This window comes from Bartonella grahamii ATCC 700132, from assembly GCF_000518085.1.
GTDB lineage: Bacteria > Pseudomonadota > Alphaproteobacteria > Rhizobiales > Rhizobiaceae > Bartonella > Bartonella grahamii.
Genome location: NZ_JACX01000009.1, coordinates 57,672 through 100,346 on the forward strand (window position 1 = coordinate 57,672; position 42,675 = coordinate 100,346).

The following is a 42,675-nucleotide window of genomic DNA, read 5'->3' on the forward strand; positions in this document are numbered from 1 at the left end:
TCTCACTCACTAAACTGCTCAAACCGATTCCTAACTTACCTGCATTCCCTGATAAGTCAGTGGTAAATGGATGCCGTTGATTAATCAATGTATGGTTGTCATCTTTATTCTCACGCAACCATGCTGCTGTAATATACGCAAGTGATGAGGAATCCATACGAGAACCAAATTCATATCCTAAAGATATGCCAACCTCACTGCGTAATGAAGTGAATGGACGCATGTTACCTGTCATGTCATTCGATAACTTGATTTCTTTACCCTCAACTTGCAACCATGTAAATTGTCCATAAGGCTGCAACCAACTGCTCTTTGACGTCTTAAGTCGATAACCTGCTTCAAAGGAAGTGCCCACCGCCCATTGCCTATAACTTCCTTCAATCCCTAAACCATTTGTTGAAACTGCCTTTAGAGTATTCTGATAATGATTATATTTTAAAATACCATCTAAATACCATCCACTATGATCCAAATAAGTGACATAAGCGCCAATGCCATAAGCATTGATACCGCTCATACCACCCCGTGCATGCGCAATGCGTGCGCGGTCATAACTGCCAAAACCACCTATATAAAATTCTCCATTTTCCCACTCGCTTAAACTATTGATCCCTAAAACAATACCTGTCTGATCCAACTTAAAATCTATATGCTCTGTAGCAATACTCTCTTTAGACTTGATCGCATAGGTCCATAAAGCTGCATTCTTTTTACTTTTATCTAGAATTCCTCTTCCCGCACGCACGGTTTGCATTTCATTGTGAAAAACCATCGCTGGAGCCACAGACATAGACAATACCGCATCTGTAGAGGGAGTGGTTAAAAAATGAGAAACTGAAAGCGTCTCTCTCAATTGTGGAAAAGGCTGTTCTTTATGAACTGGACGCAAAATCATTTGATCGGCTAAAGATTGTGAAGATTCTGAAACAACAGCCTGTTGCTTTCCATCAGAAAAATGAAGAGAACTTGCTGGATATGCCCCTTCAATAATTTGACTTCCAAGAGTTGAAACAGTTAGAGATACAGAAGCTGGAGATTTCTGCCTTAAGTTTTGGCGGTTTTCTCTTCGATGTAGCAACTTAATAGCACGCTCTTTTGTAACTGTAATAGTTGAAAGAGAAGAAGCTGATTGATTTTGATTTAAATGCCACGCAGATCTACTCCTACTACGTGGCAAACTGTTGAGAAATGAAACATTATCAATAAATACCGCAGATAAATACCAAACTTTTTCACCCCCATCCTCATCAATTCTCTGTTTTAAACCATACATATAGGTTCCGCCATCAATAGTTTTAACATTTGCACCAGAAAAGCTTCTCAGAGTAAAATGTGCTCCTCCACTTTGATCAACAATTAAATCAAGTTCTGTCGAAGAAGGATCAACAATTTCAATACCGGAATCTACAATACTTATTGTGTGAGAACCACGGCCATTCTTGATAAAGAGATAATCACCCTCTCCTTCTGCAAGGCTGACATTAAAATCGAAATGTAGACTCCCAAAAAGATTATCAATATAAAGCTTAGAGTAATGTAAATTGGATTCTATAGAAGTAAAAATAATATTTCCCACACCGCTTAGCTTCTTAATATAGGTTTCTGTGTTTCCATATCCAGTAGAAATAGAGTATAATTTAGCGTTTTCTCCTTCTAAATTAATATCATCTACTGTTGTCTGAGAATTTTTATATTCAGTATAAAAGCTATTATTTCCAGCATAAAGATGGACTTGTCCAAAATCATGAATCTTTATTTTTCCTTCCAACATCGCACCAGCAAAAACCCATGAATTGGCTCCTTCTTTAATTGTTAGATTTTTTACAATGCTACCAGCATGAACTTCTTGAGCAGCATGGCGGTGTAAAGTCACAATATCCGCCTCTCCCCCTGCCAATACCCGCTGTACCCCACCCGCGAAAACCTCAGTATTTACGGCTAAGCCACCACTTTTTTGTACAAAATTATCATCATCTGCAAACCATTTAGCAAGAGTTTGTATTCCTCCACTCATCACTTTTGTTCCCACAGCCATCCCATCATCATATACATTCTGCTGTCCCGGCGTGTCACCTTGACCATAAAGTGTCGTGTTATAAGTGCTGCTCCCCACAATTTCACCATTTACATACCCCTCTCCGAAAACAAACTGCTCACCACCATAAATTTCAGCTCTCAATGCGGATCCTCCTCCCTCCACTCTTTGTTTTCCACCCTCATAAATAATCGTAAATTCTGAGATACCCTGTTCCCCTACAATCTCTGAACCACCATTTTCAATTGTTGTATTCTTACTAAAACCACCAGTCTTAACATAGAGTGTTGCAGTTTCTGGAACTGTATTATTAATGGATAATTTAAAATCATCCGTTTCTCCATCACCAGCAATATAAACTATGCTATTGTCACCGAGTATGGAGTTTTGTAAAAATTTTTCACCTAGACCAGTAATGAAATCCTCTGCATAAAAGTTGAAATCACCTGTATAAGAATTGGCTCTAGAATCTTCCGAAGGAGAAACAGTATTGTCTTGCTCAAAAGAGTTATCTATAGGCAACTCCGTATGAGATGGAGAAAAGATAGGAGTAGAAATTTTTTCCAATGTAGATGATGTCGATAAAGACCAAATCTTTCCACCGTTATGATCTTTTTTCTTTAGAGCGTACATGTAGACTCCATTATCAACAGTAGCTATCTCCTCACCCAAAAAATCTATCAGAGTAAAATGCGCATTTCCGCTTTGATCATGAATTAAATCAAGCTCCAAAATTAAGTTCTGATTTTGTAGAAGAGAATTGGTCATTTCAACACCAGAATCGATAACGCTGATGGTGTGATGACCTGCTCCTTTTTTTATAAGAAGATAATCACCGCGCTGTTCTGCAAAATTAGTATTAAACCTAAAATGTAAATTACCTGAAAGATTACCGACCTCAAGTTTAGAGTAATGTGGATTAAACACGGTAGAAGTAAAAATAACGCTTCCATTCCCGCTTAGATCCTCAATCAAAGAGCTTTCACCATCCATCTTGGAAGCAATAGAGTATAATGTGGTATCTTTGCCATTTAAAACAATTTTTTCTACTTCAGTATGAGATTGCTCAGCACCAGCATAAAGATAAATCCGTCCAGAATCATGAATCATGGTGTTTCCTTCTAATGTTGCACCAGAATGTAACCACGATTGTGCTTGATCCTTCATCGTTAAATCTTTTACATAGCCTCCTAAATCTATTGCTTGAAAAGCATTCCCTTGTAAGAGAACACCAATCGCGATTCCTCCTGCTAAAACGTGTTGTTCTCCACCAGAAAAGATCTTCGTATCAAATGCAAAACTGCTATAATGGTCTAGGTCTTTTTCCACAAAAAGATTTTGTACCCCTCCTTCCATGATCTTTGTTCTAAAAACCTCTCCATCATCATACACATTCTGGTATCCTAGCACTCCATTTTTACCAGAAACGACAGTGTTATAGGCGCTACTCCTTACCATCTCACCTTTGATATCAGACTTTCCTGAAACAAACTGCTCACCACCGTAAATTTGAGCCCCTTCAGCTTTCCCCCCATCTTCAACCTTTTGTTTTCCCCCTCTCTTAACTGTACTATCCTGTGAAAGACCCTGTGTTCTAATAAGTTCAGTACCGCCTCTTTGAATTGTCGTATACAGGCTAAAACCACCGTTATAAACGGAAAGCTTTCCAGCATCTTTAACTATATTACTAATTGAAGTTTCTCCATTGCTATCAACTTTCTCATTGTTACTATCAAAGCTAGGATCAGCAATCGTAACAATCATTCCCTTTTCAATTGTGCGTTCTGTGAGATCATTCGGTAATGAAGCCATCGCAGATGGTTGCAAGTTAAAATCAGAAAATAAAGAGGTATTTTCCTCATCAAGAGCATAATTCGCATCTAAATACCAAATTTTACCATTGCTTTTATTTTTTCTATGTTTCAAACTGTACATGTAGGTTCCGGCATCAATAGCTCTGATTTTTTCACCAAAAGTGTTTGTCAGAGTAAAATGAGCGTTTCCACTATGATCAGAAATTAATTTAAGCTTTTTGTGGGAAGGGGTTGTAACCTCACCTCCAGAATCAGTAATACTTATTGTATGATAACCTGAACCTCTTTTTTTAATAACAAGATAATCACTAAGATGCTTGGCAAAGTTGACATTAAACTCAAAATGTAAAGAACCTGATAGATCATCAATATTAAGCTTAGAGTAATGCTTATCAGCCCCAAAAGACGTAAAAATAACTCTGCCACCTCCAGTTAAATTCTGGATATTAACCTGAGAGAAAGTAGCGTTATTTTCAGTTGCAATAGAGTATAACTTGGCATCTTCTCCATTTAAAATAAGATTTTCTACTTCCGTAACAGCTTCACCATTCCCAGCATAAAGATAGAGGTTGCCAAAATCATTAACATTTGTATCCTTATCTAATATTGCACCAGCAAAAACCCATGATTGTGCTTGGTGATTAATTGTTAGATTATCCGCGTATCCAGAATCATATATCTTCTGAGTAGCTCTATCATATAAAGTAACTTCGCTCGCATTCCCTCCTGCTAAGATATTCTGCGCACCATTTTTAAAAAGTTCGGTACTAAGTGCAAAAGCCCCCTCATTGATTGTAAAATCCTCATTTTCTGTATCAGCTGTATCAGTATCTTCTGAGAATCCGTTATTAAAATTCTCTTTACCATCAAGATTCTGGACACCTCCTTTCATAACCTTTGTGTCAACAACCATCCCCCCACTATAGACACTTTGTAGTCCTAGGATTCCATCTTCAGCATAAATTTCGGTGTTATAAGCACTACTTTCCTTATCTTTACGCGAAAAACCAGTTCCAAGGACCCCCTTACCAAAAATAATCTGCTCACCACCATAGATTTTAGCCCCCTCAGCATTTGCACCACTCTCAACAATTTGTTTACCACCTTTTTTAACAGTGGCATATTCTGAACTGCTTAAATTTTGGACGAATTCAATACCACCACTCTCAATTGTCGTATCCCTGCTAACACTTGCTGCATCAATGTAGAGTTTTCCACCTTCTTGAATCGTATTATTGATGGAATAGCCTGCATCTTCATATTTAAAGCTATTTATTTCAGAATCTTCAGAATCTTGATTAGTAATATAGATAGTAGCACCATCACTTATTATTGAATTTGTGAGTACTTCAAAAAATAGGTTTTCTAACCTCTTCCTTTCCTCTTCTGAAGACTTACTTCCTTCTACTATCTGTTTATTCTCTATCCTTTTTGATCCCCCTTTTTTTTCTTTTAATCCCCTCACTTCCGATAACAATTTTTTTGTCTCTTCTAGATGTTCACTGATACTTACTGGTGTTAATAACGTTTCTTTTGGTGTCGCTACTCCATCTGCACTCGCAATCTTGACAAAAAAACCACTGGTCATTAATGCACAAAAACTTAATTTCAATTTGCGTTGCATTATTCACACTCCATAATTTCAAATTTAAATTCCCCCATTTAGAAAAAAGTGCATAGACAAAAACAACACAATGCAATTGCTCAAACTCTTGTTTTTTAAGATAACAAAGCATTCGATGGATTAAACTCTGACAAATCAAATGTACACCCTGTGTTTTAAAATGCATGCACAACTAAAAGATTTAATTTCTTTTAGATACGCTTAAAAAGTGTTATAATTACATCTATGAAAAATATTTTTGAGATACCAAAGGCTGGTCTATAAATAAGATGGCATTAAACATTAAAGGAAACAGTAATGTTAATGAGAGCGGCCTTTATATCCACATATTTCTTCCTCTACAGCATTTAAAACAGTGTCTTTATTCTACTTAACTTGGATAATCTAAAGAACACTTAATTCATGCTCATCAAGCCATAATCATTGTTCTAATATATAAGAAACGTCATAATATCGACTCGACAGTGATTTGAAATTTTTATAATTATAGTCAGTTAACTCATCATTTGATTTGTCATATACTGAAAGGGACATTCTATTCATGTCTATAAACTTAGAAATACAAGGTACAAGAAACAGAAATTCCCCTCGTCGCATTTTGTTTGCAAGCCTTATTGGCCCAACAATTGAATTCTTTGATTTCTATGTCTTTGCCACTGCCGCAGCTCTCATATTTCCTCATGTGTTTTTTCCAACACAAAATGATCAGATTGCCATTTTACAATCTTTCCTGATCTTTGGAGCGGCCTTTTTTGCCAGGCCCTTTGGATCAATTGTTTTTGGACATTTTGGAGATAAAATTGGAAGAAAAGCAACACTTATTGCTTCTCTTCTCACAATGGGTCTTTCAACAGTCATTATTGGTTTTCTTCCTACTTATGAAACCGCTGGATGGTTTGCCCCTTTCCTCTTGACCTTGTGCCGTATTGGACAGGGAATGGGATTAGGAGGAGAATGGGGAGGAGCTGTTTTGCTCGCAACAGAAAATGCCCCTCCAGAAAAGCGCGGCTGGTATGCGATGTTCCCCCAATTGGGCGTTCCAATCGGTTTATTTTTATCTATTGCTGTTTATTTAGGTCTGTTGCATTTCCTTGATCATGAGGAACTTTTAGCTTGGGGATGGCGCATTCCTTTTATTGCTTCAGTTGTTTTTATGATTATAGGATTATGGGTCCGTCTTTCAATCAATGAAACTGTTCAATTCAAAAAAACTCTTGAAAGTAAAGAACGTGTCAAAGTTCCTATCATCGATGTCTTTTTAAAATGTCCACGAATCCTATTTCTTGGAATATTTTCTGGTATGGCAACATTTGTTTTGTTTTACTTGGTCACTGCATATTTGTTAAGCTACTCAACAAACCATCTGCAATTGCCATTTTATCAAGCTCTTCAAGTCGAAATTGTTGGTGCTATTTTCTGTGGAATTTTTACTGTCATCACTGGAAAACTCGCTGATCGTATTAGACGTAGAACTTTGATGATTTGGGTTACAATTATCACCGGTATTTATTCTTTTGCAATTCCTTATTTCTTAAATTCTGGAGTTATAGGAGTCCTTGCAATGTCTGTTATCGGTTTGTCTATCATGGGGATGATATACAGTCCTCTTGGTGCTGTTTTGGCTTCACCATACCCAACAGCAATTCGATATACTGGTTCTTCTATTACTTTCAACTTATCGGGTATCGTAGGAGCCTCTCTTGCGCCTTATATTGCAGAATATCTGGTACAACATTTTGATACATCTTATATCGGCTATTATTTGCTTCTTGCTTCTTTTATTTCACTGATTTGCTTCGTCGGATTTACAGATGATGAAATATCCAACTAAAATATAATAAAGAAGAATAAAATAAGTACTGGCAGCAAAAATGCTGCCAGTTTCATTTTTAAAGACATGGGTTGCGGTATTTTCCACCACAATATTCCTGCAAACAAGGCACTCAAAAAGAAAAATAAAAAATCTGCAATATTGCTTATATAAGCAACAGTAAACATTCCTGATAAGATATGTGTTGTTCCCAACCACGAAACGCAAAAAAAAGCCAATATCACAGCCCATAAAACAAGCAAAATTCGATCAATTATCATGATGCCGTTTCATTTTTTTAATTGTAGGCCATATCTTTAATATGCCTAAAAGAAAAATCACAATAAAAACCCAACGCCCTCCCCCTGATCCTTTCGCAATAAAAAGCGCTGGATTTACTATTCCTATCAATCCTATAAAAATCAGAACAACAGAGATGAGACGCATTAAACCTGTTTTTCCCAACAACGATCTTCAGTCTGTTGCCAATACGTTAAATTATGATTTTCCATTTTATATTTTTTCCACTGTGCACGAACAAGACTCAACTGCTCATCATCTCTACCATCAAATATCACAACAAGCCGTTGATAAGTATCAATATTCGAACATACGGCTCCCTCTATGAGAAAACGAATCTTTGAATCATTCGGATTTTCTTGTCCTGTCGTCAGAAATACAGGCTGAAAGTTTGAATATTGATCACACTCAGTTCCATGTCCAATAAATGATTCATCCGCATAAACCCATAAATGCATATCCATAGAATCGCGTTGTTCTTCACTTACACATTGTATTGTTACCTTACCAAAACGAGCCAATGCACGCTCTACAAGCGTTGGCAAAATATCTTTCAGCGTTGACTGCGTCAAATGATAGAATAGAATATCCAACCTCTTAAGCCCTCATCACCCTTTATAAAAAGCTAACATCTTTTTTAGAGAAACTTCCATACCCACAGTATAAAAGGAAACGGTTCAAGATATAAACCCTCTTTTTTGATTGAGATGCATTATCTTTTTGCACGTGTCTTTAAAAGACAAAAAATTTTAATTTCAACGTTAATAAAAATTTTTTTAAGTTATTTTCTAGATTCTTTGTAGACTATATTTGAAAATAAAATATAATGTACGGAAAATTTAAAGAGGACCTCATAGGCAATTTTATATTATTTATTTGGTTAAAATATCCAATTCATAGAAGGATATTTTTTCGGACTTTATTACATTTTAACCGAAAGCAGTAAAAATATTTGCTATCGAATTAAAGACTGAGGATTTTCCCCAATTTATGCGTATTATTGAGTTCTACATCCTGAAACGTGTCCTTGTTTTGTTTAGTTCTGTTATGATTGCAGCAGTGGGCGTTAGTTGGACAGTACAAATTCTCGCACGGATAAACTTTCTCACAACAAGTAAACAAACACTCCTCACAGTCTTACAATTTTCACTCTCATTGGTTCCTTCTGTTGTTTTTCTTGTCATTCCATTTGCATTAGTGATCGCAATTACAACCATCCTTTCAGCAATGCATCAAGACTCAGAACTTGCTGTCATCAATGCCTCTGGTTTTCCTAAAAGTACTGTTTGGAAACCTATTCTTCTTCTTGCTATTGTTGCATCCTGTATCTCCTTTTCTATAGCTAATTTTGTTGTTCCTCAAGCGCGTCTTCATATGCGACAAATGCTAGCAAGCGCTCATTTTGATCTTATTAATCTATTCATTAATGAAGGAAGCTTCCAAAAACTCGCCAATAACCTTTACATAGAAATTGGCGAGCGAAATCCAAATGGAACACTTGAACGCCTTTTCATTGCCGACCAGCGTGATCCTAAAACTGATCTTTTTTATTATGCAACAGACGCATCCATTGTGAGCAATAAAAACGGTAGTTTTCTGGTTCTCAATAACGGTGAAATAGAAAGAGTCAACCATCAGAATAACAGTGTTTCAATCGTTCAATTTAGCTCATATACTTTTAGCCTAGGGGAGTTTATCCCCAGTGATAAAGCACCTACTCTTTATCCAAAAGATCGATCTCTTTCTTATTTACAAAACCCTGATCCAAAAGACCCCTACTATCAACGAAAACCACTCCAATATAAAGCTGAGTTTCATCGCAGATTAACACAATGGCTCTACCCTATTGTTTTTTCACTTATCGCATTAGCAGCAGCAGGGGATGTATGCTCCCATCGACAAGCTCGTCATTCCGCAAATTTCTCAGCAATTGCCCTTTCTTTTCTGGTGTATTGGATAGGATATTTTTTCGCAGAAAAAGCAAAGAACGATCTTGCATACATTCCACTCCTTTATATTATGCCCATAGGGACAAGTGCATTTGTCTTTTTTATGCTTTTAACGAATCATAAAATTGGGCTCCCCACAAAAGTTAATGAGATTATTCAAATCGCTTTCCAAAAAGTAATGAACAAATTTGAACATCGAAAATCTCAAGATTCCTCGGATGAAATATCATGATTGGGTGGACACTTGGACGATACTTTTTTATACGTTATCTTAAAATAACTTGTTATTTCTGGGGAAGCATTTTTGTTCTTGCTCTTTTAATCGATTTCACAGAGAACTCCGGTAGGCTATCCTCCATTCCGCATCATACAGCAAAAGATGCATTTTTCCTCTCTGTTTTACGCATCCCTTTTATCATGCAACAACTTATCCCTTTCATTGCACTCTTTTCTGCAATGGCAACACTTATCTCGCTCAACAAAAAACTTGAACTTGTGGTGACTCGTTCAATCGGTGTTTCTGCATGGCAATTTCTTATGCCAGCTTGTTTGGGAGCTTTTCTTTTGGGATTATTTTCAATTCTCCTCATTAATCCACTTGCTGCATGGGGATTTTCTCAAGCAGAAAAAAAGATGACTGAATGGCGCAATAACAATGTACTAACACCTCTTCATAATACAGATATCCACTGGTTAACTCAACGTACAAATTTAGGCAGAACAACCATTGGTGCTAAATTTATCACCGACCAAGGACTTTCTCTTCTCGATGCAACCTTTGTACAATACAATGACAACGCAACCGTCAAAAATTGGATTAACACCCCAAAAGCAACCTTGACTAATGGATCTTGGCTATTAACAAATGGAACAATCTATAAAATAGGGCATCCTCCTGAAAAATTTACCGTGTTGCAAATAAAAACCAATCTAAAACCTGAATTTTTAACGGAACGTTTAGCGAATCCCGCGACTATTCCATTTTACCAATTGCCAAAAAAAATTATGATTGCACGTTCATTTGGCTATTCTGCTAATAATTTTGATATGTATTTCCAATCTTTGATTGCATTACCGGCATTGCTTGTGGCAATGACCCTCATTGCAGCAACTGTATCTTTAAATTTTACGCGTTTCGGACAATCTAGAACGTTGATTCTTGGTGGAGTAATAGCTGGGTTTATGCTTTATGTTATTTCCGTACTTGTTCAAGCTTTTGGTAATGCTGGATATATTCCACCAATTATTGCAGCTTGGACACCTGTTGTTATTGCGTTATTCTTAGGAATCTCTTTCTTACTTCATAAAGAGGATGGCTAAGTGAAAGCATTAACACTTAAAAAAAATATTTTAAAAAAATTAAGTGCTCTCGCTTTTAAAAGTGTTATAGGGGTTATTTTAGGAGGCGCTTTGTCTTATTGTGCGCACGCTCAAAGCCTTATGTCTCCTTCCCAAAGTCGCATTCGAAATCCGGAACGTCCTCTTTTGCTCTCTGCGGATGAACTCATCTACAATCGTGATGAAAACACTGTTTCTGCACAAGGTAATGTCCAAATCGAATATGATGGCAATAAAGTTGTCGCTCAAAAAATTATTTACAATCAAAAAACAGGACGGCTTATAGCACAAGGGAACGTTGAAATTACTGAAAAGGATGGTAATAAAATTTATTCCAACCAAATTGATATGACCAAAGATCTTGGCGAGGGTTTTGTAAACGCCTTACGTATTGATACAGCCAACAATGTTCACTTTTCAGCCCAAAATGCTACACGCAAAAACAATCACATAACAGTCTTTGAAAATGCAACCTATACAGCCTGTGAACCTTGCTCTTATAAACCAGATAGAGACGTCCTATGGAAAATTAAAGCAAGAAAGATCATATGGAATAATAGCATCAAAAAAATTCGGTTTGAAAATAGCAGTTTTGAAGTTTTTGGTGTCCCGATTATAAAATTTCCAAATTTTGAGATCTATGATCCAACTGTCAGGCGTGCTAGCGGTCTCCTTACTCCTCATTTTTTTTATACTGATTATCTCGGTATGGGGATAAAGAATTCTTATTTTTGGAATCTCGCCCCTCACTATGATTTTACCCTTTCTTCTACTATTTATACCCAACAAGGGCTTTTAACCGAAGGGGAATGGCGTCAACGTTTAAAAATGGGCAGTTATAATATTCGCTTTGCTCATATATACCAAATGAAACGGCATAGATTTGATAATGATACGATTGATGCACAGTATAAAAACCGTTATATGCTGGCAACAAAAGGGGACTTTCGTATTAATTCACACTGGACTTATGGATGGGATATTCTTGCACAATCAGATCGGCATTTTAGTCGTGCCTATAAACTTGAAAACTATAGCAATCCTACACAACTTTCTCAGATCTATCTGAATGGTCTTGCAGGAAAAAATTATTTTGATATGCGTTTTTATCATTTTAAAGTTCAAGATTCAATATTGAATGATCCTCATTATGAACGTCACTCTCGGCAAGCTTGGGTCCTACCGCGCATCGATTATTTTTTCACACCAGATGAACCCATTTATAATGGAGAGCTTACCTTCCATAGTAATATGCAATCAATTTATCGCCGTCATACTGACTTCAGTTCTACCGACCAGAAAGGAAACCCTCTCAACATAGTAAGACTTTCTGGTATGGCTGGAAACAGTTTGCGTTTAACAAACGAGCTTCAGTGGAAAAAGCGCTTCAACACGCACAACGGACTCATCTTAACCCCCCTTCTCTCTCTACGAGCTGATATCATTACAACCAATGCAAGCGAAAATTATACAGCTTCTACAGAAAACAATTCCTCATCCGCAATTCATGGTTCAACAATTCGTGGCATGGCAACAGCAGGGTTAGAACTACGCTATCCCTTCCTTATTACAGCAGATCATTCTACACATATTATAGAACCAACCGCACAAATTTTTATACGCAATAATGAACAATATATTGGAAAAATTCCTAATGAAGATGCTCAAAGCTTTGTCTTTGATGCAACCACTCTCTTTCAACGAGACAAATTTTCTGGTTATGATCGTGTAGAAGGTGGCACAAGAGCCAATATAGGTCTAAGATATTCTGGAAGCTTTAATGACAATTGGTCTCTTTATGGTCTTGTTGGACAATCCTTTCATCTAGCAGGAAAGAATTCTTTTGCAGAAAAGGACTTTGTCAATGTCGGTATTCATTCTAGCTTAGAGGCAAAACGTTCAGACTATGTTGCAATGTTTGGTGCAACCCATAAAAGTGGTTTTTCCTTAGAAACGCGTGGACGCTTTGACAAAAAGACAGGAAAAATCCGCCGTAGTGAAATCGAAGCATCACAAAAATGGCAAAATTTTTGGGCGGCTCTACAATATGCCTATATCGCAAAGCAACCAGATTATGAATATCCTCAAGAGCGCCAAGAAATTTCTTTTCAAACAGGACTTAAACTGGCAGATTATTGGTCTATTAATAGCAACGCCGGTTATGATTTAGTATCTGGTACATTTGTAAAGCGAGGAATTAGCTTGAATTATACAGATGAATGTTTCGGGTTAACATTCGGTTATCAACAGGTAACGAATCCAGGCAGGAAAACACCCTTGCAAAACTTTAATTTCTCTCTTTCATTGCGTACGATTGCAGATATCGGAAAAAAGATAGATTAATTTATAAAGAGAATGTATCAGTCATTTAACTTATCATTGTTTTTATGAAAGAAAGTGTATATTTTAAGTTGTTGATGAGAATTAATAAACAATGCGAAAGCCTATTCACATGAATAAATTGAAAAAGCGTGTTCTTGCTTTATTTTATATTACGTCTTTGAGCGTAAGCAGCCTGTTAATAAATGGATTTTTGATTCCGACAGTCTTTGCGCAGACTTCTATTGTTGTTACAGTTAATGGCAACCCTATCACAAATTATGATATACAAAGGCGCCTTGCTTTTCTCAGATTACAACAAAAGCAAGGCAATTTGGTGGCACAGGCTAAAAAAGAGCTTATCGATGAAAAGCTAAAAAATATTGAAATAAAACGTCGTAATATTGAAGTAAGCAATGATGAAGTTGATAGAGCTTTTGAGAATTTTGCGACACAAAATAATATGACGATTGATCAGCTCAACCAGATTCTGATCCAAACTGAGATCACTGTGCAACACTTTAAAGATTACATCCGTGGACAAATAGGATGGGGGCGTCTTGTTAGTGCACGCTATCAAGCTGAAACAGGTATGATTAGCGAACAAGAAGCTGTACGCAGGATATTAAAAAATGGTGGTGTGAAACCTTCAACCAATGAATATACATTACAGCGAATTGTTTTTGTCATTCCTGCACATCGTCGTTCAGAAATTTTTGAAAGACGTCAAAGAGAAGCAAGCAATTTTCGTGCACATTTCCGTGGATGTGCCAATGCTCACAATCAAGCAAGAGGTATTTTAGACGTTACTATCCGCCACTTAGGAAAGTTTCTGGAGCCCCAACTTCCCAATGCATGGGAACAAGCTATTCTTGCAACGCCTGCTGGAAAAATGACAAAATTACAAGAAACATCTGATGGAATCGAAGCAATTGCTGTCTGCAAAATAAAAAGAGTTTCTGATGATTATGTCGCTCGACTAATATTTTCTCTTCAAGATAGTAAAAAAAGAAGCCCGCAAAAACTTGAAGAATTAAGCGACAAATATTTAGGAGAACTGCGGCGAGTGGCGCGCATTCAAAATTCATAATGGCTGCTCTTATTGTTAGCGGTGGTGATCCTGCCGGAATTGGTCCTGAAATAGTACTAAAAGCGTGGAGTTTGCGTGTTACGCGCCAAATTCCATCTTTTGTGCTTCTTGCTGATCCAGATGTTATTCGTTCGCGCGCTCGTTTTTTACAGATTGATGTTGAGGTGCAATCTGTTTTAATCAATAATTCAGCAAAAAATTTTCAAAACGCTCTTCCTATCATACCGTTAAAAAACAAACAAAGTGATCAATTAGGTATACCTTCATCGAATAATGCCGCTGGAATCATTGAAGCAATTCAACGCTGTGTTCAATTGATTCAAAATGGCCATGCATGTGCACTTATTACTTGTCCTATCGCAAAAAAGAATCTTTATGATGCCGGTTTTCAATTTCCAGGTCATACAGAATTTTTAGCCGATTTAGCCCATAAAGCTTTTCATAAATGTTATCATCCAGTTATGATGTTAGCAGGACCTCGATTAAAAACAGTACCAATAACTGTTCATATTCCATTTAAAAATGTTCCTTCACAGCTTACCCGTGATTTAATTGTTCAAACGGTACTTATTACTGAATGTGACTTAAAAACACGGTTTAAAATAAAGTCACCCCGACTAGCTGTTGCTGGTCTTAATCCTCATGCTGGAGAAGGAGGTGCAATGGGAAAAGAAGATATTGAAGTTATCACTCCTGCTATTGAATATCTTAAAAAGAAAGGACTCAATATTGCAGGACCGCTGCCTGCCGACACAATGTTCCATGAATGCGCAAGAAAGGCATATGACGTTGCCATTTGTATGTATCATGATCAAGCCCTTATCCCTGTTAAAACATTAGACTTTGATAGCACTGTTAATGTCACGTTAGGTCTCCCTTTTATTCGCACGTCTCCAGATCACGGAACTGCTTTTGACATTGCTGATAAAGGGATAGCCTCTCCCGAAAGCTTTATTGCTGCTCTTAAACTTGCAAATCAACTTGCCGAAAATAGTTTAATACCATGCCAATAGATAATCTCCCTCCTCTACGTGAAGTCATTGATATATATGGATTACAAGCGCATAAATCTTTGGGGCAAAATTTTCTTTTTGATCTTAATTTAACATCTAAAATTGCTCATCACGCAGGTAATATAGAAGGAAAACCTGTTCTTGAAATTGGTCCTGGTCCTGGAGGTCTCACACGTGCCTTGCTAGCAAAGGGCGCCATTGTAACAGCAATAGAACGCGATGAACGCTGCATACCAGCTCTCTTAGAAATAGAAAAACACTATCCTAAAAAATTAAAAATTATTTGTAATGATGCACTGAAGCAAGACTTCTCAAAACTCTTTGAAACAAGCCCAGAAAAACCTCGCATTATTGCAAATCTTCCCTATAATATTGGGACACAACTCTTATTAAATTGGCTTTTGACTGAACCATGGCCTCCTTTTTATGAATCAATGACATTGATGTTTCAACGTGAAGTTGCCAAACGGATTACAGCTAAACCTCAATCTACTCATTATGGACGTCTTAGTGTCTTAACTGGCTGGCGTACCACTGCTAAAATTGCTTTTGATGTGCCCTCTCAAGCCTTCATACCAATACCTAAAGTAACTTCTTCCGTTATTCATATTATTCCGCGAACACAACCTCTTGCCTGCTCTGCACAAAAACTAAGCCTCGTCACAAAAATCGCCTTTGGACAAAGACGAAAAATGCTTCGTCAAAATCTCAAAACACTTGGAGGTGAAGTGCTGTTAGAAAAAGCTGGAATTGATGGAACACGCCGTGCTGAAACGCTATCGGTTTCAGAATTTGTAACTTTAGCGCATCTAGTGCTCTAAAAAACTGCACTTTTTGTTATGCAACCTTTTTTAATCAAGACATTTATCGATCTTTTCAGCAATAAGCCCATCAACAAAAGAGTCAAGATAAGAACAGCGCTCGCGTTTTACGGTTTCAGCTAAATAAATTGATTTAATAAAAGATAAAGATTGATCTAAATCTTCGTTAATCACAACATAATCATAAGAACGCCAATGCTTTAACTCCGTTCGTGCATTTTCCAATCGTAAATTGATGATATCTTGACTATCTTCTGCTCGACGATGTAAACGCGAAACAAGCTCTTTCATTGATGGTGGAAGGATAAAAACAGATACAGTGTCTCCTAGCATCTTTTTTTGCAGCTGCTCAGTACCTTGATAATCAATATCAAATAACATATCACGGCCAGTACTCAATGCGTTCTCAACAGTTTCACGTAAAGTGCCATAATAATTCCCGTGAACTTCTGCCCATTCAATAAATTCATCTCTATCACGCTTATATTCAAACTCTTCCTTTGAAATAAAGTGATAATGCAGCCCATCTACTTCACTAGGACGCCTTTTCCTTGTGGTCATACTTACGGAAAGCTCTAATTGTCCATCTTTTAGAAGTAATCGAGAAATTGTTGATTTACCAGCACCTGAAGGTGAAGAGAGAATAAATAAAAAACCGCGGCGTTGATTTATTTTTATAGTACTCAATTTACTTTCGAAGACTGTCATTACATCACTCTACTTTGTTCATAAATGTTTCTCCAAAATTTGAATTATACATTATCTCAACCTTTCCCCTAATCAATGTGTTTTCTTAGCAGTTATCAATGTTATTCTGCTCTTTTTTGAGATAAGTTATTAGCAGTGTATTCACTGCTTTCTTAAATATTTTTATCCATACGCTAATCCCACTTGTGACAGACAAGAAAATGATTTTTTATCATTCTCATAAAAAGTTTAAAGAGAAAAATTTTACTATATTTTGCATTCTCACTTACGATGCAAAAAGATGTATTATCATTATAAATTCAATGTCTTGCCTTTAATTCTCGCCACTTGCGAACATTCACATTATGTTCCTCTAAAGTTCGAGAAAAAACATGCCCTCCTGAACCATCAGCAACAAAATAAAGTGCATCACTGCTTGGTGGATGTGCCACCGCTTTCAAAGAATCTCGACCTGGATTTGCAATAGCTGTTGGAGGCAAACCATTAATTTTATAAGTATTATATGGTGTTTCCTTCTCAAGATCTGAACGATAAATTGCACGACCTGATGGCTTTCCTTTTCCTCCAAAGAGACCATAAATAACTGTTGGATCCGATTGAAGACGCATATGCTTTGTAAGGCGGTTATAAAATACCGCAGCAACCATTGGTCTTTCTGCTGCAATTCCCGTTTCTTTCTCAACAATTGAGGCTAATATAACAAATTCATCAATTGATTTAATAGGTAAATTAGGTGAACGCGTAGCCCATATAGCATGAATTAATTTTGTCTGTCCTTCACGCAATCTGTTTACAATCTCTTTACGCGTTGTCCCCCGAATAAAACGAACAGTATCCGTCATTAAACAGCCCTCTGGAGGCAAATTTTTTGGAAGATCTCCAATCAAAATTTCATTCGCAGCTAATCGATCGAAAACTTGCTGAACCGTTAAACCTTCAGGTACTGTAAATGTATACTCAATAGATTTTCCTTTCACAAGAATATCCATAATATCCTGCATCGAGGAATGAGCCGGAATTAAATATTCACCAGCCTTCAGATGCGTTGTTTTTTGGTGATAACCAACCCCATAAACAAAAATATCTGATGATCGAATGAAACCACGTTTTTCTAGCAATGAAGCAATTTCACGAATTCCCGTGCCAGGATGGATAAGAACAATTTGTTCTTCCTCAATTTTCCCCTTTTCTTCAAAAATACTTTTTCCAATATAAAGAGGAATACTTATGGCGAAAAGAATAACCACAATCAGCATAAGAAAAAAATGACCGAGAATAACCAACGGATTACGGACGATAGATGATTTCTTTCGTTTTTTATGTACTAACATGTCATAACTATCTGCTAAATGATTCGAAGAGGAATCACTTACGTCCTTTAATGATTTTCCTTTTTTCACATCGGACATAACCCCTCAATAGCGATTAAGGACAATATTATAATTTCTCATTCACCCTATAACAAAGTAGAAAACTCAAAAGCAGAAATTAAATAAAAATACTTATTATCCCCTAAAACGTCGCATCACCAACGATGCATTTGTCCCACCAAATCCGAAAGAATTAGAAAGAATCGTATCAATCTTTCGTTCACGCGGTTTGTGTGGTACAAGATCGATTTTCGTTTCAATCGATGGATTGTCAAGATTAAGTGTCGCTGGGGCTATATTATCCCGTATAGCTAGAACAGAAAAAATAGCCTCAGCAGCACCGGCGGCACCAAGTAAATGCCCGATAGATGATTTCGTTGATGACATGGATACTTGTGGTGCATAATTCCCTAAAACACGCTCAACAGCTGCTAGTTCTATGGAATCAGCCATCGTTGATGTACCGTGAGCATTAATATAATCAAGTTCACTCACATTCACTTGTGCACGCTTAAGAGCAGCCATCATACTACGCTGAGCTCCTTCACCACTTTCTGAAGGCGCTGTAATGTGGTAAGCGTCACCAGATAAACCATAGCCAATAACCTCAGCATAAATACGCGCTCCTCGTTTTTTGGCGTGTTCCAGCTCTTCTAAAACAACAATTGCTGCTCCTTCCCCCATCACAAAACCATCACGATCAGCATCATAAGGACGTGACGCCCGTTCAGGATCATCATTGCGACAAGTAGAAAGAGCTCTACAAGCTGCAAAACCTGCAAGAGATATCCGATTTATCGGAGACTCGGCCCCCCCTGCCACCATGACATCTGCATCACCAAACATAATCAAACGTGCCGCATCACCAATCGCATGCGCCCCTGTCGAACAAGCCGTTACAACAGAATGATTAGGCCCCCGTAAACCATATTGAATAGACACATAACCAGAAGCAAGATTAATCAAACGACCTGGAATAAAAAAAGGAGAAACACGACGAGGTCCCTTATCACGAAGCGTATAACCAGCTTCAACAATGCCCTCAACTCCCCCAATTCCCGAACCAATTAACACACCTGTACAAATCTGATCTTCATCACTCTTAGGAAACCATTCGGCATCTGCAAGCGCTTGGTTAGCAGCAGCCATTGCATAAACAATAAATGCATCAACTTTACGTTGCTCTTTAGGTTCCATATACAAATCAGCATTATAGGTCCCCTCTGTTCCATCCCCTACGGGGATACGCGCAGCAACCTGGCATGGCAAATCTGACACATCAAACTCAGTGATACGTCGGACACCACTTCTTCCTTCAAGAAGTCGTTTCCAACTATATTCAATATTACCAGCTAATGGAGATACCAATCCTAAACCAGTAACAACAACACGTCTCATAACTTCTAACCTTGAACTAAACTTCACCTCTCAAAGCCCTCTTTTCAAAAGAGCTCCGAAGAATATAGGCAAAAGCAATTTATGCCTTTGCCCTTTAGTAATCATGCAGAAGCTTTATCAATGAACTTGACTGCATCACCAACTGTGAAAATCGTTTCAGCAGCTTCATCTGGAATTTCTACCCCAAACTCTTCTTCAAAAGCCATAACGAGTTCAACCGTATCAAGGCTATCAGCCCCTAGATCATCGATAAAGCTTGCATTTTCTACAACTTTATCAGCATTAACCCCAAGATGTTCCACAATAATTTTCTTAACGCGCTCTACTGTATCACTCATGTTGAAATCCTCGAATTTATATTTTCCTATAATTTGGTTAACTATATCGGCTCATCTAATCAAGCAATAGATGCATTAATTTAAAAGATTTTAGCAATGATTTAAAACATCCTGTGGATATCCCCTACAAAATGAACCAATCTGACATTCCGACATCAATTGATCAACGGTTATGTTAAAGAAATAGATGCATCTTTCTATTTCAATCGTTACTATCTAAAATAATACAACTCATAAATCAATGTGGAATAAAATAAATACTCAAATCATTGCCATTCCACCATTGATATGGAGTGTTTGGCCTGTCGTATAGGCTGCTTCATCGCTTGCTAAATAAATAGCAGCAGCGGCTATTTCTTGCCCACTTCCCATACGCTTCATTGGGATCGCAGCCATAATGGCTTCTTTTTGCTTTTCATTAAGCTTGTCTGTCATTGCAGATTTAATAAATCCTGGAGCAATACAATTGACAGTGATGTTTCGCGAAGCAATTTCTTGTGCCAATGCTTTAGAAAAACCTATCAAGCCTGCTTTTGCAGCACAATAATTCGTTTGTCCAGGATTTCCCACAACACCAACAACAGATGTAATGTTAATAATCCTTCCATAACGGCGGCGCATCATAGAATGTATTAATTCACGCGTCAAAAGAGAAGCTGCTGTTAGATTAACTTCTAAAACATCATCCCAGTCTTTATCTTGCATACGCACAAAAAGACCATCCCTAGTGATTCCCGCATTGTTAACCAAAATATCGACACCATCCATTTCTCTTTCTGCAACTTCAGCCAATTGTTTAATCGATTGGCGTTCAGAAAGATTAGCGGGAAATACAAAAACATTCTGCCCTAATTCTGCCGCCACTTCTCTAAGCTTTTCTTCACGTGTTCCATGAAGTCCAACAATGGCTCCTTGTGCATGAAAGCAGCGTGCAATTGCCTCACCAATTCCTCCCGAAGCCCCCGTTACAAGAGCTTTACGTCCTGTTAATCTAAACATTTTTTTACTCCTTATAGATTAAACGCCAAGCACGCCTAGCGCTGATTCTATTTCATCAACTGTTCCAATTGTTACCCCCTTTATATCTTTGTTAATACGACGCGTTAGACCTGTTAATACTTTTCCAGAACCAACTTCAAAAAGCGTATCAACCCCATTAGCAGCGATCCATTCTATTGTTTCACGCCATCGCACTCTCCCAGTCACTTGTTCAACAAGAAGAGTAGTAATACGCTCTGGATTGCTCTCAGGTGCAACAGAAACATTAGCAATCAAAGGAACAATAGGGGGCATTTTGTTAACAGTCAAAAGTGCTTTCTTCATGGCATCAGCAGCAGGTTGCATTAAAGATGAATGAAAAGGTGCAGAAACTGGAAGAAGAAGTGCACGTTTTGCACCTTTTGTTGATGCAATCTCTACCGCTGTCTCAACTGCTTTTGCTTTACCTGAAATAACAATTTGCCCACCACCATTATCATTAGCAATCTGACATAGTCCTTCTCCAGAAACAGTTTCGCAAATTTCTTCCACAATGTGCTCTTCCAAACCAATCAGTGCTGCCATAGAACCTTCACCAACTGCGACAGCAGCCTGCATAGCATTGCCACGAATACGCAAAAGTCTTGCCGTATCTGTGAGAGTAAATGTACCAGCAGCACAAAGGGCCGAATATTCGCCTAAAGAATGACCAGCAACAAACTTTACCTTTTCTTCTATACGAAGCCCTAATTGTTGCATCACACGAATGACAGCCATGGATACAGCCATTAATGCCGGTTGTGCATTTGCTGTTAACGTTAAAACATCTGCTGGTCCTTCAAAAATGATCTTTGATAATTTCTCACCCAAAGCATCATCAACTTCCTCGAAAACCATCCGTGCGGCAATAAATTGCTCTGTAAGCGCCTTCCCCATACCAACAAGTTGACTTCCCTGCCCTGGAAAAATAAAAGCTGCACCCATTTATCAACTCCTAAAATTGTACCATTAAATTACTTTCTTTTGACCTTATTCATCCGCACAAATCAAGATAAAGCCCTTCATTTAAAACGAATACCACTCTTAAAATTATATTTTAAGGGCGGAATTTGATATAAAAACTTAGGAAAATAGGGTGCTATAAACTGAATAACACCCAAACTTATGAGACTTCCTAAAATTGCACCTGCTAAAATATCAAAGGGATAATGTACACCCACAAAGATGCGCGCCCAACAGATCAAGCACAAAAACACCGTGGCAAATTTAAAAGCAACCTTGTATCGGTAAAAATAAAAGTTAGCTGCATAAGATGCAATGGTCAAGGCATGATTACTAGGAAAAGAAGCTGTTGCACGATGTTGAATAAGCGGTGCCGCTAACCCTACCACGAATGGGCGAGGATGAAAATAAAAAAGAGAAATGAGATAACCTACGAAAAGAGCCGCACAAATACTCATGCAAATGCTTAGTACGACACATCGTTCCCTCTCCCCACCACAAAACCACAACGCACAAAGATGGAGAGGAATAATGTAAATTAAAAACTTTGCACAAAAAATACTAAACAAAACTACAATCGACCAAGCTTGATGATTGCCGACAAACATTTCAAAGAGTGTGACATCAATCTGGTTTAAAAAGTCCATTTTTCTCTCCTTTATGTTACAGTACTATCTTTTTGTAGAAGAGGGAAATATATCAAGATTTAGCAAATCAATTTTTTTATGTGCATAAACTTGCTATTTTAAAAAATAACCTGTAGATATGAAATATTCGTTGCCGGCACTTTAGCTGGAGGTTGAACGGAGGGCTGTAAAATTCAGTAGGAAATACAATGTTTCCGGCCTCCCGTGTCTCCGCTCTCGGATGTCTCGAATCGTAAACGCGTCCTTTCTTCTTTGGATTTCCAAAAAAGACAAGTCGCAGAGGCTTTGCGCTAAAACCGGTAAGTTTTAATTGAAGAAAGGCAAAACAACAATGGCTCTTTATGAACATATGTTCCTTGCCCGACAAGACATTACACCGCAGCAAGTTGATGAACTTTTGAGTCTCTACAAAGGTGTCATTGAAGCACATGGTGGGAAAGTTGGGCGTATAGAAAATTGGGGACTTCGTCCTCTTGCTTACCGCATTCGTAAAAACCGTAAGGCTTATTATACCTTGGTCAATATTGATGCACCAGCTTCAGCAATTGCTGAAGTGGAGCGTCAGATGCGCATCAATGAGGATATTTTGCGTTATATGACCATTCGCGTAGAAAAACACGAAAAAGAAAAATCTGCTATGCTCTCACACCTTGATCGCAATAGTCACATTGGACAGGATGAAGAGCGTCCTCGTTTTCCACGTCGTCAACGTGAAAATGCTATAGAAGGGGTAGAATGATGACTGACACCAATCAAAACTCTGCACGTCGCCCTTTTCATCGTCGTCGTAAAACATGTCCTTTTTCAGGGACCAATGCTCCCAAAATTGATTATAAAGACATCAAGTTGTTACAACGTTATATTTCCGAGCGTGGGAAAATTGTTCCTTCACGGATTACTGCTGTTAGTCAGAAAAAACAGCGTGAATTAGCTAATGCTATCAAACGTGCTCGCTTTTTAGGCTTACTTCCGTACGTTATAAAGTAAACGCTCAATACGCTATGCAACTGGAGAGTTTCTCCAGTTGCTTTTCTTATATGATTAAAAAAATAGCTTGTTGCATCCTATGCTAAGCTATTACATGTTAAAGTTGGGGTATTGACACGCCCCTAACTGCAGAAAGCAGGACAGCAATAAATGAAAAAAAATCGTACCTATGAGATATTAATCGGTATTTTAGCAGGATTATTTGCTGTTGTAATAGGAATGGCAATCATCAGTGTTGCAAATATCGCGCCCTTTTTTTCTCTTCTTCTTGGCTGCTTTCTTTCATTGCCAATTTTTATTGTTGCGTTCGGTCAAGGAACATTAGCCAGTCTCATCGCCCTCATAAGTGCCACTGTTGTTCTTATCATAACCACTAATACCTATATTGCTCTTGGCTTGATGTTCTTATTTTTCCTTCCTGCTGTCTATGCTTCTTGGCTTCTTGGACTTGCACGACCAGCTCAAAAAGAAAACGAACTGATCTGGTATCCATTATCATCGGTTATTTTTCATTTAACTAATTTTATCGCTCTTATAGCAACTTTCATTGGGCTCTATGTTCAAACCCGTCCTTCCACACCCGTCATTGCAAAAAAAATCACCGAAAACATAGCACAAACTCTGCAACAATCACAGTCAATAAAAGAAGCCGATATACGCGCTTTTAGTGAGCTTTTAATGACGCATCCAGCAACTTTTACTGCTGTTTCTTTGACTATTTATAGTTTGGTTTTTCTCATTGGTAACCTTTACTTTTCCATGATAGCAGCACAACACATGAAATGGCTGAAAAGACCCCGTGATGATTGGAGCCAAACTCTCCGCCTTCCAATTTCTGGAATTGTTATTTTCATTATTGTTTGCATAGCATCGATGGTTGAGTTGAGCGCTTCTCTTAACTTGAGTACCCGTGTCTTTAGTACTGCATACACTGTCATCATATTAATTAGTGGTCTAGCATATCTTCACAATATTACAAAAGGGGTAAACGGTCGGATCATTATACTTTCTCTTGTTTATATTGCTATTTTAACAGTCGTTTTTACTCCACCTATTGTTTTCATGATGCTTTTGATGGGAATTTGGGCTGCTATTCAATATAATTTTCAATCACGCAAAAAACTCCACTAAATTTATTTGTTCGAAAGGAAAAACTATGGATATTATTTTACTTGAGCGCATTCCTCGTCTTGGTCAGATGGGTGATATTGTCTCAGTTAAAGATGGTTATGCGCGTAATTTTCTCTTGCCTCAAGGTAAAGCTTTACGAGCAAATGAAGCCAATAAAAAACATTTTGAGATACAACGTGCACAACTTGAAGCACGTAATCTTGAACGCAAAAGCGAAGCGCAAAAAGTTGCTGAAAAACTTGATGGACAATCATTCATTGTTGTTCGTTCTGCTGGTGAAACAGGACAACTTTATGGTTCTGTGTCAACACGTGATATTGCTGAAATTATAACAGATGAAGGCTTTTCTATTGGGAGAAATCAAGTCGAACTTAACCATCCAATAAAAATGATTGGTCTTCACACTATCACTCTTAGCTTACATCCTGAGGTTCAAATTTCTGTGATTATTAACGTTGCGCGTTCTACCAGTGAAGCACAACGCCAAGCAGAAGGTGAAACTCTCACTTCTGCTAAAGAAATATATAATATTCAAGAAGAATTATTAGAAGAAAGTCAGGAAGAATTATTGGCAGAAGAAATTAATGACAACGATATAAACAGTTCTCATCAAGAAGATTAATTGCTATTTTTGCTTTCTGTTTTATATTTTTTATTCTATATTAAATATTGCTCATAAAATACTCACACTTTAAAAGTGAGTATTTTATGGCTATCATACATAAAGAACCTAATTTTTATGAAAGAATTAGCAATATATTATTTAAAGGCATTACATGCCGAGAATGATAATATCACTAAGAGGAAATATCTTTTATTTCCAGCATATAAAGCAAAAATAATTTAAAGTTCTACCTTTTAGGGTAAGGCTTGTATGAGCGGTAAGTTAATTGTATCCTCACATGATCTGAAATAATTTCAGTTATAAAAGAGTAATTCTACTTATACAGATATTGGAATTTTAAGGTCATGTAACTTCAAAATACTTAAATTTAGAGTACCAAAACTTCCACTTTAAAATCGCATATTATAAAACAAAATAGATAGACGTTACATAAATAATACACGAATGATAAATGAGCAACGAAAAGAGAGTTTTGAAAAATTATATAATTTTAACTTAAAATGAAGGGTTGTAGCTCTATTCTTTTAATTATACGATTTTCAATTTATCGCCTAAAGTAGCTAGACTTGGAATTTTAGTGGAAAAATATTATGGAAGAAACTAACGTTGTTAATGTCAGCTCTTCAAAAAAAGAGGATTCTCCTTCTTTTCGGCAACTTCCGTATAATATTGAAGCTGAACAGGCATTGCTTGGTGCCATCTTTATCAACAATGATTCTCTTGACCGCGTTTCAGATTTTCTAAAACCAGAACATTTTTTTGAACCATTGCATCAAAAAATTTATCATGTTTTATCTCACCTTATTAAAACAGGAAAACGTGTAGATCCAGTTACAATCAAGCCCTATATCCAAATGGAAGAAAAAATTGGAGATATTACTGTATACCAATATGTTGTTCGCTTAGCCACAGAGGCAGTCACTATTATTAACGCTGAAGATTATGGACGCGTCATTTACGATCTTTTTATCCGCCGGTCTTTGATTAACCTTGGAACTCAAGTTGTCAATACAGCCTTTGATGCTCCTGTAGAGCTCACGCCTACCCAACAAATTGAAACTGTTGAAAATCAATTATTTGAGCTAGCAGAAAAAGGGAAATATGGAGGTGGATTTGAAAATTTTAATGAGGCTATTAAAAAAGCTATCGATATGGCAAGTGCTGCGAAAAAGCGCTCTTCACAATTATCAGGGATAGCCACCCATATAAAAACACTTGATGAAAAAATGGGAGGATTACAAGCATCTGACTTAATTATCCTTGCGGGCCGCCCTGGTATGGGTAAAACCTCATTGGCTACCAATATTGCCTTTAATATTGCTAATGCTTATAATCGCAATGCCAATATCCAAGAAAATGAAGGCGGCATTGTGGGATTCTTCTCACTTGAGATGTCATCCGAACAGCTTGCAACACGTATTATTTCTGAACAAACAGAAGTCTCTTCTTCTGATATTCGGCGTGGTAATATTTCAGATGAACAATTTTCAAAAATTATTCGTGCGGTGAACCAACTACAAAAGGCACCACTTTATATTGATCAAACTGGGGGAATATCAATTACGCAATTAGCTGCTCGTGCGCGGCGTCTCAAGCGGCAACATGGTTTAGATATCTTGTTTATTGACTATATCCAACTCATGACAAGCAGTTCAAAGCGTTCATCAGAAAATCGTGTTCAAGAGATCACAGAAATTACCACAGGATTAAAAGCATTAGCGAAAGAATTGAATATTCCTATTATTGCTCTCTCTCAACTTTCACGTCAAGTAGAAAATAGAACAGATAAACGTCCACAACTCTCAGATTTACGTGAATCTGGTTCAATTGAGCAAGATGCCGACATTGTTCTGTTTGTCTATCGCGAAGAATATTATCTCAAAAATGAAGAACCAAAGTTAGGTAGCCCTGAATATGTGAAATGGCAAGACGCAATGGACAACGCTTTTGGGAAAGCCGACGTTATTGTCGCAAAACAACGCCACGGACCAACAGGAACTATTCATCTCGCCTTTCAGTCTGATTTCACACGCTTTAGCGATCTGGCAGATAGTAAGTACCTTCCAGAACAAATTGGTTAAATCAACATGGCACGTAATCGTATTCAATTTATTTGTCAAAATTGTGGAACTGTCCATTCTCGTTGGGCGGGAAAATGTAGTGCTTGTGGAGAATGGAATTCCCTTATCGAAGAAACTATAAATGGCGGCATAGGAAGTGGTCCTAAGCAGAGTGCTCGTAAAGGACGCATCGTCACACTCACATCTCTTTCTGGAAATATCGAAGATGCTCCACGTATTCATTCTGGTATTGCTGAACTTGATCGTGTTACCGGTGGGGGCTTTGTCCGTGGATCAGCACTCCTTGTTGGAGGTGATCCAGGTATTGGTAAATCAACATTGCTGACACAAACAGCCGCTGCTTTATCACGTAAAGGATATAATGTCATCTATGTTTCAGGTGAAGAGGCTATTGCGCAAATTTGTCTGCGCGCACAAAGGCTTGAAGCTAACAATACAGAAGTGAAACTTGCTGCTGAAACCAATGTTGAAGATATTCTGGCAACCTTAAGCGAACATAAAAACCTTGATATGGTGATTATCGATTCGATTCAAACCCTATGGTCAGATACAGCAGATTCATCACCCGGCACTGTCACACAAGTACGTATCGGTGCTCAAGCAATGATCCGCTTTGCCAAGAAAACAGGAGCCGCCGTTGTTCTTGTTGGTCATGTTACAAAAGATGGGCAAATTGCTGGTCCTCGAGTCGTTGAACATATGGTTGATGGCGTTCTCTATTTTGAGGGTGAAGGAGGACATCATTATCGCATTCTTAGAACTGTAAAAAATCGCTTCGGACCAACAGATGAAATTGGTGTCTTTGAAATGTCTGATAAAGGATTACGCGAAGTGATAAATCCATCCGAATTGTTTTTAGGAGAACGTAATGAAAAAGCACCAGGTGCTGCTGTTTTTGCGGGAATGGAAGGGACACGCCCGATACTCGTAGAAATTCAAGCGCTTGTTGCTCCTTCTTCCCTTGGGACACCAAGACGTGCGGTTGTCGGATGGGATGGAAATCGCCTTTCTATGATTCTTGCCGTTTTAGAAGCCCATTGCGGCATTCGTTTTGGACAGCATGATGTCTATCTGAACGTAGCAGGTGGATATCGCATATCAGAACCCGCTGCTGATTTAGCTGTAGCCGCTGCTTTGGTATCTTCTCTTGCCAATATCGCATTGCCAACGGATTATGTATATTTTGGTGAAGTCAGTCTTTCAGGAGCTACCCGCGCTGTTTCACATTCAGCACAGCGCATCAATGAAGCAAAAAAACTAGGCTTTCAAGGAGCATTTCACCCCACAACAACAACCGAAATGATGAAATCGCTCAATTTTCAACAAAAAACTTTCTCCGACCTTCCCGAACTCGTTGCTACTCTTACCGTAAGTAAAAAATGATCTGCACCACAGATATGATAATATAGAAAAAACTCTATAAAATACAAAAGATCCTTGCTATAAGAACAAAAAATATATTTGCACACAGACTTAGAAGAACACAACTTTATGTATAAGGAACAAACAAATGATCATAACAATCCTTGATGGAATTGTCGTAGTAATCATCCTGTTGTCCGCTTTTCTTGCTATGCTTCGAGGGTTTTCACGTGAAGTGTTATCGTTGATTTCTTGGGCAGTTGCAGCTATTACGACACTGTTTTTATTCAAGCCTGTCTTACCTTTCTTTGAACACTATCTCTCTAATAAAATGATTGCATTGATCACAACATTGGTCACGATTTTTATTATTGTTCTCATTATTACTTCAATTATTACAATGAAGATCTCTGATTTTATTATTGATAGTCGAATTGGTGTCCTTGACCGTGCTATTGGTTTTATTTTTGGAGCACTTCGCGGTTTACTTATCATGGTCATCGGTATGTTGCTGATTAATGCACTGATTAAACCCGAGCTTCAAGCGAATTGGTTAAAAAATGCAAAAACAAGGCCTATTTTAGATTCACTAGGACAAAAAGTTTGGGAAATACTCCCAAAAGATATTGGATCGGTTCTCGAAAAGGCGGAAAATTTGTTTAAAGACAGCAATAAACATACGTATGAGCAACACTCTCATGAAAAGATAATTTTAAAAAATAGAGAATAGTTTTTCATGAGGAAAGAGAACTAAATGATGTAGAATGTGATATTAATGATTCCTTCGTATCACAACTGAAAGAATATGATGATAAAGAGTGATGTTTTCTGTCAAGAATTTTCATTAGATGATGATACCCTTCACGAAGAATGTGGCGTTTTTGGTATTCTTGGGCATGAAGATGCAGCAACATTAACAGCTCTTGGACTCCACGCACTTCAGCATCGTGGGCAAGAAGCGGCTGGTATTGTTTCCTACCATAATAAAATGTTTCATCAAGAAAAGCATTTAGGTCTTGTTGGTGATCACTATACAAATCCTACAACACTTGCACGCTTACCAGGAAATCGCGCTATTGGACATACCCGTTATTCAACAACTGGAGAAGTAGCATTACGCAATGTTCAACCCCTTTTTGCTGAATTAAAAGCTGGAGGCATTGCTATTGCTCATAATGGTAATCTTACCAATGGTCTTACATTACGCCGTGAACTCATCGCTTCTGGAGCTATCTGTCAATCAACATCAGATTCAGAAGTTTTTCTTCATCTTATTGCCCGCTCACGTTATGAATCGTCCTCTGATCGTTTTGTTGATGCAATTCGGCAAGTAGAAGGTGGGTATGCTATGTTAGCGCTCACACGTACAAAGCTTATTGCTGCACGCGATCCAACAGGGATTAGACCCCTTGTGATGGGGGAACTTGATGGTAAGCCTATTTTTTGTTCTGAAACTTGTGCTCTTGATATTATTGGAGCAAAGTATGTCCGTGATGTTAAAAATGGGGAGATCATCATATGTGAAATACAAAAAAATGGGGAAATTACTAAAAAAATTATAAAACCCAAAAATGAAAAACCAGAAAAACTTTGCTTGTTTGAATATGTTTATTTTGCCCGTCCGGACTCAATCGTTGGAGGGCGTAGTGTCTATGCAACACGCAAAAATATGGGAATCCGTTTAGCACAGGAAGCCCCTTGTGAGGGTGATGTTGTGGTTCCTGTTCCTGATGGAGGAACTCCTGCCGCAATTGGCTATGCACAAGAAATTGGAATTCCCTTCGAGCTTGGTATTATCCGTAATCACTATGTTGGCCGTACTTTTATCGAACCAACACAACAAATTCGTGCTTTTGGTGTCAAGTTAAAACATTCTGCAAACCGTCCTGTGATTGAAAGAAAACGTGTTATTCTTGTTGATGACTCTATTGTACGTGGAACAACATCTCTTAAAATTGTGCGAATGCTCCGTGATGCAGGAGCAAAAGAAGTTCATATGCGCATTTCTAGCCCTATGATTTTCTATCCCGACTTTTATGGTATTGATACACCTAAAGTTGAAGGCCTTTTAGCAAATCAATATCCAGATTTAAAATCTATGTGTGATTTTATTGGAGCGGATTCATTAGAATTTCTTTCAACGGATGGATTATATCTTGCTGTAGCAGGGGAAAAACGGAATAACGCCGATCCACAATTTACTGACCATTATTTTACTGGATATTATCCTACGCAACTGGTTGATCAAGAAAATCTCTCCAAAACTCATCAATCATCTGTTCTTAAAACAAGAGATTAATGATGACAAAATGTGACTTTAGTCTCCATGGGCGTGTTGCACTTGTTACTGGCGCATCAAGAGGAATTGGCTATTATTTGGCACTCGAGCTTGCTGCACGCGGCGCTCATATTATTGCTCTTGCACGAACAGTCAGTGGACTTACTGAATTAGATAATCAAATCCGAGAAAAAGGGGCTCATGCAACCCTTGTTCCCCTTGACTTGCATCATATGGAAAACATCGATACTCTTGCTATCTCAATTGCCAAACGCTGGAAAAAACTTGATATTATCGTTGCAAACGCAGGAATCCTTGGAACACTCTCACCAATAGCGCATATAGAAAACACGGTATTTGAAGATGTTTTTCAAATAAATCTTTTCAGCCAATGGCGCTTAATGAAAGCTGTTGAGCCTTTATTACGAGAATCTGATGCTGGACGAGCCATTCTGTTATCCTCAAGCGTTGCGCATGCTGCGCGCCCTTTCTGGGGAGCTTATGCAGCCTCTAAAGCGGCTTTAGAGATGATTGCCCGCTGTTGGGCAGAAGAACTTAAACAAACCCCTATAAAGGTTAATTGTGTCAACCCTGGTGCCACACGCACTGCCATGCGCGCTGAAGCTATGCCCGGTGAAGATCCACAAACTCTCCCTTCACCACAAGAGGTTGCAAAAAAGATAGTACATTTGTTATCACCTGATTTAAAAGAAACTGGAAAACTCTTTAATGTCCATAAAAATCGGTTTGTAGATTATCATGTACCTGACTGATCATCATCGGAGAAGTAAATCGTTTAACTCTCTCTTTTTCCTGTGCTTCTCAACAGAAGAATGAAACACTTTATGATTCTTGGATAGCTTTAGCATCAGCCTTTTTCTCTTCTAAAGTAGCACGTTTATTATAAGCGATAAAACTACAGGGGAGAAAAATCATATAGCTAACAGCTGTAATCAATAAAGTTTTCCATGTGTAAGTCGCAAGAAAACCGACATAAATAACAATGACCAACATGCATGGTATAACGATATCGCGCCTTAAATTTTGATCAATTGTTTTTGCATTCCATACTGGTAAACGACTAATCAAAAGAAAAGCAATAATTACAGTATAAAGACTAAAAAATAATGCCCACCCCCAATTGGGGACCAAACCAAGAGCGCCTAAATAGGTAGGCAATAAAAGGAGTAATGCTCCTGCTGGTGCTGGAACACCAACAAAATAACTTTTCTGCCACTTAGGTATATTGGTGTTATCCAACATCACATTAAAACGTGCTAATCGCAAACAACAAGCAACACAATAGACAAGGGCTGCAACCCAACCAATGTGATTTGCTTGATTCAAGATAAAGGAATAAACAATAAGTGCAGGGGTAACACCAAAATTTATAACATCAGCAAGAGAATCCATCTGTGCCCCAAAAGATGAACTACCATCTATTAAACGGGCAATGCGACCATCAGCACCATCTAAAACTGCGGCCAAAAGCACCATTAAAATAGCAGCTTCATAGCGATGTTCAAAAGCCAAACGAATGCTGCTCATCCCTGCACAAATTGCTAAAATAGTAATGATATTGGGAATGACATACCGCATTGATGTAGGTGAACGTCGCCGACTTGCAACATCATCATGCTGCCCCTCAGGATTGAATGAAGAAAATGGCGAAAAATTTTTCATTGTGAGTCCTAATCGTATCTGAAGTCCGTTGTGGCACTCTTATCATCAAAAGAACCCAAAACTGTTTCTCCAGCAATTGCTGTCTGTCCAACTGCAACACGCAATTTCATTTCTGTTGGTATATAAATATCAAGGCGAGAACCAAAACGAATCAATCCAAATCGCTCACCAGTCATAACGGCATCGTTTTCTTTTGACCAACAAACAATCCGGCGTGCAACCATTCCCGCTATTTGTACGATACCGATTTTACCATGTTTGCTATCAATTACCACACCATTACGCTCATTAAACTGGCTAGCTTTATCAAACTCAGCATTGGTAAATCGACCTGGATGATAAACGATAGACTCTACTGTACCACTGATAGGAATACGATTAATATGGCATGAAAAAATGTCCATAAAAATGGAAATACGGATCATTTCATCTTTCCCTAATCCTAATTCTTCAGGTGGAACACATGATTCCACAAATGAAATACGCCCATCGGCAGGCGACATAACCCAATTTGAATTCAAAGGGACCACACGATCTGGATCACGGAAAAAGTATATACACCACACCGTGAGAACGAGACCAAACCAAAACAACGGACTCCATATCCAACCAAGGATGAGCGAAATAACAAAAAATGCTACAATAAAAGGATAACCCTCTTTATGAACCGGTACAAAGCTATTATGGAAAGATTGCAGAATACTCATATAATTTCCTATTCATCGTAAACTTAAACAAGCAACAAATCTTTTTGTTCCTCTTGTATCTTTTTATGTATTTAATCAATCACTCCATATAAAGATATAGATTACATTTTGCCCTATTTATTTTTTACGATTAACAACACTCGTCTCATCTTCTTCACGTATTTTACGTAACTTTTCTTCAGCTTTCGATGCTTCAAGCTGCTTATTCCACATTGAAGCATATAAACCTTTCTTGCGTAAAAGCTCTGTATGCGCCCCATTTTCAATAATACGACCACTTTTAAGAACCAAAATTTCATCAGCATTGATAACAGTAGAAAGACGGTGAGCAATAATCAATGTTGTACGTCCACGGCTTACAATATCCAATGCTTGTTGAATTTCCTGTTCCGTTGCCGTATCAAGAGCCGATGTTGCTTCATCTAGAATAAGAAGTGGGGGGGCTTTTAAGAGAGTCCGTGCAATAGCCACACGTTGTTTTTCACCACCTGATAATTTGAGACCTCGCTCTCCTACCATAGACTGAAAACCTTCCGGTAAAATTTCAATAAATTTTGATATTTGTGCCATTTCAGCAGCTTTGCGCATTTCTTCATCTGTAGCACTTGGACGCCCATAGCAAATATTATAGGCAATTGTATCATTAAATAACACTGTATCTTGTGGGACCATGCCAATCGCTTCACGCAAACTCTTTTGTGTTACGTCACGAATATCCTGCCCGTCAATTGTGATAGAACCCGCGTCAACATCATAAAACCGAAAAAGCAACCGAGAAATAGTTGATTTACCTGCACCAGATGGACCGACAATGGCGACTGTTTTTCCTCCAGGAACTTCAAAATCAATATCTCTGAGAATCTGACGTGTCGAATCATAGGAAAACTTTACCTGATGAAAACGAATGGTCCCATCCCCTATCTCTAACGGTTTAGCATCCGATTTATCAACGATCTCCTTCTGAACATCTAAAAGATCAAACATTGCTTCAATATCCGTTAAACCTTGTCGAATATCACGATAAATTGAACCAATAAAATTCAGTGGAATGGAAAGTTGCATTAAAAGTGCATTAATAAAAACAAAATCACCCAAAGTTTGTGTTTTATAAAAAACTTCATAAGCTGACATCAGCATCATGATCGTCATTCCAATACCAAAGATAAGAGCCTGACCAAAATTAAGCCAGCTTAACGATGTCCAAATCTTTGTTGCGGCTTTTTCATAACCTACCATAGAAGCATCAAATCGATCGGCTTCTAGAGTTTCATTGCCAAAATATTTCACCGTTTCAAAATTCAAAAGAGAATCAACTGCACGCGTATTGGCCTCAGTATCTGCTGTATTCATTTGTTGCCGAATACGAATGCGCCAATCACTCGCCTTAATGGTAAACAAGATATATAATCCAACCGTTGCAACAACGATGAGAAGATAATGCCACCCATAACTTATGTAAAATACAAGTGCCGTTAATATAAACTCTAGAACTGTCGGTACTGTGTTCAGAATTGAAAATCTTACGATCGCTTCAATTCCTTTTGTACCACGCTCAATCACACGAGAAAGCCCACCAGTTCGGCGTTCCAAATGAAATCGCAAGGATAACTCATGCATATGTACAAAGGTTTTATAAGCCAATTGACGAACAGCATATTGACCAACAGTGGCAAAAAGAGAATCGCGTAATTGATTTAATCCAGCCTGCATAATACGTGCGACATTATATGCCAAAACGAGCATGATGGGAATAATCAAACTGGATGGGAACCATTCAGGTAGCTGAAAGCTTGAATCAAGCACATTCGTAGAATATTTAAAGAAATACGGTACAGATATGAGAACGAGCTTAGCCAAAACAAGATAAAATATTGCCCATAGCACACGTATTTTTAGATCACGTCGCCCTACTGGCCACATATAGGGCCATAAATTGTAAAGTGTGTGCAGAGTTCTGCCTGTATCTGATGATACAGTTTTTGTCATTTCATTGCGTTTCATAAAGTCCTTACTTCTCTATCATCCACACGAAAAAGGCAAAATACCCCCCTGTGGTTGTTTATAGATTTATCTCTTCATTACGCTTCCAATAAGCTATACCCACTCGTTATTTAAAGTTAGACTGTTTTTGAAAAAGGAACAAGAAATAATCCACTATACAATTTATTATTTTGATCTGTATTTTCATACCACTCTGCTGCAAATAAATTTTCAACTTTTACATGGTTTTTTTTCAATTCTGCCTGAAGCCACTTTTTTGTTTTACCAATCTCTTTAAGTCCATCATCAATAACTTCACCATTTTCTATTAAAATCGTCGATTTCTTCCCCTCTTCCTTTTTAATGACAGTGAAATCACCATTGGTTTCCAAACGAACAAAAGCGGCTTCATGTAAGTGACACCCTTTAAGACGTAACATCGTAATGAGATCATTAACATTGATCCCTAAGTTCTTAATCTTATCTATTTGGAAAACCCCATCTAAAACTAATGTAACATTCCGCCCTGCAATAAGACGACGAAAAAAAACTGAATAGCGTGCAAAAAAATTAAAAGATGTAATCAAGGTTTGCCAGATGAGTAAAACAAGCAATAATTGAATGCTACTAATATTCTGATTATAGATAACGCCTCCAATAATACCTCCCATAACAAAATTACTGACCAAATCAACTGGTGTCATCTGACTAAGACTGCCCCGCCCCGTCGTTCTTAAAATAAATAAGAAGGCAACAAGACCTACAGCCAGCTTAAGCGCGATATATCCATAATGATATAAAAATTCCATCAAACTTTCCTCCCTTTATTTATGTAAGCTGCTGGAATAGAAAAATTAAAATCGTTTTATTTCCCACACAGTTATGCGCTCACCACTCTGCGGATCCTTACTGTCTTTTAAAAGAACCCCCTCGGCTGCAAGCTCATCACGAATTGTATCCGCTGCTTCCCACTCTTTATTATGGATAAGTCGTAGCCTTTCAGCAATCCGTTGATCAATAAATTTTGAATCAAGAAAAGTTTTTTTTATAAATAATGGGCAGTCTATTTCTTTAATCCATTCTTGTCGTAATAGTCCTAATAAATTCATCCCATTAGAAAGAGCCAGCGCATTCCCTTCTTTATAAAACTTTCGCAAAAGAGTCAGTGCTTTTGGAGTATTAAGATCATCACTGAGTGCATCTATCAAAGTATCATTAATTGCTTCATTGTTTTCCATCTCACTTTTTTTGCTGCGAAGCAATTCATACCAACGATACAGTTCGCCACTCGATTGTATTAAACGCTGCGCTGTCCAATTTAATGGTTCACGATAATGCGTTTGCAACATCGAAAAACGCGCAGACAAACCAGCCCAATTTTTCTTCATTTCATCGATTAAAATACCATTAAACTCCAAAAAATTATTCTCTAAAACAGAACGAATAGTTATGAAATTGCCAAAGCTTTTCGACATCTTTTTGCCTTCAACTTGTAAAAAACCATTATGCATCCAAAAATTTGCCATTCGCTCCGTCCCAAAAGCTGAACAACTTTGTGCAATCTCATTTTCATGATGAGGAAAAATTAAATCAAGTCCACCACCATGGATATCAAAAACATTCGCGGTCGGATCATCACAGGTTAAACCACCGCCATAGGGCGCTAATAACTTTGCCATTGACATCGCAGAACATTCAATATGCCAACCTGGACGACCTAAAACAGGAATTCCGGCCGGCGATTCCCAACCTGGCTCCCCTTCCACAGAAGGCTTCCATAAAACAAAATCCATCTCTTCCCTTTTATAAGCAGCAACATCGATACGCGCCCCCGCTCTCATTTCGTCTAAAGAACGATTTGCGAATGCCCCATAATGGGGAGGATTTTTTATGCTACTTACAGAAAATAATATATGATTTTCCGCTTTATAAGCGTGCCCCTTTTCAAGCAATCTTTCAATTAAAGAGCGCATTTCCTCTAAATGCTCGGTTGCGCGCGGCTGACTGGTTGGTAATAGACAACCAAGTGCTATTGTATCTTGTTGAAACTGGCAATATGTACGTTCTGTTAATTGACGAATGGCGTCATTCAATGACAAGTTTGGATATTCAAAAACTGCTCGTGCATTAATTTTATCATCAACATCTGTAATATTACGCGCATATAGAACATGCTCATTGCCATAAACATGACGCAATAAACGAAATAAAATATCAAAAACAATGACAGGGCGTGCATTTCCTATATGCGCATAATCATAAACTGTCGGCCCACAAACATAAAGACGTACTCTTGTCGGATCTATTGGTGTAAAATTTTCTTTTTTACGTGTCAGCGTATTATAAAATCGCAACTCTTTCATTATTGACTCCATAGACGATATTATGCACCGCTCCTTTTAGATGCATCTTATCTCAAATTATCGTATTACGCGGTTTAGGCTAAAAACTTTTTTCTTATAGTAAATTCTTCTTACCATTTCCCATTGTATTCACGGCTGTATCCATCATTTATCATAAAAACAATCTATTTTATTTGATTGAACAAAAGCATTCTATCATTAGAGATGCTTTCCCTTCTTAAAGAAAACGAGCTTAGAAAAAATTCTATAGGCAACACAATATAAAATAAACCTATGTGAAAAATAGATAGCTTGCAGGAAGCAAATCTTAAATTTTTAACCACACAAAGCTTCGTCAGTATTTTCAATATTCCACAATGGGTTCCTTACTGCCTCTTACGCCCTATATTTTATAATCAATAATTGAGAATAATGTAGCAATTAACTCTATTTTTTTACACCGTTCTCATGACAAAATTATTTCATCTGTACAGAGTTTTATTCAAAGAAAGCAATAAAAATAATGCGTAATAGATTGATGAACATCATTATTTTAATATTTCTTGTCATTTCAATGCCAACCTTTGCGCAACAATCTCCACCTTATGAAAAAAAATTACTCCGACTAGCAGAAATTTTGGGATCATTGCATTCTCTCCAAAATCTTTGCGAGCCTCCAACAAACCAATGGTATGATTATATGAATGCACTAATTGAAGCAGAATACCCCATTCCACAAAGACGTGCTTATTTTTATGAAGCGTTTAATGAAGCGTATCGTGCTTTCTCAGAAAATTATCACCATTGTACCCAAGCAGCCATTGAAGCCAATCAAAGATACATTGAGGAAGGAAGAATTTTATCTGAAAATCTTCTCATGCATTATAAATAATTAATCTATACAAAAAATATCTTTCTCAATTTTAGCGATATCAATGATACTCCTCTCACAAATGCGGGGAGCAATAAACCAGCTCTGAAAACAGAGAGACGTTTAAAGAATAATGTCTCGACACGCTTTTATTCGTATGCGCCTTTTTCCCATATAAAACCGTTCTTTGGCTTCCTCTCCACACCTCAAAGGACAAAGATTTTTAACTAAATTTGCTCTGTAAATAATCTAGGTTCTTGTTGAACAAGGTTCCTCTTGGCTTCCCACTCATGTAATTTGCTTCATAGTTTCTACAAACAAGCCTAAGAATATTCACCACGCATAAAAAAACACTTATGTGCCAAAAAGGCAGACATACCCTATATCACCACTCTAAAAGATGGTATTTTACGGCATACTTATAATTTTAATCTGTTTACACCAGAGTTTCCATAAACTTAATAGGCTCTCCTTGTGAAGGTGTGACAATTTCACCTTCCCACATAACGCGCATACCACGGATAATAGTCCCAACAGGCCAACCTTTAACTTTTTGACCATCATAAGGTGTCCAACCGGCACGCGAACCAATTAAGCCATTCGTAATAATTTCTTCTCTCTTAAGATCAACAATGGTTAAATCAGCATCGTACCCAACAGCAATGCGCCCTTTACAGCTTATACCAAAAATACGACTAGGGCCATGTGAAGTGAGATCAACAAAACGTTCAAGAGATATTTTTCCTTCATTCACATGTGTCAACATAATTGCTGCTGTTGTTTGCACCCCTGTCATTCCTGAAGGTGAAGAGGGATAAGGTTGAAGTTTTTCTTCAAGAGTATGAGGCGCATGATCTGAGCCTAAGACATCAATAATTCCTTGTTGAACACCGTACCAAAGAGCTTCACGGTGGCGCGACTCACGAATAGGCGGATTCATCTGAATTAATGTACCAAACTTCTTATAATCATCAGCCGTGAGAGTCAAATGATGTTGTGTCACTTCAATTGTTGCAACATCCTTATGTTTTTTTAGAAAATCAATTTCTTCTTCTGTCGAAAGATGTAACACATGAATCCGTGCTTTCGTCTCATGGGCAATTTTTACCAAACGCTGCGTACATTTTAATGCCGCAACTTCATCACGCCAAATCGGATGTGACGATGCATCCCCTTCAATACGCAATATTTTACGCTCTTTGAGCCTCGCCTCATCTTCAGAATGAAAAGCTGCACGACGGCGTGTATTCTTCAAAATAAGGCGTACACTTTCATCATCATCAACCAAAAGATCACCGGTAGAGGACCCCATAAAGACTTTAATTCCAGCCGCACCGGGAAGTCTTTCTAACTCAGAGAGTTCATGGGCATTTTCACGCGTTCCTCCAACCCAAAATGCAAAATCACAATGCATTCGATGAAATCCGCGTTTAACCTTATCGTTTAATGTTTCTTCTGATGTTGTCAACGGATTGGTATTAGGCATTTCAAAAACTGCCGTAACACCCCCTAACACAGCAGAATACGAGCCACTTTCCAAATCCTCCTTATATTCATTTCCTGGCTCACGAAAATGCACTTGGCTATCAATAATTCCTGGTAAAATATGAAGCCCCATACAATCAATGACCTCACTAGCCGATGCACATGTAAGGTTGCCTATTTCAGCAATACGACCATTTGTAATACCAATATCACGCTTGCTTCTTCCATCATGATTCACAAGTGTTGCACCTTTAAAAATTGTATCAAATGTTTTAAACATAGCCACGCTCCTTACATATTGCTCACTTATCGATTATGTAACTTTGAGCAGAAAGGCAAGAACCATGATTGAAAAACAAAATGCCATTTGCTTAAAAAACCGCGGGCTTATTCAAATTACAGGCGAAGAAGCAACAGATTTTCTACAATCCTTGATCACGACAGATGTAAAAAAAATCAGTCCACAGGAACTTTTCCCTGGAGCCCTTTTATCCCCACAAGGAAAGGTTCTTGCCGATTTTCTTATCGGAAAAAAAGAAAATGGTTACCTGATTGATATCAGAATGCCTTTAGCTGATACGCTTCACCAACGTCTGTTGCTCTATAAGCTGCGTAAAAAAGTAGAAATTACACAACCATTACAAGAGCTTGTTACGGTTTCTTTGAATAATGAATCAGATGCTTTAAATTTTGATTCAAGTTTTATTGATAAACGCTTCCCACAAAAAGAAAAAATAATACGAATCTATGGCAAAAAACCTTTTTTGACTTCAGAATATCATGATACATGGAATCAATTGCGTATCCGTTATGCAATTGCGGAAAGTGGTCAAGACTATGAAGTTGGTAAAGTCTTTCCTCATGATATTAATTACGATCAAATCAATGGAATCTCATTCAATAAAGGATGTTATATTGGACAAGAAATTGTTTCACGAATGCACCACCGCCGTGCAGCACGTCGCCGTATTTTTATTGTAAAAGGCCAGTGTGAATTAACCCCTCAATCTAGCATTGAAGCAGGAACAAAAGTGCTTGGCTACTTGGGAACGTGTGTAGAAAATGAGGCTCTCGCTTTAATGCGTATTGACCACGTCAAAGATTCTATGGACCATAACATCCCCTTTACTGTAAAAAACATTCCTGTCACTATAAACATTGCTGAAAATATGAATTTTACCTTTCCTGAAAAGACTATAGAAAATACGCATGGCTAAAGCTGAATTATTAAAAAATGGAGAAGCACGCGCTTGGCAAAGAATGCTCTCTGGACGCAGACTTGATCTTCTCAACCCTTCTCCTTTTGATGTTGAAATTGAAGATATTGCCCATGGACTTTCTCGCGTGGCACGTTGGAACGGTCAAACACGAGGGGAGCATGCTTATTCTGTTGCACAACATTCACTTTTGGTTGAACAAATATTTCAAAAACTTTTTCCACAATCGGGAAGCAACGAATGTCTTTATGCTCTTCTTCATGATGCTCCAGAATATGTCATCGGCGATATGATTTCCCCCTTTAAAGCTGTCATAGGAAACCAATATGAACGCATTGAAAAGGGCATCCAAGATGCTATCCACATGCGCTTTTCTCTTCCCGTTGATCTTTCTCAAAAACTTTTAAAAAAAATCAAACAAGCCGACCGTATCGCTGCATATTATGAAGCGATTACGCTTGCTGGATTTAGTACAGAAGAAGCCCTTCGCTATTTTGGCTCTCCCAATAATATTTTACCCGATGATCTTAATTTATACCCCTATTCTACCCAACAAATTGAAAACGCATTTTTAACTCGCTTCAATGACTTGGACGCCCAAAGATTATAGACTCTTCGCATTGTTGCTTCCCTATCATTAAAGACTCATCACACTGATTTATAATAATAATTCATTGTTTTTTCATGTTGAATGAGAGCCCCTAATATCGTGAGATTCACTCATTTCAAATCTGTTTATATTGAATCAATCAAAATCATTCTCTTGCACGTCATAAGTGGGACCGGCATATGGGTAAAAACTTTTAAAGAAAGAATTTGAAATGTCTCTTATGAAGCGTAAAGATGCTAGTACTCTGTAAATTGTACACTTCATAGGAGCTTTACCGTTATACCATTCACGGATAACATGTAAGTTTTATGTAAAAATAACTTGCTGTATTTATACATCTTTTTTACTGTGAGGGACGCGTAAATAAAAGTTGGGGAATAGGATTTTCTAACATTTCTCTATAAAGCACGCTTCGCACAATGTTTCTAATATTTCTTTGAAGTCTGCTAACGCTTCTTGATGTAAGCCATCTAAAAGTCTCATAAACGCAACAACAGTTTCACGTTGCAACGGAGTAGAAGGCTTTATTATGATGCTTTTTCGACACGAATAGGCTTCTTTTTTTAAGAGAGAAGCCTTCTCTTTATCTAAACCATAAAGCTCTATGATCTTTTCCTCCAATCCTACAGGAACAGATTTTTTGCCAATCTCTACAGAAGATAAAAATGCTACAGATATGTCTAATTTCTTAGCCATATCTAAAAGGCGTTCTGAGTGATCAACGCGAAGTTTACGTAAAATTTTACCAAAGGGTGTAAGCAT

37 protein-coding genes (1 of these 37 cut by a window edge) are annotated in these 42,675 nt (G+C 37.8%); 19 read left to right on the plus strand and 18 right to left on the minus strand.

From position 1 onward, the window contains the following. Positions 1–5,473 carry the 5' portion of a BafA family autotransporter gene (bafA, locus tag U736_RS0104670; RefSeq protein ID WP_026500353.1) on the minus strand. It extends 92 nt beyond the left edge of the window, so the window shows 5,473 of its 5,565 coding nt (coding positions 1–5,473); the start codon lies at positions 5,471–5,473; the stop codon falls past the left edge of the window. A 541-nt stretch (positions 5,474–6,014) separates the two neighbouring features. Here bafA and U736_RS0104675 point away from each other — a divergent pair. After that, positions 6,015–7,304, plus strand: a complete 1,290-nt coding sequence (locus U736_RS0104675; protein WP_026500354.1) for an MFS transporter — start codon at positions 6,015–6,017, stop codon at positions 7,302–7,304. Here U736_RS0104675 and U736_RS12755 read toward each other — a convergent pair. From U736_RS12755 to U736_RS0104690, 3 genes are read right to left on the minus strand one after another with little or no spacing between them, the layout of a single operon-like run. Continuing rightward, positions 7,301–7,564 (minus strand): hypothetical protein, encoded by a 264-nt coding sequence (locus U736_RS12755; RefSeq protein ID WP_012754973.1) that lies wholly within the window; start codon positions 7,562–7,564, stop codon positions 7,301–7,303. The genes U736_RS0104675 and U736_RS12755 overlap by 4 nt on opposite strands. Continuing rightward, a complete protein-coding gene (locus U736_RS12540) occupies positions 7,554–7,730 on the minus strand; it encodes a hypothetical protein (protein ID WP_012754972.1) in 177 nt (58 codons plus the stop codon). Before U736_RS12540 ends, U736_RS12755 begins: the two co-directional genes overlap by 11 nt. Beyond that, positions 7,730–8,176, minus strand: coding sequence for a DNA polymerase III subunit chi (locus U736_RS0104690; protein ID WP_012754971.1), 447 nt, complete (start codon positions 8,174–8,176; stop codon positions 7,730–7,732). The genes U736_RS12540 and U736_RS0104690 overlap by 1 nt, the downstream gene beginning before the upstream one ends. Before the next feature lie 397 nt (positions 8,177–8,573). Here U736_RS0104690 and lptF point away from each other — a divergent pair, with 397 nt between their 5' ends. The 6 genes from lptF (at position 8,574) to rsmA (ending at position 16,113) form a co-directional block, all read left to right on the plus strand. Next, positions 8,574–9,764 carry an LPS export ABC transporter permease LptF gene (gene lptF / locus U736_RS0104695; RefSeq protein WP_012754970.1) on the plus strand — a complete coding sequence of 397 codons (1,191 nt, stop codon included), beginning with the start codon at positions 8,574–8,576 and terminating at the stop codon, positions 9,762–9,764. Beyond that, complete coding sequence (lptG, locus tag U736_RS0104700) at positions 9,761–10,852, plus strand: LPS export ABC transporter permease LptG (protein WP_012754969.1); 1,092 nt, start codon at positions 9,761–9,763, stop codon at positions 10,850–10,852. Before lptF ends, lptG begins: the two co-directional genes overlap by 4 nt. Beyond that, the gene (locus U736_RS0104705) at positions 10,853–13,213 is read left to right on the plus strand and encodes an LPS-assembly protein LptD (protein WP_026500355.1); all 2,361 of its coding nucleotides are present in this window, start codon (positions 10,853–10,855) and stop codon (positions 13,211–13,213) included. 109 nt (positions 13,214–13,322) lie between these two features. Then, positions 13,323–14,279: a SurA N-terminal domain-containing protein gene (locus tag U736_RS0104710; protein ID WP_026500356.1), complete on the plus strand. Its 957-nt coding sequence runs from the start codon at positions 13,323–13,325 to the stop codon at positions 14,277–14,279. Further along, entirely contained in the window at positions 14,279–15,292 is a 1,014-nt protein-coding gene (gene pdxA, locus U736_RS0104715; protein ID WP_026500357.1) for a 4-hydroxythreonine-4-phosphate dehydrogenase PdxA, read from the plus strand. Before U736_RS0104710 ends, pdxA begins: the two co-directional genes overlap by 1 nt. Next, complete coding sequence (gene rsmA / locus U736_RS0104720) at positions 15,283–16,113, plus strand: 16S rRNA (adenine(1518)-N(6)/adenine(1519)-N(6))-dimethyltransferase RsmA (RefSeq protein ID WP_026500358.1); 831 nt, start codon at positions 15,283–15,285, stop codon at positions 16,111–16,113. The genes pdxA and rsmA overlap by 10 nt, the downstream gene beginning before the upstream one ends. 30 nt (positions 16,114–16,143) lie before the next feature. Here the strand turns inward: rsmA and gmk are convergent, their stop codons facing one another. The 7 genes from gmk to U736_RS0104755 form a co-directional block, all read right to left on the minus strand. After that, entirely contained in the window at positions 16,144–16,821 is a 678-nt protein-coding gene (gene gmk, locus U736_RS0104725; protein WP_012754964.1) for a guanylate kinase, read from the minus strand. A gap of 299 nt (positions 16,822–17,120) precedes the next feature. Further along, the gene (mltG, locus tag U736_RS0104730) at positions 17,121–18,230 is read right to left on the minus strand and encodes an endolytic transglycosylase MltG (protein WP_012754963.1); all 1,110 of its coding nucleotides are present in this window, start codon (positions 18,228–18,230) and stop codon (positions 17,121–17,123) included. Between the two features lie 96 nt (positions 18,231–18,326). Continuing rightward, positions 18,327–19,589 carry a beta-ketoacyl-ACP synthase II gene (fabF, locus tag U736_RS0104735; protein ID WP_012754962.1) on the minus strand — a complete coding sequence of 421 codons (1,263 nt, stop codon included), beginning with the start codon at positions 19,587–19,589 and terminating at the stop codon, positions 18,327–18,329. Between the two features lie 101 nt (positions 19,590–19,690). After that, positions 19,691–19,927 carry an acyl carrier protein gene (locus tag U736_RS0104740; protein WP_004860281.1) on the minus strand — a complete coding sequence of 79 codons (237 nt, stop codon included), beginning with the start codon at positions 19,925–19,927 and terminating at the stop codon, positions 19,691–19,693. A 261-nt stretch (positions 19,928–20,188) separates the two neighbouring features. After that, entirely contained in the window at positions 20,189–20,926 is a 738-nt protein-coding gene (gene fabG / locus U736_RS0104745) for a 3-oxoacyl-[acyl-carrier-protein] reductase (RefSeq protein ID WP_012754961.1), read from the minus strand. Between the two features lie 18 nt (positions 20,927–20,944). Next, entirely contained in the window at positions 20,945–21,889 is a 945-nt protein-coding gene (fabD, locus tag U736_RS0104750) for an ACP S-malonyltransferase (protein ID WP_026500359.1), read from the minus strand. Between the two features lie 77 nt (positions 21,890–21,966). Then, positions 21,967–22,554 (minus strand): undecaprenyl-diphosphatase, encoded by a 588-nt coding sequence (locus tag U736_RS0104755; protein WP_012754959.1) that lies wholly within the window; start codon positions 22,552–22,554, stop codon positions 21,967–21,969. Between the two features lie 331 nt (positions 22,555–22,885). Here U736_RS0104755 and rpsF point away from each other — a divergent pair, with 331 nt between their 5' ends. The 9 genes from rpsF to U736_RS0104805 all read left to right on the plus strand — a co-directional run bounded on the left by rpsF (position 22,886) and on the right by U736_RS0104805 (position 31,791). Further along, complete coding sequence (gene rpsF / locus U736_RS0104760; RefSeq protein WP_012754958.1) at positions 22,886–23,293, plus strand: 30S ribosomal protein S6; 408 nt, start codon at positions 22,886–22,888, stop codon at positions 23,291–23,293. After that, complete coding sequence (rpsR, locus tag U736_RS0104765) at positions 23,293–23,541, plus strand: 30S ribosomal protein S18 (protein WP_012754957.1); 249 nt, start codon at positions 23,293–23,295, stop codon at positions 23,539–23,541. The genes rpsF and rpsR overlap by 1 nt, the downstream gene beginning before the upstream one ends. Before the next feature lie 150 nt (positions 23,542–23,691). Further along, a complete protein-coding gene (locus U736_RS0104770) occupies positions 23,692–24,672 on the plus strand; it encodes a hypothetical protein (RefSeq protein ID WP_012754956.1) in 981 nt (326 codons plus the stop codon). Positions 24,673–24,697: 25 nt separating this feature from the next. After that, positions 24,698–25,294 (plus strand): 50S ribosomal protein L9, encoded by a 597-nt coding sequence (rplI, locus tag U736_RS0104775; RefSeq protein ID WP_012754955.1) that lies wholly within the window; start codon positions 24,698–24,700, stop codon positions 25,292–25,294. 593 nt (positions 25,295–25,887) lie between these two features. After that, a complete protein-coding gene (locus U736_RS0104785; RefSeq protein ID WP_012754954.1) occupies positions 25,888–27,378 on the plus strand; it encodes a replicative DNA helicase in 1,491 nt (496 codons plus the stop codon). A 6-nt stretch (positions 27,379–27,384) separates the two neighbouring features. Then, complete coding sequence (gene radA, locus U736_RS0104790) at positions 27,385–28,761, plus strand: DNA repair protein RadA (protein ID WP_012754953.1); 1,377 nt, start codon at positions 27,385–27,387, stop codon at positions 28,759–28,761. Positions 28,762–28,888: 127 nt separating this feature from the next. After that, positions 28,889–29,470 (plus strand): CvpA family protein, encoded by a 582-nt coding sequence (locus U736_RS0104795; RefSeq protein ID WP_026500360.1) that lies wholly within the window; start codon positions 28,889–28,891, stop codon positions 29,468–29,470. Positions 29,471–29,545: 75 nt separating this feature from the next. Beyond that, positions 29,546–31,039: an amidophosphoribosyltransferase gene (gene purF, locus U736_RS0104800; RefSeq protein ID WP_026500361.1), complete on the plus strand. Its 1,494-nt coding sequence runs from the start codon at positions 29,546–29,548 to the stop codon at positions 31,037–31,039. A gap of 2 nt (positions 31,040–31,041) precedes the next feature. Then, positions 31,042–31,791, plus strand: coding sequence for an SDR family NAD(P)-dependent oxidoreductase (locus tag U736_RS0104805; RefSeq protein ID WP_012754950.1), 750 nt, complete (start codon positions 31,042–31,044; stop codon positions 31,789–31,791). A 70-nt stretch (positions 31,792–31,861) separates the two neighbouring features. Here the strand turns inward: U736_RS0104805 and pssA are convergent, their stop codons facing one another. The 5 genes from pssA to cysS all read right to left on the minus strand — a co-directional run bounded on the left by pssA (position 31,862) and on the right by cysS (position 37,751). Further along, complete coding sequence (pssA, locus tag U736_RS0104810; RefSeq protein WP_012754949.1) at positions 31,862–32,701, minus strand: CDP-diacylglycerol--serine O-phosphatidyltransferase; 840 nt, start codon at positions 32,699–32,701, stop codon at positions 31,862–31,864. Between the two features lie 8 nt (positions 32,702–32,709). Further along, complete coding sequence (locus U736_RS0104815; protein ID WP_012754948.1) at positions 32,710–33,408, minus strand: phosphatidylserine decarboxylase; 699 nt, start codon at positions 33,406–33,408, stop codon at positions 32,710–32,712. A gap of 117 nt (positions 33,409–33,525) precedes the next feature. Beyond that, positions 33,526–35,409, minus strand: coding sequence for an ABCB family ABC transporter ATP-binding protein/permease (locus U736_RS0104820; RefSeq protein ID WP_026500362.1), 1,884 nt, complete (start codon positions 35,407–35,409; stop codon positions 33,526–33,528). A 116-nt stretch (positions 35,410–35,525) separates the two neighbouring features. Next, positions 35,526–36,197, minus strand: a complete 672-nt coding sequence (locus tag U736_RS0104825; RefSeq protein WP_012754946.1) for a DUF421 domain-containing protein — start codon at positions 36,195–36,197, stop codon at positions 35,526–35,528. Between the two features lie 45 nt (positions 36,198–36,242). After that, positions 36,243–37,751, minus strand: a complete 1,509-nt coding sequence (gene cysS / locus U736_RS0104830) for a cysteine--tRNA ligase (protein ID WP_012754945.1) — start codon at positions 37,749–37,751, stop codon at positions 36,243–36,245. Positions 37,752–38,253: 502 nt separating this feature from the next. Here cysS and U736_RS0104835 point away from each other — a divergent pair. After that, positions 38,254–38,622, plus strand: a complete 369-nt coding sequence (locus U736_RS0104835; protein ID WP_012754944.1) for a TIGR02301 family protein — start codon at positions 38,254–38,256, stop codon at positions 38,620–38,622. Between the two features lie 415 nt (positions 38,623–39,037). On the opposite strand, the gene U736_RS0104840 is transcribed toward U736_RS0104835, so the two are convergent. Further along, positions 39,038–40,366 (minus strand): dihydroorotase, encoded by a 1,329-nt coding sequence (locus U736_RS0104840; RefSeq protein WP_012754943.1) that lies wholly within the window; start codon positions 40,364–40,366, stop codon positions 39,038–39,040. A gap of 64 nt (positions 40,367–40,430) precedes the next feature. Between U736_RS0104840 and ygfZ the strand changes: the two genes are divergently transcribed. Both ygfZ and U736_RS0104850 read left to right on the plus strand, forming a co-directional pair. Next, the gene (gene ygfZ, locus U736_RS0104845) at positions 40,431–41,303 is read left to right on the plus strand and encodes a CAF17-like 4Fe-4S cluster assembly/insertion protein YgfZ (protein ID WP_012754942.1); all 873 of its coding nucleotides are present in this window, start codon (positions 40,431–40,433) and stop codon (positions 41,301–41,303) included. Further along, entirely contained in the window at positions 41,296–41,913 is a 618-nt protein-coding gene (locus U736_RS0104850; protein ID WP_012754941.1) for a YfbR-like 5'-deoxynucleotidase, read from the plus strand. The genes ygfZ and U736_RS0104850 overlap by 8 nt, the downstream gene beginning before the upstream one ends. A gap of 387 nt (positions 41,914–42,300) precedes the next feature. Here the strand turns inward: U736_RS0104850 and U736_RS0104855 are convergent. Beyond that, positions 42,301–42,675, minus strand: a 375-nt coding sequence (locus U736_RS0104855; protein ID WP_026500363.1) for a helix-turn-helix domain-containing protein, incomplete at its 5' end; no start/stop codon positions are given.

What these genes read in the sequence shown, in the direction of transcription:
- lptG (WP_012754969.1), top strand. Translation starts at nt 9,761, where the DNA reads ATGATTGGGTGGACACTTGGACGATACTTTTTTATACGTTATCTTAAA.
- U736_RS0104820 (WP_026500362.1), bottom strand. Translation starts at nt 35,409, where the DNA reads ATGAAACGCAATGAAATGACAAAAACTGTATCATCAGATACAGGCAGA.
- purF (WP_026500361.1), top strand. Translation starts at nt 29,546, where the DNA reads ATGATGATAAAGAGTGATGTTTTCTGTCAAGAATTTTCATTAGATGAT.
- U736_RS0104840 (WP_012754943.1), bottom strand. Translation starts at nt 40,366, where the DNA reads ATGTTTAAAACATTTGATACAATTTTTAAAGGTGCAACACTTGTGAAT.
- ygfZ (WP_012754942.1), top strand. Translation starts at nt 40,431, where the DNA reads ATGATTGAAAAACAAAATGCCATTTGCTTAAAAAACCGCGGGCTTATT.
- U736_RS0104815 (WP_012754948.1), bottom strand. Translation starts at nt 33,408, where the DNA reads ATGAGTATTCTGCAATCTTTCCATAATAGCTTTGTACCGGTTCATAAA.
- cysS (WP_012754945.1), bottom strand. Translation starts at nt 37,751, where the DNA reads ATGAAAGAGTTGCGATTTTATAATACGCTGACACGTAAAAAAGAAAAT.
- U736_RS0104675 (WP_026500354.1), top strand. Translation starts at nt 6,015, where the DNA reads ATGTCTATAAACTTAGAAATACAAGGTACAAGAAACAGAAATTCCCCT.
- radA (WP_012754953.1), top strand. Translation starts at nt 27,385, where the DNA reads ATGGCACGTAATCGTATTCAATTTATTTGTCAAAATTGTGGAACTGTC.
- pdxA (WP_026500357.1), top strand. Translation starts at nt 14,279, where the DNA reads ATGGCTGCTCTTATTGTTAGCGGTGGTGATCCTGCCGGAATTGGTCCT.
- fabG (WP_012754961.1), bottom strand. Translation starts at nt 20,926, where the DNA reads ATGTTTAGATTAACAGGACGTAAAGCTCTTGTAACGGGGGCTTCGGGA.
- rpsF (WP_012754958.1), top strand. Translation starts at nt 22,886, where the DNA reads ATGGCTCTTTATGAACATATGTTCCTTGCCCGACAAGACATTACACCG.
- gmk (WP_012754964.1), bottom strand. Translation starts at nt 16,821, where the DNA reads ATGACAGTCTTCGAAAGTAAATTGAGTACTATAAAAATAAATCAACGC.
- mltG (WP_012754963.1), bottom strand. Translation starts at nt 18,230, where the DNA reads ATGTCCGATGTGAAAAAAGGAAAATCATTAAAGGACGTAAGTGATTCC.
- U736_RS0104785 (WP_012754954.1), top strand. Translation starts at nt 25,888, where the DNA reads ATGGAAGAAACTAACGTTGTTAATGTCAGCTCTTCAAAAAAAGAGGAT.
- U736_RS0104710 (WP_026500356.1), top strand. Translation starts at nt 13,323, where the DNA reads ATGAATAAATTGAAAAAGCGTGTTCTTGCTTTATTTTATATTACGTCT.
- rplI (WP_012754955.1), top strand. Translation starts at nt 24,698, where the DNA reads ATGGATATTATTTTACTTGAGCGCATTCCTCGTCTTGGTCAGATGGGT.
- lptF (WP_012754970.1), top strand. Translation starts at nt 8,574, where the DNA reads ATGCGTATTATTGAGTTCTACATCCTGAAACGTGTCCTTGTTTTGTTT.
- U736_RS0104740 (WP_004860281.1), bottom strand. Translation starts at nt 19,927, where the DNA reads ATGAGTGATACAGTAGAGCGCGTTAAGAAAATTATTGTGGAACATCTT.
- rsmA (WP_026500358.1), top strand. Translation starts at nt 15,283, where the DNA reads ATGCCAATAGATAATCTCCCTCCTCTACGTGAAGTCATTGATATATAT.
- U736_RS0104825 (WP_012754946.1), bottom strand. Translation starts at nt 36,197, where the DNA reads ATGGAATTTTTATATCATTATGGATATATCGCGCTTAAGCTGGCTGTA.
- U736_RS12755 (WP_012754973.1), bottom strand. Translation starts at nt 7,564, where the DNA reads ATGATAATTGATCGAATTTTGCTTGTTTTATGGGCTGTGATATTGGCT.
- U736_RS0104835 (WP_012754944.1), top strand. Translation starts at nt 38,254, where the DNA reads ATGCGTAATAGATTGATGAACATCATTATTTTAATATTTCTTGTCATT.
- U736_RS0104805 (WP_012754950.1), top strand. Translation starts at nt 31,042, where the DNA reads ATGACAAAATGTGACTTTAGTCTCCATGGGCGTGTTGCACTTGTTACT.
- U736_RS0104755 (WP_012754959.1), bottom strand. Translation starts at nt 22,554, where the DNA reads ATGGACTTTTTAAACCAGATTGATGTCACACTCTTTGAAATGTTTGTC.
- pssA (WP_012754949.1), bottom strand. Translation starts at nt 32,701, where the DNA reads ATGAAAAATTTTTCGCCATTTTCTTCATTCAATCCTGAGGGGCAGCAT.
- fabD (WP_026500359.1), bottom strand. Translation starts at nt 21,889, where the DNA reads ATGGGTGCAGCTTTTATTTTTCCAGGGCAGGGAAGTCAACTTGTTGGT.
- rpsR (WP_012754957.1), top strand. Translation starts at nt 23,293, where the DNA reads ATGACTGACACCAATCAAAACTCTGCACGTCGCCCTTTTCATCGTCGT.
- U736_RS0104850 (WP_012754941.1), top strand. Translation starts at nt 41,296, where the DNA reads ATGGCTAAAGCTGAATTATTAAAAAATGGAGAAGCACGCGCTTGGCAA.
- U736_RS12540 (WP_012754972.1), bottom strand. Translation starts at nt 7,730, where the DNA reads ATGCGTCTCATCTCTGTTGTTCTGATTTTTATAGGATTGATAGGAATA.
- U736_RS0104795 (WP_026500360.1), top strand. Translation starts at nt 28,889, where the DNA reads ATGATCATAACAATCCTTGATGGAATTGTCGTAGTAATCATCCTGTTG.
- U736_RS0104770 (WP_012754956.1), top strand. Translation starts at nt 23,692, where the DNA reads ATGAAAAAAAATCGTACCTATGAGATATTAATCGGTATTTTAGCAGGA.
- fabF (WP_012754962.1), bottom strand. Translation starts at nt 19,589, where the DNA reads ATGAGACGTGTTGTTGTTACTGGTTTAGGATTGGTATCTCCATTAGCT.